This window comes from Embleya sp. NPDC008237 (assembly GCF_042956465.1).
Taxonomy (GTDB): domain Bacteria; phylum Actinomycetota; class Actinomycetes; order Streptomycetales; family Streptomycetaceae; genus Embleya.
This window is the reverse complement of record NZ_JBIBGL010000012.1, coordinates 326,130-382,776: the sequence shown is the minus strand read 5'-3', so window position 1 is coordinate 382,776 and position 56,647 is coordinate 326,130. Positions and strand designations below refer to the sequence as shown.

General features: G+C 72.4%; 45 protein-coding genes and 2 pseudogenes (1 of these 47 running past the window's edge). 22 read left to right on the top strand and 25 right to left on the bottom strand.

Annotated features, from left to right (window positions below):
• Nucleotides 1-417: 417 nt before the first annotated feature.
• Nucleotides 418-1,425 (bottom strand): stage II sporulation protein M, encoded by a 1,008-nt coding sequence (locus ACFZBU_RS30330; RefSeq protein ID WP_391586865.1) that lies wholly within the window; start codon nt 1,423-1,425, stop codon nt 418-420.
• A 29-nt stretch (nt 1,426-1,454) separates the two neighbouring features.
• On the opposite strand from ACFZBU_RS30330, the gene ACFZBU_RS30325 reads away from it, so the two are divergent.
• Nucleotides 1,455-2,573, top strand: a complete 1,119-nt coding sequence (locus ACFZBU_RS30325; RefSeq protein WP_391586864.1) for an RDD family protein — start codon at nt 1,455-1,457, stop codon at nt 2,571-2,573.
• Here the strand turns inward: ACFZBU_RS30325 and ACFZBU_RS30320 are convergent.
• Both ACFZBU_RS30320 and ACFZBU_RS30315 read right to left on the bottom strand, forming a co-directional pair.
• The gene (locus ACFZBU_RS30320; protein ID WP_391586863.1) at nt 2,557-3,162 is read right to left on the bottom strand and encodes a hypothetical protein; all 606 of its coding nucleotides are present in this window, start codon (nt 3,160-3,162) and stop codon (nt 2,557-2,559) included. The genes ACFZBU_RS30325 and ACFZBU_RS30320 overlap by 17 nt on opposite strands.
• Before the next feature lie 9 nt (nt 3,163-3,171).
• Entirely contained in the window at nt 3,172-3,627 is a 456-nt protein-coding gene (locus ACFZBU_RS30315) for a MarR family winged helix-turn-helix transcriptional regulator (protein ID WP_391586862.1), read from the bottom strand.
• 85 nt (nt 3,628-3,712) lie between these two features.
• Between ACFZBU_RS30315 and ACFZBU_RS30310 the strand changes: the two genes are divergently transcribed.
• Nucleotides 3,713-4,642: a zinc-binding alcohol dehydrogenase family protein gene (locus ACFZBU_RS30310; RefSeq protein ID WP_391586861.1), complete on the top strand. Its 930-nt coding sequence runs from the start codon at nt 3,713-3,715 to the stop codon at nt 4,640-4,642.
• Nucleotides 4,643-4,663: 21 nt separating this feature from the next.
• On the opposite strand, the gene ACFZBU_RS30305 is transcribed toward ACFZBU_RS30310, so the two are convergent.
• The 8 genes from ACFZBU_RS30305 to ACFZBU_RS30270 form a co-directional block, all read right to left on the bottom strand.
• Complete coding sequence (locus ACFZBU_RS30305; RefSeq protein ID WP_391586860.1) at nt 4,664-5,440, bottom strand: HNH endonuclease family protein; 777 nt, start codon at nt 5,438-5,440, stop codon at nt 4,664-4,666.
• A 147-nt stretch (nt 5,441-5,587) separates the two neighbouring features.
• On the bottom strand, nt 5,588-7,036 hold the full coding sequence (ahcY, locus tag ACFZBU_RS30300; protein WP_391586859.1) for an adenosylhomocysteinase: 1,449 nt from the start codon (nt 7,034-7,036) through the stop codon (nt 5,588-5,590).
• Nucleotides 7,037-7,198: 162 nt separating this feature from the next.
• Complete coding sequence (locus ACFZBU_RS30295; RefSeq protein ID WP_391586858.1) at nt 7,199-8,179, bottom strand: cation diffusion facilitator family transporter; 981 nt, start codon at nt 8,177-8,179, stop codon at nt 7,199-7,201.
• 141 nt (nt 8,180-8,320) lie between these two features.
• A complete protein-coding gene (gene manA, locus ACFZBU_RS30290; protein ID WP_391586857.1) occupies nt 8,321-9,541 on the bottom strand; it encodes a mannose-6-phosphate isomerase, class I in 1,221 nt (406 codons plus the stop codon).
• 2 nt (nt 9,542-9,543) lie between these two features.
• Nucleotides 9,544-10,725: an SIS domain-containing protein gene (locus ACFZBU_RS30285; RefSeq protein ID WP_391586856.1), complete on the bottom strand. Its 1,182-nt coding sequence runs from the start codon at nt 10,723-10,725 to the stop codon at nt 9,544-9,546.
• Nucleotides 10,722-10,907, bottom strand: coding sequence for a Trm112 family protein (locus ACFZBU_RS30280; protein ID WP_391586855.1), 186 nt, complete (start codon nt 10,905-10,907; stop codon nt 10,722-10,724). Before ACFZBU_RS30280 ends, ACFZBU_RS30285 begins: the two co-directional genes overlap by 4 nt.
• Before the next feature lie 104 nt (nt 10,908-11,011).
• Nucleotides 11,012-12,382, bottom strand: coding sequence for a phosphomannomutase/phosphoglucomutase (locus ACFZBU_RS30275; RefSeq protein WP_391586854.1), 1,371 nt, complete (start codon nt 12,380-12,382; stop codon nt 11,012-11,014).
• Nucleotides 12,383-12,487: 105 nt separating this feature from the next.
• Nucleotides 12,488-12,862 carry a DUF3499 domain-containing protein gene (locus ACFZBU_RS30270; protein ID WP_026219631.1) on the bottom strand — a complete coding sequence of 125 codons (375 nt, stop codon included), beginning with the start codon at nt 12,860-12,862 and terminating at the stop codon, nt 12,488-12,490.
• Nucleotides 12,863-13,127: 265 nt separating this feature from the next.
• On the opposite strand from ACFZBU_RS30270, the gene ACFZBU_RS30265 reads away from it, so the two are divergent.
• A complete protein-coding gene (locus ACFZBU_RS30265) occupies nt 13,128-13,493 on the top strand; it encodes a metallopeptidase family protein (protein WP_355545354.1) in 366 nt (121 codons plus the stop codon).
• Between the two features lie 72 nt (nt 13,494-13,565).
• Here ACFZBU_RS30265 and ACFZBU_RS30260 read toward each other — a convergent pair whose 3' ends face one another.
• The 3 genes from ACFZBU_RS30260 to ACFZBU_RS30250 all read right to left on the bottom strand — a co-directional run bounded on the left by ACFZBU_RS30260 (nt 13,566) and on the right by ACFZBU_RS30250 (nt 19,176).
• Nucleotides 13,566-15,035, bottom strand: coding sequence for a DUF5719 family protein (locus ACFZBU_RS30260; protein ID WP_391586853.1), 1,470 nt, complete (start codon nt 15,033-15,035; stop codon nt 13,566-13,568).
• On the bottom strand, nt 15,032-18,760 hold the full coding sequence (locus ACFZBU_RS30255) for a glycosyltransferase (protein WP_391586852.1): 3,729 nt from the start codon (nt 18,758-18,760) through the stop codon (nt 15,032-15,034). Before ACFZBU_RS30255 ends, ACFZBU_RS30260 begins: the two co-directional genes overlap by 4 nt.
• A 146-nt stretch (nt 18,761-18,906) precedes the next feature.
• Nucleotides 18,907-19,176 carry a WhiB family transcriptional regulator gene (locus ACFZBU_RS30250; protein ID WP_360323362.1) on the bottom strand — a complete coding sequence of 90 codons (270 nt, stop codon included), beginning with the start codon at nt 19,174-19,176 and terminating at the stop codon, nt 18,907-18,909.
• 842 nt (nt 19,177-20,018) lie between these two features.
• Between ACFZBU_RS30250 and ACFZBU_RS30245 the strand changes: the two genes are divergently transcribed.
• Nucleotides 20,019-20,582, top strand: a complete 564-nt coding sequence (locus ACFZBU_RS30245) for a cysteine dioxygenase (protein WP_391586851.1) — start codon at nt 20,019-20,021, stop codon at nt 20,580-20,582.
• Nucleotides 20,579-20,977 (top strand): rhodanese-like domain-containing protein, encoded by a 399-nt coding sequence (locus ACFZBU_RS30240; RefSeq protein ID WP_391586850.1) that lies wholly within the window; start codon nt 20,579-20,581, stop codon nt 20,975-20,977. Before ACFZBU_RS30245 ends, ACFZBU_RS30240 begins: the two co-directional genes overlap by 4 nt.
• Before the next feature lie 212 nt (nt 20,978-21,189).
• Here the strand turns inward: ACFZBU_RS30240 and ACFZBU_RS30235 are convergent.
• Nucleotides 21,190-22,368, bottom strand: a pseudogene (locus ACFZBU_RS30235) (glycosyltransferase 87 family protein); the annotation flags it as partial.
• Between the two features lie 113 nt (nt 22,369-22,481).
• On the opposite strand from ACFZBU_RS30235, the gene ACFZBU_RS30230 reads away from it, so the two are divergent.
• On the top strand, nt 22,482-23,648 hold the full coding sequence (locus tag ACFZBU_RS30230) for a molybdopterin-dependent oxidoreductase (RefSeq protein WP_391586849.1): 1,167 nt from the start codon (nt 22,482-22,484) through the stop codon (nt 23,646-23,648).
• Nucleotides 23,645-24,109 (top strand): hypothetical protein, encoded by a 465-nt coding sequence (locus ACFZBU_RS30225; RefSeq protein ID WP_391586848.1) that lies wholly within the window; start codon nt 23,645-23,647, stop codon nt 24,107-24,109. The genes ACFZBU_RS30230 and ACFZBU_RS30225 overlap by 4 nt, the downstream gene beginning before the upstream one ends.
• Before the next feature lie 372 nt (nt 24,110-24,481).
• On the opposite strand, the gene ACFZBU_RS30220 is transcribed toward ACFZBU_RS30225, so the two are convergent.
• The 3 genes from ACFZBU_RS30220 to ACFZBU_RS30210 are packed head-to-tail and all read right to left on the bottom strand — an operon-like array spanning nt 24,482 to nt 26,546.
• On the bottom strand, nt 24,482-25,237 hold the full coding sequence (locus ACFZBU_RS30220) for a class I SAM-dependent methyltransferase (RefSeq protein WP_391586847.1): 756 nt from the start codon (nt 25,235-25,237) through the stop codon (nt 24,482-24,484).
• On the bottom strand, nt 25,234-25,854 hold the full coding sequence (locus tag ACFZBU_RS30215; protein ID WP_391586846.1) for a DUF2064 domain-containing protein: 621 nt from the start codon (nt 25,852-25,854) through the stop codon (nt 25,234-25,236). Before ACFZBU_RS30215 ends, ACFZBU_RS30220 begins: the two co-directional genes overlap by 4 nt.
• A complete protein-coding gene (locus ACFZBU_RS30210) occupies nt 25,851-26,546 on the bottom strand; it encodes a glycosyltransferase family 2 protein (protein ID WP_391586845.1) in 696 nt (231 codons plus the stop codon). Before ACFZBU_RS30210 ends, ACFZBU_RS30215 begins: the two co-directional genes overlap by 4 nt.
• Before the next feature lie 154 nt (nt 26,547-26,700).
• Here ACFZBU_RS30210 and ACFZBU_RS30205 point away from each other — a divergent pair, with 154 nt between their 5' ends.
• Both ACFZBU_RS30205 and ACFZBU_RS30200 read left to right on the top strand, forming a co-directional pair.
• The gene (locus ACFZBU_RS30205; protein ID WP_391586844.1) at nt 26,701-27,396 is read left to right on the top strand and encodes a response regulator transcription factor; all 696 of its coding nucleotides are present in this window, start codon (nt 26,701-26,703) and stop codon (nt 27,394-27,396) included.
• Complete coding sequence (locus ACFZBU_RS30200; protein ID WP_391586843.1) at nt 27,393-28,505, top strand: sensor histidine kinase; 1,113 nt, start codon at nt 27,393-27,395, stop codon at nt 28,503-28,505. The genes ACFZBU_RS30205 and ACFZBU_RS30200 overlap by 4 nt, the downstream gene beginning before the upstream one ends.
• 50 nt (nt 28,506-28,555) lie before the next feature.
• Here ACFZBU_RS30200 and ACFZBU_RS30195 read toward each other — a convergent pair whose 3' ends face one another.
• Nucleotides 28,556-29,551, bottom strand: coding sequence for an NAD-dependent epimerase/dehydratase family protein (locus ACFZBU_RS30195; RefSeq protein WP_391586842.1), 996 nt, complete (start codon nt 29,549-29,551; stop codon nt 28,556-28,558).
• Nucleotides 29,552-29,836: 285 nt separating this feature from the next.
• On the opposite strand from ACFZBU_RS30195, the gene cofD reads away from it, so the two are divergent.
• Together cofD and ACFZBU_RS30185 are read left to right on the top strand one after the other, a co-directional pair.
• Nucleotides 29,837-30,799: a 2-phospho-L-lactate transferase gene (gene cofD, locus ACFZBU_RS30190; RefSeq protein ID WP_391586841.1), complete on the top strand. Its 963-nt coding sequence runs from the start codon at nt 29,837-29,839 to the stop codon at nt 30,797-30,799.
• Nucleotides 30,799-32,133, top strand: coding sequence for a coenzyme F420-0:L-glutamate ligase (locus ACFZBU_RS30185; protein ID WP_391586840.1), 1,335 nt, complete (start codon nt 30,799-30,801; stop codon nt 32,131-32,133). Before cofD ends, ACFZBU_RS30185 begins: the two co-directional genes overlap by 1 nt.
• Nucleotides 32,134-32,488: 355 nt before the next feature.
• Here the strand turns inward: ACFZBU_RS30185 and ACFZBU_RS30180 are convergent.
• Nucleotides 32,489-32,932, bottom strand: a pseudogene (locus ACFZBU_RS30180) (SRPBCC family protein); the annotation flags it as partial.
• Between the two features lie 224 nt (nt 32,933-33,156).
• The gene (locus tag ACFZBU_RS30175) at nt 33,157-34,086 is read right to left on the bottom strand and encodes a DNA-3-methyladenine glycosylase family protein (RefSeq protein WP_391586839.1); all 930 of its coding nucleotides are present in this window, start codon (nt 34,084-34,086) and stop codon (nt 33,157-33,159) included.
• A gap of 82 nt (nt 34,087-34,168) precedes the next feature.
• Here ACFZBU_RS30175 and ACFZBU_RS30170 point away from each other — a divergent pair, with 82 nt between their 5' ends.
• A complete protein-coding gene (locus tag ACFZBU_RS30170) occupies nt 34,169-35,389 on the top strand; it encodes a glycosyltransferase (RefSeq protein ID WP_391586838.1) in 1,221 nt (406 codons plus the stop codon).
• Between the two features lie 129 nt (nt 35,390-35,518).
• Here the strand turns inward: ACFZBU_RS30170 and ACFZBU_RS30165 are convergent, their stop codons facing one another.
• Entirely contained in the window at nt 35,519-36,658 is a 1,140-nt protein-coding gene (locus ACFZBU_RS30165; RefSeq protein ID WP_391586837.1) for a peptidoglycan recognition protein, read from the bottom strand.
• A 124-nt stretch (nt 36,659-36,782) separates the two neighbouring features.
• Here ACFZBU_RS30165 and ACFZBU_RS30160 point away from each other — a divergent pair, with 124 nt between their 5' ends.
• The 6 genes from ACFZBU_RS30160 (at nt 36,783) to ACFZBU_RS30135 (ending at nt 46,170) form a co-directional block, all read left to right on the top strand.
• Entirely contained in the window at nt 36,783-37,529 is a 747-nt protein-coding gene (locus ACFZBU_RS30160; RefSeq protein WP_391586836.1) for a TIGR03089 family protein, read from the top strand.
• A gap of 95 nt (nt 37,530-37,624) precedes the next feature.
• Nucleotides 37,625-38,983 (top strand): LCP family protein, encoded by a 1,359-nt coding sequence (locus ACFZBU_RS30155; protein WP_391586835.1) that lies wholly within the window; start codon nt 37,625-37,627, stop codon nt 38,981-38,983.
• A gap of 259 nt (nt 38,984-39,242) precedes the next feature.
• Nucleotides 39,243-41,228: an LCP family protein gene (locus ACFZBU_RS30150; protein ID WP_391586834.1), complete on the top strand. Its 1,986-nt coding sequence runs from the start codon at nt 39,243-39,245 to the stop codon at nt 41,226-41,228.
• A gap of 155 nt (nt 41,229-41,383) precedes the next feature.
• Complete coding sequence (locus ACFZBU_RS30145; protein ID WP_391586833.1) at nt 41,384-42,895, top strand: LCP family protein; 1,512 nt, start codon at nt 41,384-41,386, stop codon at nt 42,893-42,895.
• A gap of 331 nt (nt 42,896-43,226) precedes the next feature.
• The gene (locus tag ACFZBU_RS30140; protein WP_391586832.1) at nt 43,227-45,086 is read left to right on the top strand and encodes an LCP family protein; all 1,860 of its coding nucleotides are present in this window, start codon (nt 43,227-43,229) and stop codon (nt 45,084-45,086) included.
• A 583-nt stretch (nt 45,087-45,669) separates the two neighbouring features.
• Nucleotides 45,670-46,170, top strand: a complete 501-nt coding sequence (locus tag ACFZBU_RS30135; RefSeq protein WP_391586831.1) for a GNAT family N-acetyltransferase — start codon at nt 45,670-45,672, stop codon at nt 46,168-46,170.
• A 264-nt stretch (nt 46,171-46,434) separates the two neighbouring features.
• On the opposite strand, the gene ACFZBU_RS30130 is transcribed toward ACFZBU_RS30135, so the two are convergent.
• From ACFZBU_RS30130 to ACFZBU_RS30120, 3 genes are all read right to left on the bottom strand, one after another.
• Complete coding sequence (locus ACFZBU_RS30130; protein WP_391586877.1) at nt 46,435-47,028, bottom strand: acyltransferase; 594 nt, start codon at nt 47,026-47,028, stop codon at nt 46,435-46,437.
• 22 nt (nt 47,029-47,050) lie between these two features.
• A complete protein-coding gene (locus ACFZBU_RS30125) occupies nt 47,051-48,583 on the bottom strand; it encodes a glycosyltransferase (protein ID WP_391586830.1) in 1,533 nt (510 codons plus the stop codon).
• Between the two features lie 223 nt (nt 48,584-48,806).
• Nucleotides 48,807-49,880, bottom strand: a complete 1,074-nt coding sequence (locus ACFZBU_RS30120; RefSeq protein ID WP_391586829.1) for a glycosyltransferase family 2 protein — start codon at nt 49,878-49,880, stop codon at nt 48,807-48,809.
• 275 nt (nt 49,881-50,155) lie between these two features.
• Between ACFZBU_RS30120 and ACFZBU_RS30115 the strand changes: the two genes are divergently transcribed.
• The 4 genes from ACFZBU_RS30115 to ACFZBU_RS30100 form a co-directional block, all read left to right on the top strand.
• Nucleotides 50,156-51,682: an LCP family protein gene (locus ACFZBU_RS30115; protein WP_391586828.1), complete on the top strand. Its 1,527-nt coding sequence runs from the start codon at nt 50,156-50,158 to the stop codon at nt 51,680-51,682.
• 78 nt (nt 51,683-51,760) lie between these two features.
• Nucleotides 51,761-53,146, top strand: coding sequence for an LCP family protein (locus ACFZBU_RS30110; protein ID WP_391586827.1), 1,386 nt, complete (start codon nt 51,761-51,763; stop codon nt 53,144-53,146).
• Between the two features lie 122 nt (nt 53,147-53,268).
• Nucleotides 53,269-55,104: an HSP90 family protein gene (locus tag ACFZBU_RS30105; RefSeq protein WP_391586826.1), complete on the top strand. Its 1,836-nt coding sequence runs from the start codon at nt 53,269-53,271 to the stop codon at nt 55,102-55,104.
• Nucleotides 55,105-55,113: 9 nt separating this feature from the next.
• On the top strand, nt 55,114-56,647 hold the 5' portion of the coding sequence (locus ACFZBU_RS30100; protein ID WP_391586825.1) for a tetratricopeptide repeat protein. Its footprint extends 1,451 nt past the window's final position; only the first 1,534 of its 2,985 coding nucleotides appear in the window; it begins with the start codon at nt 55,114-55,116; its stop codon lies beyond the right edge, outside the window.

The following is a 56,647-nucleotide window of genomic DNA, read 5'->3' as shown; positions in this document are numbered from 1 at the left end:
CGGCGGCTTCGCTTTCCTCGCTTTCGGCGTCCACCGCGTTTCCGCGTTTTCCGCCTCCCGGACTCTAGCAGATCTTGCGACCCGCTTTTCGTCCGCTGCTTTCCGCCTTCGAAACTTTCGTTTCCTTGGCTTCCGGCTCTTCGAGCTTAGCAGATTCGGTAACCCGTTTCCGCCACGCTCCGGCCGATTGGGAATTCCAAAACCACGCGCACAAGAACAGCAAATAGCCCAACCCGTCGCGAATGAACGCGACCGATGATCGAGAAATTCGATGGTGATGCTGCGGCAGGAATGCGATCCTTGACGGACGCCCCGCTCGACCCTGGCAGAGACTACCAGACTGTCGCGCCGTTGAACAACTTCGCGACAACCCTTCGAATCTACGTGTGCGTCCGGTGGACTGTCAAGATCACCTCTTCAGGCGACCATCGGCAGCTCGTCCGCGACGTCCGAGGATGCCACATCCCCCTGCTCTCCGGCGAATTCGCCCCGGCGGCCCAGGACCACCACGTAGCCGAGGAACAGGGCCTCGGCCGCCACGCCGATCGCGATGCGGCCCCAGGTCGGCAGGCCGGACGGAGTCACGAAGGCCTCGATGACGCCGGATACGACCAGGACCAGGGCCAGGCCGACGGCCATGCCCAGGGCGATTCGGCCCTCCTCGGCGATCGCCCCGGCCCGGGTGCGGGGACCCGGGTCGATCACGGTCCAGCCCAGGCGTAGACCCACCCCCGCCGCGATGAACACCGCGGTGAGTTCGAGCAGGCCGTGTGGCGTGATGAGGCCGAAGAACACGTCCAGGCGGCCCGCGTCGGCCATCAGGCCCGCCGAGATGCCGATGTTCATCGCGTTGCTGAAGACGATGAACAGCACCGGCAGGCCGAGCAGGATGCCCAGGGCCAGGCAGCCGGCCGTGACCCACGCGTTGTTCGTGGCCACCTGGGCGGCGAAGGAACTCGCCGGGGCGCTGGAGTAGTAGGTCTCGAAGTCGCCGCCGGGGCGGGTCATCTGTCGGATGTCGTCCGGTGCGGCCACCGCGTCGCGGACGGCCGGGTCGTGTGCCACCCAGGCCGCGATGATCGAGGCGAGTGCGACGAAGACCAGTGCCGTGACACCCCACCAGCGGCGACTGCGGTAGACCGCCACAGGGAATCGAACGGTCAGGAACAGCACCGCCTCGCGCCAGGCCGGCGTACGGGGTGCGGTGACCGCCGAGCGGGCCCGCGCGGTCAGGGTGGAGAGCCGGCCGACCAGCACCGGGTCGGGCGCGGCCGAGCGGATCGTCGACAGGTGGGTGGCCGTGCGGCGGTAGAGCGTCACCAGCTCGTCCACCTCGGGGCCCGACAATCGCCGCCGCCGGCGAGTCAGTTGTTCCAGGCGTTGCCACTCGTGGCGGTGCACCGCGACGAACACGTCGACATCCATACGGTGCATCCTCTCTGGGAGTGGCATCGATGCACACACGGGAGGTGGACGTGTCCGAGCTCGTCACGGGCGAAGCGGTCGCGCTCGACCTGCGACCGGCGCGATTGCCCAGTCGGGCGATCGCGATGGTGATCGACCTGTCCGCGCAGGTGGCGCTGCTGCTGCTCGCGGTCTGGCTGGTGTCACTGGCGGTTCCGGTCGAGGACGACGCGCTCGCGTCGGCGTTGTTGTTGTCGATCGTCGTGTTGGTCGTGGTCGGGTGGCCGGTCGCCTGGGAGACCGCCAGTCACGGGCGGTCGCCGGGAAAGATGGCGCTCGGGCTTCGGGTGGTCCGCGACGACGGCGGGCCGATTCGGTTCCGGCACGCGTTGGTTCGCGCGCTGCTCGGGTTCTTCGTGGACTTCTGGACCACGTTCGGGTGCGGCGCGGTCTTCTCTTCGCTTGCCTCGAAGGACGGCAAACGGCTCGGTGACATGGCGGCGGGCACGTTCGTCGTGCGGGAGCGCACTCCCGCTGCGCGGCACCTGCCGGTTCCGCTGCATCCGGCCGCCTCCGCGTGGGCGACCGGGATCGAGTTGTCCGGACTGACCGATGATCTGGCTCTGGCCATTCGGCAATTCCTGTCGCGGCGTGGCGAGCTGGATCCGGCGATAGAGGCTTCGCTGGGCGAGCGGTTGACCGTGGATACCGCGAACCGGATCGGAATCGGTCCGCCGCCCGGAATGCACCCGGTGGTCTACCTGGCCGCGGTGCTGGCCGAGCGGCAGCGGCGGGACTGGGAGCGGTATGCCGGCGGCTCACACGGTCTCGCCCCCGCAGCACCCGCACCGGCCCCCATGCGGACACCGGCACCGGCACCCATCCCGACGCCGCCACCGATCCGGATGCCGCCGCCAATCCCGACATCGACGACGACATCGACGACGCCACCGACGCCGTCCCCCACCGCGCCACAGCCATCGGAGCACGCCCCGGCCCGGCCGCCGCTCCATGAACAGGTCCCACCGCCCCCGCCCGCACCGACAGGCGCACCGACAATCGCTCCGGCTCCCGCCCCCACACCCGCACCCGCCCCCCGGCCCGCCCCCGCCGCACCGCCCGCCGATCCCGACCGGCGTGGGCGTCCCGGGTTCACCCCGCCGTCGTGATCCGCGGGTTCGGCGGTGTGTCGAGGGCTTCGAGTTCGATACCGGGGGCGGCGAGGACCACGTCGCCGCTCAGGTGCACGGTGGCGCGGTCGCCGGTGGCGAGGTCGTCCACCTCGTAGCGTTCGACGAGCAGACCGTCGTGGTTTTCGACCGCGGCCAGGGTCCAGGACTGGTCCACGGTGTGTGCCGCCAGTACCGGTTCGGTCAGCGCGATCAGGCGTAGCCGGGCGGAGCCGCCGGGGGTCAGGTTCAGCATGGTCGCGGTGGCGATCAGAAAGGCGGGCGAGCGGCCGGTGAAGCCGGCGGCCTTCGCCTCGGCCTCGGTCGCCGGCACGTCGAGGTTCGGGTCCGCCGCCGCGCGCAGCCACACCACGCCGGCCGCGCCGTCCACGACCGTCGCGCCGCCGCGGACCCGCCAGCCGCCGGCGAGCGCCTCCAGGCGCAGCGGTCGTCCTCGGGCGTCGAGGGTGAGGTCGATACCGCTGCCTGTGTAGCGCCAGCCGATCGGGCCGGGGGCACAGGAGAAGCGTTCCTCGCCGAGGGGGGTGCCGTCGTGCGGGTCGTGGAAGGAGTAGGTGCCTGAGGGCATGCGCGGACCCTACGACACCGTGGGTTCGCCGGCGGCCACGACGCGGGTGAGCAGGGCGGTGAAAGTGGCTCGCTCGGCGGGGTCCAGCGGGGCGAGCAGCTCGTCCATCGCGGCGTCCACGAGTGGTTCCTGCCGGGCCAGGCGCTGTGCGCCGGCGGGGGTGGTGGTGATCGCGTTCTTGCGCCGGTCGCGGGGGTCGGGGGTGCGGGTGATCAGGCCGTCGGCCTGGAGGCTGTTCAGGATCGCGACCATGTCCTTGGGGTCGATGGCCACCGCGCGGGCGAGTTCGGCCTGGGCGACCGGGCCGTACTCGCGGACGGCGATCAGCACCAGGTGGTGGAGCATCGGCATGCCGTCGGCGGCCAGCGCGCCGCGGACCAGTCCTCGGCCGTGCGCGGCGGCGCGGCCGAGCAGCCAGCTGGGCAGGGCGCGGATCCGGGCGGGGGCGGGCAGCTTGTCGACCATGGGCGCAGCCTATCCGGAGAATCGTTGGACTTTCCCATGATCAAGCGAATACCGTTGGGAGTCCCCATGATTCCTGGAGGTGTGTGTGCGTCGCGTTCGCTATGACGAGTACGGCGGTCCGGAAGTGTTGCGCGTGGAGGAGGCCGAGGCGCCCGAGCCGGGGCCGGGCGAGCTGCTGATCCGCACCGAGGCGATCGGGGTGAGCCTGCCGAGCGTGCGGAAGGTGCGCGAAGGCGGGCTGCCGTTGCCCGGGGTGTTCGGCGGAGAGGTGGCCGGCGAGGTGGTCGCGGCCGGTCCGGACGTCTCCGGGTATGCGGCCGGGGACCGGGTGGTCGCGATCTCGTTCACGAACGCGTACGCGGACCTGGCGCTCGCGCCGATCTTCACCGCGTCGCACATCCCGGCCGCCGCGAGTGCCGTGGACGCGGTCGCGCTGGTCCGCGGTGGTCAGGTCGCGCTCGGCGCGCTGGCCTCGGCCGGTTCGGTCGAGGGCAAGTCCGTGCTGGTCACCGGCGCCGCGAGCGGAGCCGGTCACCTGGCCGTGCAACTGGCTCGCACGCGCGGCGCGCGGCGCGTGGTGGCGGCCGTCGGCTCGCCGACCAAGGCCGACTTCCTGCGCGGGCTGGGGGTCGACGAGGTGGTGTGCTACGACGCCGAGTCGTGGGGCGAGCCGGTCGATGTCGTGCTCGACGGCGTCGGTGGTGACGTGCTGCCGCGCGCGCTCGCCGCGCTCGCGCCGTTCGGCCGGCTGGTCTTCTTCGGCTCCGGTGGCGGGACGGTGCCCGCGTGGGAACTGCTCGCGGGGGCGCGGACCGTCACCGGGATGTCGATGGCCCGGTTCTCCACCGCGTTCCCGGAGTTGTACGAGCGGCACCGGCAGGAGTTGTGGGACCTGGCGCTGTCGGGCCGGCTGCGGGTCGCGGTGCACGAGACGTTCGCGCTCGCGGACGCGGCGAAGGCGCACGCGGTGATCGAGGCGCGCGCCAACCTCGGCAAGGTCGTGTTGCGACCGTAGGGCCGGTCTTTGTTTCCCCGGTCAGCCCGCACACTGCGCGAGCATCGCCTGCTTGTCCGCGTCGGTGACCGGCAGGGCGTACTTGATCGAGACCTGGGCGTAGCGGACCACGTACGAGCAGCGGATCGCCTTGTTCGGCGGCAGCCAGCCGGCCGGGCTCGCATCGCCCTTGCCACCGTTGATCGGGCCGTCCACGGCGAGCAGGTTGAGCGGGTCGTTGGCCAGCCGGCGGCGCTTGTCCGCGTCCCACTGCGCGGCGCCCATCTGCCAGGACGCGCTCAGCGGCACCACGTGGTCTATCTGTACCGCGGACGCCTTGGCCTTGGTGAACACTATGTCCTTGCCGGAGTACGGATCGGGCAGCGTCATGGCGGTCACGACGCAGCCCTTCCGGTCCTTCCACTGCGTCACCCGGCCGTCCCGCTTGAGGATGTCGTCGCGGGTGTCGCAGCTGTTCCGGCCGAACGGGACGTCGGTGACGCTGTCGGTCCAGGCCGGGCCGTACTTCTCCCGGTCGTAGCCGGTCTTCGGACCGCGGCCCTTGGTGTCCACCCGTCCGATCAGCGCCCGGGCCCGGGTCAGGTCGGCGGCCGAAGTCAGCGGCGCCAGGCCCGCCTTGACACCTTCCTCGTTCTCCAGCGGGCTGACCGCCTCGCCACCGGTCGGCGCCTGGCCCTGCGCCGAGGCGGCCTCGGACGAATCGGCCCCGGCCGCGGGTTCGGCCTCGGAACCGTCGCCCTGACAGGCCGTCAGCGCGGCCCCGGCCAGCAGGATGGATATGTACGTGCGCCGTTGCATGCGACCGCCCCCCGAGGGATGTCGTGTGTCGTCGTTCGATGGCTACCCCGGCAACAGGCCGGGCGGCGCACGATCCGTGCGCCGCCCGGCCTGTCGGGATGATCGGTATCGGTGATCGGTATCGGTTGCCCGGCACCGACGTCGATGTCAGTAGCGGTAGGCGTCCGTCTTGTACGGGCCCTCGACCTTGACGCCGATGTAGGCGGCCTGCTCCTCGGTCAGCGTGGTGAGCTTGACGCCCAGCGCGTCCAGGTGCAGGCGCGCGACCTTCTCGTCCAGGTGCTTGGGCAGCACGTAGACGCCGATCGGGTACTCCTCGGGCTTGGTGAACAGCTCGATCTGCGCGATGGTCTGGTTCGCGAAGCTGTTGGACATCACGAAGCTCGGGTGCCCGGTCGCGTTGCCCAGGTTGAGCAGCCGGCCCTCGGACAGCACGATCAGCTTCTTGCCGTCGGGGAACGTCCAGGTGTGCACCTGCGGCTTGACCTCGTCCTTGACGATGCCCGGGATCTTGGCCAGGCCGGCCATGTCGATCTCGTTGTCGAAGTGGCCGATGTTGCCGACGATCGCCTGGTGCTTCATCCGCTGCATGTCGGACGCCATGATGATGTTGAAGTTGCCGGTCGTGGTGATGAAGATGTCACCGATCTCGACGACCTCGTCCAGCGTGGTGACCTGGTAGCCGTCCATCGCCGCCTGGAGCGCGCAGATCGGGTCGACCTCGGTGACGATCACCCGGGCGCCCTGGCCGCGCAGCGACTCGGCCGAACCCTTGCCGACGTCGCCGTAGCCGCAGACGACCGCGACCTTGCCGCCGATGAGCACGTCGGTGGCCCGGTTGATGCCGTCGATGAGCGAGTGGCGCACGCCGTACTTGTTGTCGAACTTGCTCTTGGTGACCGAGTCGTTGACGTTGATCGCCGGGAAGAGCAGCGAACCGGCCCGGAACATCTCGTACAGGCGGTGCACGCCGGTGGTGGTCTCCTCGGTGACGCCCTTGATGCCCGGGGCCATCGCGGACCACTTGCCCGGGTTCTCCGCGAAGGTCGCGCGCAGCAGCGCCAGGAAGACCGTGTACTCCTCGGAGTCGGCGTCGGTCGCGTCCGGGACGCCGCCGGCCTTCTCGAACTCGACGCCCTTGTGCACGAGCATCGTGGCGTCGCCGCCGTCGTCGAGGATCATGTTCGGGCCGTCATGCCCGGGCCAGTTCAGCGCCTGCTCGGTGCACCACCAGTACTCCTCCAGCGTCTCGCCCTTCCAGGCGTAGACCGGCACGCCGCGCGGGTCCTCGGGGGTGCCCTCGGGGCCCACCGCGATGGCCGCGGCGGCGTGGTCCTGGGTGGAGTAGATGTTGCAGGAGACCCAGCGCACCTCGGCGCCGAGCGCGACGAGCGTCTCGATCAGCACGGCGGTCTGCACGGTCATGTGCAGCGAGCCCATGATCCGGGCGCCGGCCAGCGGCTGCGCTGCGGCGAACTCGCGACGGATCGACATCAAACCGGGCATCTCGTGCTCGGCGAGGGTGATCTCCTTGCGGCCGTACGCGGCGAGGGAGAGGTCGGCGACCTTGAAGTCGCCGTCGAGCTGCGAAGCCATGGCAGTGAATCCTTCTGCGAAGAGGGGTGGATGGAACCGGAGACACACCGGTGCCGCGGGCGCCGATGCCGTGCCATCCAGTCGGACACTTCTGTGCCTACGGGTCCCGGACCCGACCGCCCTCTGCAGCGACTGTCGTTGTGCGTCACCGACGTTAACACCTCAGTGGTCGGCGGCGTGAGGGTCCTTGCCCCCCGGCGTGGCCTCGGGGTCGGCGCCGCGCACGGCCTCTTCGGTGCGGTATATGTCCGGCTCCAGGTAGATCACCCGGGCGATCGGCACGGCCGCGCGCACGCGCGCCTCGGCGGCGTCGATCGCCCGGGCCACCTCGGCCGCGGTGTCGTCGTGGTTGACCGCGATCTTCGCGGCGACCAGCAGTTCGTCCGGGCCCAGGTGCAGCGTGCGCATGTGGATCAGCCGCTCGACGTCGGGGCCGGCCACGATGGCCGCCTCGATCGCCCGGACCGTCTCCACCCCGGCCGCCTCGCCGAGCAGCAGGCTGCGGGTCTCCAGCGCGAGCACGATCGCGATCAGCACCAGCAGCACGCCGATGCACAGCGTGCCGATGCCGTCCCAGACGCCGTCGCCGGTGGCCACCGCGATACTGACCCCGGCCAGCGCCAGGATCAGGCCGATCAGCGCGCCGAAGTCCTCCAGGAGCACGATCGGCAGCTCGGGCGACTTGGCCCGGCGGATGAACTGCGGCCAACTCAGCTCGCCCCGGTGCAGGTTGGACTCGCGGATCGCGGTCCGGAAGGAGAACCCCTCCAGGACGATCGAGAAGACCAGCACGCCGACAGCCCAGTACCAGCTCTTCAGCTCGTGCGGATGGGCGATCTTCTCGTAGCCCTCGTAGATCGCGAACATGCCGCCGACGGAGAACAGCACGATCGAGACCAGGAAGCCGTAGATGTAGCGCTCGCGGCCGTAGCCGAAGGGATGCTCGGGTGTGGCGTCGCGCTGCGCACGCTTGCCGCCGACCAGGAGCAGCACCTGATTGCCCGAGTCGGCCAACGAGTGCACGCCCTCGGCCAGCATCGACGACGACCGGGTGAACGCGAAGGCGACGAACTTGCCCACCGCGATGCCCAGGTTCGCCGCCAGTGCCGCGACGACCGCCTTGGTTCCGCCACCCGCGCTCATAGGTCGACTCCCACCCGTTGGTTGACCATCGTCGTCACCGGCCGCCGACTGCCGTACGTCGGCGATCAGTGTGCCATCGGGCATCCGTGTACCCCGGGAGGCCCGCGCTACCGCGTCCGCGCGTCGATTGCCCCGCGCCGCTCAGGAGCACGGGACGTTCGCCCGGAAGACCAGGCCGTCGTCCCCCTCGACGGTGACCGCGACCCGCGGTTCACCCGCGCGCACGTACACGGATTGGCCGCGGGCCAGGTCGAGCACGGCGCCGTCCGCGCCGGTGGCCGTCGCCCGGCCGCGTACGCACAGCAGGATCTGGGGGCCGGCGGTGTCCAGGAGGTAGGGCTCGCGGCCCGAGGTCGCCCGCAGCCGGGAGAGTCGGAAGTCGGCGACCGGGGTCGCGTAGACCTCCTCGCCCGGGTCGACCTCGGTCGGCTCGGGGCCCAGGATCTCCACCGGGCCGGCCCGGAAGGCCATGATCCGCAGCAGTTCGCCGACGTCGATGTGCTTGTCGGTCAGGCCGCAGCGCAGCACGTTGTCGGAGTTGGCCAGGATCTCGACCACGACGCCGTGCAGGTAGGAGTGCGGCATGCCGGCCGCGAGGAAGACCGCCTCGCCCTCGCGCAGCCGGATGTGGTTGAGCAGCAGGGCCACCGCGACGCCCGGGTCGCCCGGGTGGCGCTCGGCCAGGCCCGCGACCGCGGCGCAGGCCTCCGCGTACGGCGATCCGTTCGCGGCCAGCCGGCGGCAGGCCGCGGCGACCGCGTCGACCACGCCGGTGCGCAGGCGGGCGGGCAGCATGAGCACGTGCGTGGTCGCCGCGCGCAGCGCCGCCTCCTGATCCGGGTTGCGCAACGCCCGTGCGAACGGGGCCAGTTCCGGGACGTCGAGGGCGTCGAGCAGCTTGAGCGTCTGGGCGATCTCGCGATAGCCGACCAGGCCCTCGAAGTCGCCGAGCGCGCAGATCATCTCCGGCTTGTGGCTGGAGTCGCGGTAGTTGCGGTGCGGCGCGTCGATCGGCACGCCGCGGGCCTCCTCCTCCGCGTAGCCGTGCCGGGCCTGGACCGCGTCCGGGTGCACCTGGAGCGACAGCGGTTCCTCCGCGGCCAGCACCTTGAGCAGGAACGGCAGGCGCGGGCCGAACCGGGCCGCGGTGTCCGCGCCGAGTTCGCCCTCGGGGTCGGCGGCGATCAGCTCGACCAGCGAGTACGGTCCGTGGCCCCGGTCGATCTGGGAGGGCGCGCCGGGGTGGGCGCCCATCCACAGCTCGGCCTGGGGTTCGCCGGTGGGGGCGACGCCGAGCAGTTCGGGGATGGCCGTGAGCGAACCCCACGCGTTGGCGCGGATCCGGTTGACGAGGCGGTCCATGGCTAGCGGGGACCACCTTCGGTCCAGGAGAACAGCCCCGGCACGGCGGGGCCGACGCCGGTGCCCAGGGCCAGGTAGACGGCGGCGAAGTCGGTCACCGCGATCAGCTCGGCGAGCCGCTCCAGCGGGCTGCCGCCGCGGGCGCCGACCTCGCCGACAGCGGACTGGCCGAGCGCGCTCAGCGTGCGGCGGGCCCGGTCCAGCTGTGCCGCGGTGTCCGGGTCGTCGTGGTCGACGAGCAGCACCGGGTACATCCGCACCGGCTCGCTCTCGTCCACCCGGTCGCGGAAGAAGTCGTCGGGGTCCTCGGCGTCGCCTGCCTCGCCCGCGGTGAAGACCCGGTCCTGGTAGCGGCCCGCGGTGGGCAGCGCGCCGGACAGCGCGGGGGTGGCGGCGACGCCGACGCACATCGTGGCGAACCGCTCGGCGGCCACGCCCGCGACGGTGCCCGCGCCCCAGATCACCGGGATGGTGCCGGCCATCGCGACGGCCAGCCCCTTGGCGGGGTTGAGGTAGGCGTCGGCGGCGGGCCGGCAGCGGGTGCTCGCCTCGTCGAGGCGGTCGGCCATCGCGTCCACGCCCGCCAGTGCCTCGCCGGGGGTGAACGCACTCGCACCGGCCGCGCCGGTGAGCGCCAGGAGCGCGGTGAACAGCGGCCAGAACGCGGTCTGCGCGGCGAACGCGGTGTCGTCGGCGTAGCCGACCGCGCCGACCGGGACGGCGTCGACGGGAACCCGGACCACCACGCCCCGGGACTGCTGCGCGGCGGCTTCGAGCGGCGATCCGGCGGGGGTGGCCGCGGCCACCTGGCAACCGCGGCGGTAGGCCTGGCCGGCCAGCTCGATCAAGCCGGGCTCGTCCCCTCGGCCGGCCAACAGCACGAGGTCCATCGGACCGGCCCAGCCGGGCAGCACGCCGCCCGCCGCGAGCACCAGAGGCAGGGCCGCGTCCCCGCCGGTGACCGCGCGCAGCGCATGGCCCAGCGGCCCGTACGCGGGCGCGGCCAGGATCACCGTGCGCGGTCGGTCCCGGGCCGCGATCGCGGCGGGCACGGCCTCGCGCGCGGCCTGCACGGCCCGGCGCACCTGTGCCCCGGCACCGGCCAGGGCGCGCAGCGTGTCCGCCGCGTCGGCCCGGGCGATGCCGTCCTGGTCGTCCAGCAGGCCCTCGTCGAGGATGTTCATGCCCGCGCGGTACCGGGCCGGCGGGCCTCGTCCGCGAGCAGCACCGGAATGTCGTCGACGACCGGGTACACCAGCCCGCACGCGGAGTTGTCGCAGGCCAGTGCGGCGTCCCCGTCCCGGTGCAGCGAGGCGTGGCAGACCGGGCAGGTCAGGATCGCCAACTGCGACGGTTCCAGATTCACGACATCTCCCACTTTTCCGACCGCGCGCGCCGATTCGTACATATCAGTCCCGATTCGGCGCGGCAGCCGTCCGATTGAACCCATCACATTACCGAGCCGACCGGTCAGCCCCGGACGAGTCCCAGCACCTCGTCCCGGATGGCGATCATGGTCGGCTCGTCGTCGGCCTCGACATTCAGGCGCAACAGCGGCTCGGTGTTGGAGGCGCGCAGGTTGAACCACCACCGGTCGGCCACCACGGTCATCCCGTCCAGGTCGTCCACGGTGACGGTGGGCCGGCCCTCGAAGGCGGCCCGCACCTTCGCGGTGGCCGCCGCCTGGTCGGTGACCTCGCTGTTGATCTCGCCGGATGCCGGGTAGCGGTCGTACTCGCTCGCGAACTCGGACAGCGGCAACCCCTGCCCGCCGAGCGCCGCGAGCACGTGGATGGCGGCCAGCATGCCGGTGTCGGCACGCCAGAAGTCGCGGAAGTAGTAGTGCGCCGAGTGCTCGCCGCCGAAGATCGCGTCGGTCTTCGCCATCTCGCCCTTGATGAACGAGTGGCCCACCCGGGTGCGCACCGCCCGGCCGCCGTGCTCGGCGACGATCTCCGGAACGGCGCGCGAGGTGATCAGGTTGTGGATGACCACCGGCGCGTCCTCGCCGTTCGCCCTGGCCCGGGCGATCTCGCGGACCGCGACCAGCGCGGTGACCGCGGACGGCGAGACCGGGTCCCCGTGCTCGTCGACCACGAAGCAGCGGTCGGCGTCGCCGTCGAAGGCCAGGCCCAGGTCGGCGCCGCTCTTGCGGACCTCGGCCTGGAGGTCGACCAGGTTCTTCGGGTCCAGCGGGTTGGCCTCGTGGTTGGGGAACGAGCCGTCCAGCTCGAAGTACAGCGGGACGATCTCCAGCGGCAGCCCGCTCGCGGCGCCCAGCACGCTGGGCACGGTGTGCCCGCCCATGCCGTTGCCCGCGTCCACGACCACCTTGAGCGGGCGGATGCCGGTCAGGTCGACCAGGCCCAGCAGGTGCGCGGCGTAGTCGGCGAGCACGTCGTGCTCGGTGATCGTGCCCGGTTCGCCGGCGTATTCGGGCACGCCCGCCTCGGCGAGTGCGCGGATGTCCGCCAGACCGCTGTCCTGGCCGATCGGGGCGGCGCCCGCGCGGCACATCTTGATCCCGTTGTACTGCGCGGGATTGTGGCTGGCGGTGAACATCGCGCCGGGAAGGTTCAGGCTGCCACTGGCGAAGTAGAGCTCGTCGGTGGAGGCCAGACCGATCAGCGTGACGTCCGCGCCCTGGCTTGCGGCGCCGGCGGCGAACGCGCCGGACAACTCCGGCGAGGACGGGCGCATGTCCCAGCCGATCACGATCGCATCGGCCTCGGTGACCCGTACGAACGCCGCGCCCAGTGCCCGCGCGGTGTCGGCGTCCAATTGGTCGGGGACCACGCCCCGCACGTCGTACGCCTTCACGATCTGGGAGAGGTCACGCACCCGAAGACTCCACTCGCTCGGCCGCGGTCCCGAATCGCCGCGGCAATGGCCCTGACCGTCGACCCCTGCCCCGCGGACGACGCATCAGACCCTATCGGCCGGCGGTCAGCTCTCGGGTGAGCGCAGAACGCGCAGGTGGCCGCGTCGACCGGCCTCGGGTCGGCCGTCCCGGTCCGGCGGCTCGGGCGCCGGCTGCGGGGGCTGCGGCGGGCGGGCGGCCTCGCGCACGGCGTTGGCCAGCGCCTCCAGGTCGTCACTGCTGGGCTTGCCCGCGCTCGGATCCGGCGCGAGGCGCACGACATCCCAGCCACGCGGCGCGGTCAGCCGCTCCGAGTGCTCGGCGCACAGGTCGTAGCAATGGGGCTCGGCATAGGTCGCGAGAGGGCCCAGGACGGCCGTGGAGTCGGCGTAGACGTACGTCAACGTGGCGACTGCGGTTCGGCCGCAGGCGGTCCGCGAACAGCGACGTACAGGGCTCACGACGATGGACGGTACCGCAAGCGGACCGAACCCGCGTCGTATCCGGGTGCGGTGTGACTCACGTGTCGCTCCTCACAGGGTGCGGGCGACGTCTCGCACCGCCGTTCGGCCCCCGGCGCACACCCGAACCGGGCCCGCGTGGACCGATCCGGATCCGGCCGCCAGGCCCTAAGCTCGTCCCGTGCACAACGAGCACTCGGTCCCCTCTTCTCCTCGTGAGCGTGACCGGCGGCGCCGTAGTCGGCGCGACCGGCACGGCCGCGGCATGCGCGGCCCGCTCGCCCCGCCCCCCGTGCCGATCGCGCTCACCCGCGCGCAGCGGTTCGACGACCTCGCCGCCGATGTCGTCGAACGGCTCGCCAAGCGCTGGCCGCAATTGGAGGAGGTCCGCTTCGCGGTCCTGGACGTGCCCGAGGCCGAGACGGCGGTGAACGGCGACGAGGCGGTGGCGCTGGGCCGGCTGGTGCCGGCGACCAAGGGCGTCCCGGCGACGATCATCCTGTACCGCCGCCCGCTGGAGCTGCGCGCGGAGGGCCGGACCGAGCTGGAGATGCTGGTCAACGACGTGCTCGTGGAGCAGGTCGCCGATCTGCTGGGGATGGATCCGGACACCATCGACCCCGACGACTGAGCGGCCCGCGACGCAGCGGCCCGGGTCCCCTTCGCGGGGCCCGGGCCGTGTCGTTTCCGTCGCGCCGCGGCGCTACTTCTGCGGGACCAGCAGGGACAGGTCCTCGTGTGCGTCGGGCACCACGACGGTCTCCACGGTCGGCACGAACGGCTGCACCGTGAACGCCGCGGTCCTGCCCATCGTCTCGGTGATCGTGCGTGCCGCGTGCACCGGCTGCGAGCCCGGCTGTGCCTCGGCGATCACCGCGAACCGGGCGGCGCCGGCGGGCACCGGAGCGGGCACCTGGATCGTGGTGCCGGCGGGCACCTCCACGTCCGCGGACACCGGCTCGCCCTTGTCACCGATCGAGGTGAGCTTGACCTTGGCCGGGCCCTTGGGCGCGGTGAGCGAGATCGTGCTCGCGACCGCGCCGCCGGAGCGGTTCTCGGCGACCACCGCGCGCCCGGTGAGTTCGGGGCCGGCGGCCAGGAAGGCCACCTCGGCGTCCGCTCCGCTGCCCTGCACCACCCGGACGCCGGCGATGATGTCCGCGCGCCCGGCGGTCAGCCGCAGCGCGCCCGCGTCGCCCCGGGTGACCGGACCGAGGTCGACCACCGTCAGTTTGTTGCCCTTGACCTCGGTGCTCTCGTGCTCGACCGGCCTGAAGGTGTTCACCTTGCCGGCCACGGACACCTGGACGTCGGTGCTCTCGCCGCTCGGCGAGAGCAACATCAGCTGCACGTTGCCCGCCTCGCCGGCGATCGCGGGCAGGCCGGCGATCACCAGGTTGCGGCCCGGGGCCCCGGCCGAGGGCAGCCAGTCGGTGCCCACCGCGCCCTCCTGGTCCCGGATCGCCGCGCCGACCCGGCCGGTGCGGGCGATCACGTGCACCGCCACGCCCGGGAAGACCGCGCTCGGGTTGAGCGTGCGCAGCATCAGCGGCAGCGTCGCGCCCGGCGCCAGGGTCAGCCCGCGGCCCGCCTCGGCGTCGATCGGGCCGTTCGGCCCGAACAGTTCCACGTCGACGACGGCCGGCGTGTCCTTGCTGTTGGACAGGTACAGGTAGGCGTCGCGGTTCTCCGCGGTGGAGGTGCCCACGAACCAGCGGTCGGTGGTCGGCGCCTCGCAGGCCACACCGGCCAGGCCGCGGCCGGCGCCGCTGGGCACGCGGGTGACCGCGCCGGCCGAGAAGCCCGGCGCGAACGCCCCGGCGGCGTTGCCCACGAGCGGCGGGACGTCGACGTTGTCCACGCCGAAGCTCGCGAGCTTGCCCGGGGCCTCGACCTTGGTGCGCACCTTGGTCCGGTCGCCGAGGTCGACGATGCTCGCCTCCCCGCCGCCCGCCGCGTTCGCCGCGGGCGGGGTCAGCGCGCTGATCGCCGTCGAACTGCCGGGCAGCTCCCGGATGTTCGGGCAGCTCAGCTCGGCCTGTTGCATCGGCACCCGACTCGCCGCCGGCGGCGGCGCGGCCTTGCTCTCGGTCGGGCGGGTCACGATCGCCAGGCCGACGACCGCGGCCAGCAGCGCGACGACGACGGCCAGGGAGAGGGTGGTGCGCTTCACGGGCGATCTCCCTGCGAGGGCGGCGGCCACGGTTGGTCACCCGGGCTCGGCTCGGGCGGCCATTCGCCGCCGTCCGGGTAGGCGTTCGGGTCGTACTGCGGCGCGGGCACCACGTTGCCGTACTCGTCGTAGACGGGGTGCTGCGGCTGGGGCGGGACCCAGCCGTAGGAGCCGGCCGCGTCCGATCCCTCCGGCGCGCCCGACGGGACCGGGGCGCCCTGGTCGTACTGGTAGCCCTGGTAGTCGGGGTAGCCCTGGTACTCCTGCCCGTAGCCCTGCTGCGGGTACTGCTCGTAGGCCGGCGTCGCGGCGCCGTCGTAGGACGCCCCGTTCCAGGCCTCCACCGGCACCGGCGGCTCGGCCGGGTCGGTGCGCTGTTCGGGGAAGCCGAACGCGTCCGGGGCGCCGGCGGCCGACGCGACCGGTACCGCCTCCGGGGCCGGCGCCGACTCCTCGGCCTTGGCCCGGCGGGCGCGTCGCCCGGTGCCCTCGCCGACGGCGGGGGCCGGACCGGCGCTGTCCGGCAGGTCGTCGTCGGTGCCGCGCCTGCGGGCGGGCAGCGCCATGACGAACACGACGAACACCAGGACGCCCTGGACGAGCAGCCAGATGCCGTGTCCGCCGGATGTGTGGGTGAGTTCGAGCCGGCCCGCCTCGGGGCGCAGTTCGAAGCCCTGCGCCCAGCCGTCCAGCGTGCGGGCGGTCAGCTTCTTCCCGCCCTGGGTGGCCTGCCATCCCGAGTCGGCGCGTTCCGCGAGCCGCAGGATCCGACCCTGCGGGCCGGCCTCGATCCGGGTGGACACGCCCGCACGGGTGGAGGGGATCGCCACGCTGCGACCGTCGGGGTCGACGATCAGCGCGCGGCCGACCGGGTATTGCAGGCGCCACAGGGTCGCGCCCTGGGTGGCGCCGACCCGGGCCAGGCCCGGCGTGCCGTCGAGACGGGCGGTCAACTCGCTGCCCACCGGGGGCTTGAGCTGGACGAACTCGATGCCGTACGGGACGAGCATGCTCGCGGTCGCGCCGCCGCCACCGGAGAGCAGTTTGCCCAGGAAGGCGTCGAACTGTCGGTAGGTGGACGCCTTGGGCGCCAACTCGGCGTCGCCGAGCACCGGGCCCGCACCGCGCACGACCGTGTAGGTGACGTTGCCCGATTCGGGCGACGTCAGCACCAGGGTGCGCGGGTGCCTCGACCCGGTGGCCTCCTCGGCCACGAACGCGGGCACCACGACCGGGTCGCGCCGCTCCAGCGGCCCGTTCGCGCCCTGCCACAGCCAGACCCCGGCCGCCGCGAGCGGGGTGACCCCGGCCACCACGGCCAGCACCACCGCGGTGGGCTGCCGCCAGCCGAAGCTGCCGGCCGCGACCCGGGTGCGGGCGTCCTCGGCGCCGACCATCGCGGCGGCGACGTAGCCGAGCGCGATCAGCACCACGGCCGCGCCGGGCCAGGCGGGCGCCTTGTCGCCGGTGGCCTCGACGGTGAGTTCGACGTGGCTGACCACGACCGCGAGGACCAGGCCGACCACGGCCACCGCCCACGCGCCCAGCACCGCCGCGCGACGCGAATCGCGCAACAGCGCGGCCAGCGCCGCCAGGAGCAGTGCACCGGTGAGCCACATCGGCAGCGTCCCGGGACCGCCCGGGTCCAGGAGCAGCAGACCGACCGGGCTGGTGCCCTTCTCGGCCAGCGCGTCGCCGGCCAACCCGGGTTCGGTCAAAAACAGCGTGGGCTTGCCCGCCAGGGCCAGGGTCCACGGGCCGAGCAGTACGAGCGGGGTGCCGAGCACGACACCGATCCGCACCAGCAGGCCCATCCCCGGACGCGGGCCGAGCAGTCCGGCGAAGGACGCCCCGACGGCGATCAGCGCGAGCAGCAGCACCGCGAGCCACAACAGCGGGGTGAACGCCGCCGCGACGGCCAGGGCCAGACCGGTGGCCCAGGCCGCGCGCATGGACGGCTTCAGGTCACCGGCACCGAGCACCTGGGCAGCGCCGCGCGCGACCACGGGAGCCAGCACGAGCGCGACCGCGGTGCCGATCCGGCCGGAGGCGATCGCGCCGGTGGCCACGGGGGTCAGCGCGTACACGGCCGCGCCCCACACCCGTACGCCGGGCGCGGACACCAGGCGGCGCGCGCACAGGTAGGCGCTGATCCCGGCGAACGGGACGCTGCCGATCAGCAGTACCGCGACCGCGGTGCCGGCCTTGCCCAGCAGCAGGGTCGCGAACGCGGCCAGCGCCCCGACGTAGGGCGGTGCGCTCGCCGCCTCGCCGAAGCCGACGCCGTGCCACGTGTCGCGGTAGCGGTGCCACAGGTCCGCCGCGCCCTCGGGCGGGGGCAGCAGGGCGCCGCCGAACAGGCTGCCGCCGCCGAGCAACGAGCGGGCGGCGAACAGGGTGATCAGGGTGAGTGCGACGGCCAGCGAGAGCCCGGGGCGACGCATCAGCATGCGCAGCTTGACGAAGCTCTCCGTGTCGAGCGACTCGGCGTCCTCGTCGACCGGGCCCGATTCCGCGCTGCTGTGTCGACCGGACCGGGTCTCCGGCTCCTCGCTTCGCCGCAGGTTGCCCAGCAGACCCTCGGCGGCGTGCCGCACGGTGGCGGCGCGGCTGGGGAACAGGTCGCCCAGGTCCTTGTCGGACGTGGTGCGGGTGCGGGCCCGGGCGCGGCGTGCGGACAGGAACGCACCGGGACGCAGCAACACCGACATGGTGCCGAGCAGTTCGTCCAGGGCCATGCCGGGCAACTTGCCGAGCAGGTAGCCCAGGCTGCGGAACAGGCCGCCGAACAACAGCCGGAACCACAGCAGCGGCCAGCCGGCGCCGGTGGTGTTGGCCAGCAGGGTGAAGGCGGCCCCCGCGCGGTCCACCCGGTGTGGGCGGTTCGCCGCGACGTCGATCGGCCGGCGCTCGCGCGTGGCCGCCTCTGCGTGCTGCACCACCGCGTCCGGCACGATCACCACGCGGTGGCCGGCGGCGTTGACCCGCCAGCCGAAGTCGGTGTCGTCGCGCGAGAGCGGCAGGCGCGGGTCGAAGCCGCCCAGGCCCTCCCACACGTCGCGGCGCACCAGCATGCCCGCGCTGGAGACCGAGAGCACGCCGCGGACCGCGTCGTGCTGGCCCTGGTCCTGTTCGCGGCGCTCCAGGCCGGTCCAGCGCCGGCCGCTGCCGGTGAGCGTGGTGCCGACTTCGAGGAGTTGCCTGCGGTCGTACCAACTGCGCACCTTGGGACCGAGCACGGCCGCGGAGGGCAGTTCGTCGGCGGCACGCAGCAGCAGGTGCAGCGCGTCGGGTGCGGGCTCGCTGTCGTCGTGCAGGAGCCACAGCCACTCGACCGGTTCGGTCGACCGCGGCGGGCGGTCCTGATCGGTGTCGCCGTACGGGTCCGACGCGTCGTACGCGTCGATCCGGTAGGGCAGGGACGCGGGGTCGAGGTGCGGCGCGGCACGCAGGGCTTCACTCACGGCGGCACCGAACGCGGTCCGTCGCTCGGCATGCAGCACCGAGCCCTGACCGAGCGCGTCCTCCAGCAGACCGGCCGAGGCGTCGGTACTGCCGGTGTCGACCGCGACGACGCGCTGGACCGGGCGCTCCTGACCGAGCAGGCCGGTCAGAGTGCCGGGCAACCAGCGTGCCCCGTCGTGGGCGACGAGGATCGCGGTGACGATGTGCCGTGGAAAAGCCGGAGCTTGCGCGTATGCCGACTGATGGCTGAAAAGTGACATCGAGTGCGGGGACCCCGGGGGGCTCGAAGCGGCGTGGTACCAGCGGTCCGGCATCCGGCCGAACGGCCAACACACTACGCGACGGGCACCCCGCGCCCGCTCTGCTCGGGTCGGGGCCTCGGCCGGCGACCGTCAGCGGGCGACGGTCAGACGGCCGCCTTCTTGAGCCGGCGCCGTTCGCGCTCGGACAGTCCGCCCCAGATCCCGAAGCGCTCGTCGTTGGCCAGCGCGTATTCCAGGCACTCGTCGCGCACCTCGCACGCCAGGCAGACCTTCTTGGCCTCCCGCGTCGAGCCGCCCTTCTCCGGAAAGAAGGACTCGGGGTCGGTCTGCGCGCACAGTGCGCGCTCCTGCCAACCGAGCTCCTCCTCCTCGCTCTCGCCGTCGGCGACCAGTAGCTGGAACAGCTCGCCCATCGCGTGCCTCCTCGACCCGTTTTTGCGTCCCCGTGATTAAGCCGTTACCGGTAACGGTTCACGACGTGTGTGAAATTACAAGCGCGTCGTTGCTGCGACGTCAAGCCGGGCTCTGCTATTAGGGCGGGGATTCACTCCCCGGGACCACAGCAATCCGGATTGACCACATAAATGGACAGATCCGGACAAGGACTGCGTTGCGCGATCGCCTCGACGTTCCGGGCGGGGAGCGTACCGGCGGGAGGCGCGACGACATTCGATGCCAACCCGTGATGACCTCTGCAATGGACTACGCCTCACACCGTCCGCGCAGTTCCCGGGACGGGCCCGAAAACCGCGATGATGACCGAGGTCACATGTCGGGGTCGCTCGTCGAGGTCGCCCGAAAATGGGCCTCCCCGTGCCCCGCGGGCTTCAATCCCTTCCCCGGATTCCTCACCCGAATCGGGCAGCGGGCATCCGATTCGGTGACGACCGGCGCCCGGCGGACCGTGGCGAGTTGACACGGCCACCCCGTAGACGGTCTTCTTTTCCCATGTCCGCACGCTGCAGCCGGTACCGGAGTCGTCCTGTCGACGTCCGTCGGGTGTTCAGCGCGCTGTGTCCGCCGTGCGACCACGTGTACAGCTGTTGTCCGGGCTGTATCGCCTGAGGACGCCTTTCGGCAGTCCTCCGCGCAAGCGGCGGCACTCTTTTCCCCCTTTTATCGGCACGGCCGTCTCATTCGGCCGAATGTCCGTTCGGGTTGCTGTCGGCCGCTCGCGTGTTCGCTTTCGATCCGCCGCGTTCGCCTGATCCGCCGCGCCAGCCATATCGCGCAGACATCCCGAAGGACTTTCCCTATGTCCAGCGACATCACCGTCGCCGGCGACCCGCTCGCCGCCCCCGCCGTGCTCGCCCTTCCCGCCGCTCCCCCCGTGCGTCCGGCCGTCGCCCGGCTCGCCGCGCTCGCCCGGCAGCATGCCGGCCGGGTGGCGACCGAACTCGACCAGGTCCGCTACGACCCGATCTCCCGCTGGTACAAGCGGCTCGCCGCGACCGAGGACATGGAGGTCTGGCTGCTGAGCTGGCTGCCCGGCCAGGGCACCGGGCTGCACGATCACGGCGGCTCGTCCGGCGTGTTCACCGTGGTCTCGGGCGAACTGCACGAGCGCTCCCTGGTGGTCACCCCGCTGCGTCGGGCCGGTGCCCGCGAGCGGGTGCTCACCGCCGGCGCGACCCGCGTGTTCGGGCCGACGTACGTGCACGAGGTGACGAACATGGGCACCGAGCCGGCGATCAGCGTGCACGTGTACACCCCTCGGCTGGACTCGATGAACCTCTACGACGCCGGCGAGAACATCGCGCGGCCGAGCTTCGAGCCGCTGCGCCGGGTCGGCGTCGAGCGTTCGGGAGACCAGTGGTGAGCGCCGTCGACCGACTTCTGCACCAGGCCCGGGCCAGGCTCGAGCGGGTGACCCCCGAGCAGGCGCACGCCGCGTTCCACGACGGCGCGGTGCTGGTGGACACCCGCCCCGACTTCCAGCGCGACGCCGACGGCGCGATCCCGGGCGCGTTGGTGATCGAACGCAATCACCTGGAATGGCGCTTCGATCCCGAGGGCGAGGCGCGGGTGCCCGAGGCCACCGGCTACGACCTGCGCGTGGTCGTGTTGTGCGACGAGGGCTACGCGTCCAGTCTCGCCGCGGCGTCGCTGGTGGACCTGGGGCTGTCCGAGGCGACGGACCTGATCGGCGGCTTCCAGGCCTGGAAGGCGGCGGGCCTGCCGGTGGTGCCGTCCGCAGGCCGCAACCGTCGGTAGAGCGCCGCGCCGAGCACGAGCAGCAGCGCCGCGCCGTAGCCGAGTTGGTGGGTGGCCCGGACCTGCCCGGCGCTCAACTCCAGCCCCCAGGTGAGGTACAGGGCGTATCCCGCCGGGCCGAGCGCGAGCCATTCCGGGCGTCGCCCGTCCAGCGCCACGAGCGCGACCACGAGCAGCGTGTACCAGGGGTAGGCCGGGGTCAGCACGAACAGCATGCCGCCGGTCAGCGTGAGTGCGGCCCGCCACGGGCGATCCGGGTCGGCGCGGGCCGCCACCACGACGGCGAGCACGATCAGCACGAGCACGGCCGCGTACGGCGTGAGGCCGGTCGGCAGCACCAGGCCGAGCAGGCCGAAGCGCGCGCCGTCGTCGTAGCGTTCCTCCTCCAGGTAGCCGGGCAGATAGCCGAGCACGGCGGGCCCGACCGCGAGCACGTGCGGCAGGTAGACCAGCAGCACGGTGAGCCCGGCCGAGCCGAGCAGCCGCACCGGCGCCCGACGCAGGCCGCCGACCAGGGCCGCGGCGGGGAACATCTTGGTCGCGACGGCGCCGCCGAGCAGCACGCCGCCCAGGATCGGCCGGCGGCCGGCGATCGCGGCCAGGCCGAGCACCATGAGCAGCACGCCCAGCACGTCCACGTGCGCGTTGTTGCCCGCCTCCAGCGCGACCATCGGACACCAGGCCCACCACACCGCGTGCCTGGGGTCGCGGCCGAACCGGCGCAGCACCACGAGCAGCGCGACGGTCACCAGGATCGCCAGCAACGCGGCGGCGGCCTGGACCGGTTCGCGCCGGCCGGACGGGGTCACGGCGTGCACGAGCCAGTAGTAGCCCTCGGCCACCGGCGGGTAGATGGTGTGCACCTCGGGCCGGTTGATCCGGGTGCACGAGCCGTCGGGCAGCGGGTGCCTGAACCATCCGGTGCACTCGCCCTTCGGGAACAGCCAGTCGTCGCGGAAGCCGGCCACCTCCGGATCGGCCGGCGCGTGCGCGTAGGGCGAGCGGCCCGCCGCCTGGACCCGCCCGTCGAACGCGTAGCGGTAGGCGTCGTCGCTGGTCCGCGGCGGCACGCCGGCGGCCAGTACGGGCAGCGCGACCGCCCCGACCAGGATCAGCACCACCGCACGACGCACCGGCAGCCGCCGCACGAGGAAGGCGCCCAGCACGAACAGCGCCCAGGCGGCGCCGTACACGACGTACACGCCGGCGCTGCCGGGGTGCGTCCACGGGCCGTGCACCGCGTAGCCGACGGCGCCGGCGAGGGCGAGTCCGGTGGTGGTGGCCGCGATGGTGGCCGCGATGGTGAGTGCGGTGCGGGCGGGTGGCGTTGCGGTGCCGGAGGGCTCCGTGCCCGGGGGCTCCGTTCCTGGGGGCTCCGTGCTGGGTGACATGGCGTGAGTCTGGCCGCGGTGGTGTCGTTTTCGGGGCATCCCGGGCCGACCGTCAGCACTCCGTAAGGCGGTCAATGCGGGCCGGCGGCGGGTTTTCGGCGTTGGCTGGACGCATGAAGCTCGACATCCGCTTGCCGGATCCACCCGCCGGGCTGCGGCGCGGTCCCCTCCGAGCCGGCGCGTTCCGCGGCGCACTGCACGATCCGCGTACGGTCGTGGCGGTCGGCCGGTTGCTCGGCCTCGCCTTCCTGATCTGTTTCCTGACCGGTCTGTTCAGCCACCTGCTGCAACATCAGCCGCACTGGCTCGCGCTGCCGTCCCGGCCGGTGTGGGGGTATCGGGTCACCCAGGGGCTGCACGTGGCGGTCGGGATCGCGGCGGTGCCGCTGCTCCTGGTGAAGCTGTGGGTGGTCTATCCGCGGCTGTTCGCCTGGCCGCCGGCGAGGTCCGTCGGGCACGCGCTGGAGCGGTTGTCCATCGCGGTGCTGATGATGGCGGCGATCTTCGAACTGGTCACCGGGCTGCTGAACGTCGTGCAGTGGTACCCGTGGCCGTTCCCCTTCGTGCCGGCGCACTACTGGATCGGGTGGGTGGCGGGCGGGGCGGTCACGCTGCACGTCGCGGTGAAGCTGCCGTTGATCGTGGCGCACTGGCGGCGTCCCCGCGGTACGCCGGCCGCGGTCGAAGGGCCGACCCGGCGCGGGCTGTTCACCGTGCTCGGCGCCGGAGTGGGCGTGGTCACGCTGGCCACGGTGGGGCAGACGGTGACTCCGCTGGGGCGGGTCTCGGTGCTGGCGCCGCGACGGGCGGACATCGGCCCACAGGGCCTGCCGGTGAACCGAACGGCGGCCGCGGCGGGCGTGTTGACGGCGGTCCGCGATCCGGCGTGGCGGCTGGAGGTGCTCGGGCCGCGCCCGTTCGCGCTGACCCGGGCCGAGCTGTCGGCGATGCCGCAGCACGAGGCCACGCTGCCGATCACGTGCGTCGAGGGGTGGAGTGCGTCGGCGCACTGGTCGGGGGTGCGGATCCGGGACCTGATGGCGCGGGCGGGCGCGCCGCCGGGCGCCCGGCTGCGGGTGTTCTCGCACGAGCGGTTCAGTCCGTACTCGGTGATGGACATGCCGGACGAGTGGGCCCGCGACTCGCTGACCCTGCTGGCGCTGATGTTGGACGGCGCGCCGCTGGCCGAGGACCACGGGTACCCGGCCCGGATCATCGCGCCGAACCGGCCGGGCGTACTCCAGACGAAGTGGGTCACCCGGATGGAGGTGCTGGGATGAGCACGGCGATCGAGCCCGAGCCGGTCGCGCCACGAACCGGGCCGGTGGTGCGTGCCGTTCGGCTCGTGCTGGGCGCCGCCGGGTCGGCCGGCATCGGGTGGGGCGTGGCCGGCGCCTGGGACGACCCGTTCCTGACCGAGCGGGTGGGTCTGGCCGAGTGGCTGATCGGCGGACTGCTGCTGCACGACGCGGTGTTCGCTGTCGTGGTGTTCGCGGTCGGTGCGACGGCGATGCGGCTGCGGCGCGGCCCGGCCCCATGGGTGCGGCGAACCGTTTTGGGCGGCCTGGCGGTGGGCGTGGCGGGCACGCTGATCGCCCTCCCGGCCCTGCTGCGCCCGCTGCCTACGCAGAACCCGTCGGTGTTGCCGCTGGACTACGGACGGGGGCTGGCCATCGTGTGGGCGGCGGTGTGGGTGGGAGTGGGGGTCGTATTGGTGGTGCGGGGGCGGCGGAGCAAGTAAAGGGGCGGGCGCGCGAGCACGCCGACACGGGCGCGGCCCCGGTGTCGGCCGCGTAGCGGCTGTGCAGCCCGGCGCGGGGCGACCGACCCGACCGTGGCCGCGCAGCGGACAGGCAACCGGTCGGGTTCGGGCAGCCGCCCCGCAACGACCGACCCGACCCACCCAGGCCCCGAGCGCACGGGTGACCTCGACGCGCGGCCCGATCCTGGCCGCGTAGCGGATGTGCAGCCCGGCATCGAGCGGGCAGCCAACACGCAGCGACCGACCCGACCCGACCCGACCCGACCGACCCGTCCGCTCCGCGCCCCGGTGACCTCGACACGCGCCCGGTCCGCCCGGCCCGATGTGCGTCAAACCCCGAATCAACCCCGGTCAGGCCCGGGACAACGCGGCGAAGGTGCGGTTCGGGCCGGCCCAGGCGTCGGTCATGGTGAAGCGGTGGGCGCGGGCGAGGGTGCGTAGCGCGGGAGTGCCGACGCGGGCCCAGCGGAAGGCGCTGCTCCGGCCGCCGCGGTCGTTTTCGACGCGGGCGGCGAAGCGTTCGTGTACGTCCTGCGGGTCGGTCTCCACCACGAGCAGGCCGCCGGGGGCCAGCAGGCCGTGGACGCGGTCGAGCAGCCGGCCCGGGTCGCCGCCGATGCCGATGTTGCCGTCGGCGAGGAGGGCGGCGGCCCAGCGGCCCTCGCCGGGCAGCGGCTCGAATACCGAGCGGCACAGCGCGGTGGCCCCGGCGGCCAGGGCCCGGGCGACGGCGGCCGGTACCGGGTCGACACCGAGGGCGGCCACCCCTCGGCGACCGAGTGCCGCGGCCAGCCGACCCGGGCCGCAGCCGATGTCCAGGGTGGGGCCGGTACAGCGGGCGAGCATGGTGTCGTCGGCGGCGTCCGGTTCGGCGCACCAGCGGGAGAGTTCCAGGCGTTGCCGACGGCGGCCGTGTCGGCGCAGGTACAGCGCTCCCCCGTCGCGCAGCGCGATCGTGTACGGGTCGGCCGGAACGTCCGCGGCGAGATCGGCACGAACACCCGGCGCGAGGTCCGCGGCGAGATCGGCCCGAGCGCCCGGCGCAAGGTCCGCCGCAGCGCCCGGGGCAAGGTCGGTCGGGTGGTCGGGGTCGCGGACCAGGGTCATGCGTACACCTCGCCGCCGAGCAGCGCACGGGCCACGCCGGCGCAGTGGGTGCCCGGGATGTCACGGGTGACGGCGGCCAGGTCGGCGACCGTGTCGATGTCGGTGAGCGTGGGCAGGTCGCGTACGGTCAGCCCGGCGGCGAGCAGTCGGGCCCGTTGGATCGCGCCGGTCCGCGGCATCGACATCGGCACCCCGGGAAACACCGACGGGTCGGGCTCGCGCAGTCCGATCGCCCAGAATCCGCCGTCGGTCGCCGGACCGAACCACGCGTCGGCGGCCGACCAGTCCACGGTCAGCAATTGGGGCGTGATCTGTGGGGTGTCCATGCCGACCAGCAGGGTCGGCCCGGTACAGCCGGCGAAAGCGGCGGCCAGGCGCAGGTCGAGGCCGCCGGCCCCCTGCGGCACCACGTCGAAGCCGGCCGGCAACCACGGCCCGGGTTCGCCGGCGAGCACCAGGATGCGGCGGTGCGCGGGTGTGGCGAGTACGGCCGCGAGTGTGTCGGTGAGCGCGGCCTCGGCCACCGCCGCGGCCTGGTCCGCGGTCAGCGGCGGGCTCAGCCGGGTCTTGACCCGACCGGGCAGCGGCGCCTTGGCGATCACCACGAGGGTGCTCATGCGGGCCGCCCCGCACGGGCGAGCACGGCGCTCATGTCCCGGACCGCGGTGACCGTGCCCCGGACCGTGCCGGTGACCTTGGAGCGACCGGAGCGGGGCAGGTAGCGCACGTCCACCTCGGCGATCCGCCAACCGGCGTCGGCGGCGCGCACCACGGTCTCCAGCGGGTAGCCGGAGCGGCGGTCCGCGACCGCCAGCGCGAGCAGTTCGGCGCGCCGGGCGGCCCGCATCGGCCCCAGGTCGTGCAGCCGTGCACCGGTGCGCCGGCGCAGCCGGCGGGCCAGCACCAGGTTGGCCAGGCGTGCGTGCGGCGGCCACGCACCGAGGGTCTGCGGGCGGCGGCGACCGAGCACCAGGTCCGCGCCGCCGGCGAGCACGGGGCCGGCCACCTCGGGCAGCTGCCCGGGGTCCAGCGACGCGTCGCAGTCGCAGAAGCACACGATCGGCGCGGTCGCCGCGAGCAGCCCGGCGTGACAGGCCGCGCCGAAGCCGCGGCGCTCCTCGGCCACCACGCGGGCGCCGAGCGACCGGGCCAGTTCGGCCGAGCCGTCGCGCGAGCCGTTGTCCACGACGATGGGGCGATATCCGGCCGGCATCCGGGCGAGCACCCACGGGAGCGCGTCGGCCTCGTCGAGGCACGGCAGCACGACGTCCACAAGATGCTCGGCGGGATGCGCTGAAGAGGCGTCCATGCGGCTCACGCTAGGTACGCGCAGGCCGCATACCCAGGCTTGACGTGCTTACGGAGTGCTGACGTCGCGGCGATACGCCCGTGTGGGTTACGGGCCCCTTACGGATCGACCTCCCGCCGGAATCGTCCCTCTTCGCGCACCTACACTCGCCGGCATGAAGGTGCTCGTCGTCGACGACGACCCGACCGTGGCCGAGGTCGTCGTCGGTTATCTCGAACGCGCGGGGTTCAGTACGGCACACGCCGCCGACGGGCCCACCGCGCTCGATCTGGCGTTCGCCGAGATGCCCGATCTGGTGGTGCTCGACCTGATGCTGCCGGGCATGGACGGGCTGGACGTCTGCCGACGGCTGCGCGAGCGCGGCCCGGTGCCGGTGGTGATGCTGACCGCGCTGGGCGACGAGGGCGACCGGGTGCTCGGCCTCGAGGTCGGCGCGGACGACTACGTCACCAAGCCGTTCAGCCCCCGGGAACTCGTCCTGCGGGTGCGGTCCGTGCTGCGCCGGGTCGCGGTGCCGGCTCCACCGTCGCCGGTGCCCTCGGTGCTGCGGCACGCGGACCTGGAGATGAATGTCGCCGCCCACCGGGTGCTTCGCGCCGGCCGCGAACTCTCGCTCACCGCACGCGAGTTCGACCTGCTGGGCTTCTTCCTCGGCAATCCGGGCCGGGCCTTTTCCCGAGACGAGCTGATGCGCCGAGTCTGGGGCTGGGAGTTCGGCGACCAGTCCACGGTCACCGTGCATGTACGGCGGCTGCGGGAGAAGATCGAGGACGACCCGGCCGCGCCCCGGCTCCTGGTGACCGTATGGGGCGTGGGCTACCGGCTGGAGGTCGAACCCGAGTGCCCGTGAAGGATTTTGCGCTGATCTGCCTGATCGCGGCGGGCAGCGGGCTCGGGGTCACCCTGCTGGGCCTGCTCGGCCTGCGCGCGCTGCGCAATCGTTCGCTCTCGGTCGCCTTGGCCGCGATGTCGGTGGTGACCATAGCCGGCATGGCCGCGGGTACGGTCGGGGTCTCCCAGGCGATGCTGCTCTCCTCGCACGACCTGACCGTGGTGATGGTGGTCTGCGCGGTCTCGGCCGTGCTCGCGATCGGCGTGGCGATGCTGCTCGGCCGCCCGGTGGTGGCCGACGTCCGAGCCCTGCGCGGCACCGCGCGAGCACTCGGCGGCGGCCCGCCCGGACCGCCGCGCCGAGTCTCCGCCGTGGTGGAACTTGCGGAGTTGGGACGCGAGTTGGAGCGGGCCGGCGTACAACTGAGCGAATCCCGGGAGCGCGAGCGGGCGGTCGAGCACGCCCGACGCGAGCTGATCGCGTGGATCTCGCACGACCTGCGCACGCCGCTCGCGGGTCTGCGCGCGATGGCCGAAGCGCTGGAGGACGGGCTGCCGGAGGATCCGGCGCGCTATCACCGGCGGATCAGGACCGAGGTGGATCGGCTCAGCGGGATGGTGGACGACCTGTTCGAGTTGTCCCGGATCCAGGCGGGCGCCCTGAAGCTGACCCTGGCCCGGGTCTCGCTCTACGACCTGGTGGCGGACGCGATGGCCGGTACCGAGGAGTTGGCCCGATCCTGCTCGGTCCGGGTGGCGGGCGAGGACATCGTCGCGGTGCCGGTCCGGGTGGACGGCCGCGAGATGTCCCGGGCGATCACGAACCTCCTGGTCAACGCGATCCGGCACACCCCCTCGGACGGCACGGTCGCGGTCGGGGTGAGCACCGCCGAGGGCGAGGTCGTGGTCTCGGTCACCGACGCATGCGGCGGCATCCCGGAGGAGGACCTCCCCCGAGTCTTCGACACCGGCTGGCGCGGCACCCACGCCCGCACCCCGGCCCCCGGCGGCGGCGCGGGGCTGGGCCTGGCCATCGTCCGCGGCATCGTCGAGGCCCACGCGGGCCGAGTCGGCGTGGCGAACACGGGAATGGGCTGCCGCTTCGAGGTGAGGCTGCCGGCGGGGTGAGGGTGTCGGTGCGTCGGGGGGCACCGGTGGTTCGCGACCGCCGTCGGGGGTCATGCCTGGGCGAACTCCGCCATGCCGTGCGTGAATTCGATCGTGGCCTGCCAGCCGAGTTCGCTCTCCAGGCGGCCGGCCGAGGCGGTGATGTGCCGGACGTCGCCCAGGCGGTATTCGGCCGTCGTGATCGGGGCCGGGCCGGCGTGCGCCTCGGACAGGGCCCTGGCCATTTCGCCCACGGTGTGCGGGACGCCGGTGGCGACGTTGTAGGCGCGAAGGCCGTGGCCGGAACGGTCCAGGGCGGCCAGATTGGCGGTGGCCACGTCGCGGACGTGGACGAAGTCGCGGCGTTGGCCGCCGTCTTCGTACACCCTCGGGGGCAGACCGGCACGCAGCATCGAGCGGAAGATCGCGGCGACGCCGGCGTACGGGGTGTCCAGCGGCATCCTCGGGCCGTAGACGTTGTGGTAGCGCAGCGCCGTGGCCACGCCGCCGGTGGCCCGGGCCCAGGCGCTCGCCAGGTGCTCCTGGGCGAGCTTGGTCGCAGCGTACACGTTGCGTGGGTCGGGCGCCGCCTCCTCGCAGATCCGGCCGGGCGTCACCGCCCGCCCGCACAGCGGGCAGGGCGGCTCGAAGCGGCCGGCCATCAGCGCCTCGACCGGCCGCGGACCCGGCACCACCTCGCCGTGCTCGGCGCAGTGGCCCAGCCCCTCGCCGTAGACGACCATCGAACTCGCCAGCACCAGGCGGCCGATACCCGCCCGTGCCATCGCGGCGAGCAGCACCGCGGTGCCCAGGTCGTTGCAGCCGACATAGTCCGGCGCATCGTTCAGGTCCAGGCCCAAGCCGACCTTGGCGGCCTGATGGCAGACCGCGTCGACCCCGACCAACGCCCGGTCCACGACCGCCGGATCACGCACATCGCCCTGTACCGCGTCCACACCCTCGACCGGCACCAGGTCGAGCACCCGCACCTCGTGCCCGGCTTCGGTCAGGCATTCGACGACGTGCGTTCCGATGAACCCGGCGCCGCCGGTAACCAGGATTCTCATACCCCGACGCTAGGCCGACGCCGACCCTCCGACCCCCCGGCCCACGCCGACGTCACCCCTTCGTAAGACCTTCTCCCCCGGGCGCCACCCTTCGCCCACCTCGACACGGCTCGCCCCACCCCCACGACTCCGGCCCACCACCTCCCCCGGGCGCGTCGGCGCCCCGGCCACCCTGCCGCCGGTGGTCGACGCGCACAGCGCGGAGAGCGGCGGAGCCGCAAAAAAAGTGGCCCCTCGCGAGCCGGCGCCGAAGGCGCCCGACAAGCAGCCTGCGAGACTGATCCCATGCGCATCGTTGTACTTGCCGGCGGCATCGGTGGGGCCCGGTTCTTGCGGGGTCTCAAGGCGGCCGTTCCGGAAGCGGAGATCACCGTCGTCGGCAACACCGGGGACGACATCCACCTGTTCGGGCTCAAGGTGTGCCCGGACCTCGACACCGTCATGTACACGCTCGGCGACGGCATCAACGAGGAGCAGGGCTGGGGGCGCCGCGAAGAGTCCTGGAGCATTCGCGAGGAGATGGCCGCGTACGGCGTCGAACCGACCTGGTTCGGGCTGGGCGACCGGGACTACGCGACGCACATCGTGCGGACCCAGATGCTCGGTGCCGGCTACCCGTTGTCGGCCGTCACCGAGGCGCTGTGCGCGCGGTGGCAGCCCGGTGTACGACTCGTCCCGATGAGCGACGACCGGGTCGAGACGCACGTGGTGATCGACGATCCCGACAAGCCCGGCACCCGCAAGGCGATCCACTTCCAGGAGTACTGGGTGCGGCTTCGCGCCGCGCCGACCGCGCACGCGATCGTGCCGGTGGGCATCGAGACGGCCAAGCCCGCGCCCGGCGTCCTGGAGTCGATCGCCGAGGCCGACCTGATCCTGTTCCCGCCGTCCAATCCCGTGGTCAGCATCGGTACCATCCTGGGCGTGCCCGGGATCCGCGAGGCGCTGGTGGCCGCGGAGGCGCCGGTGATCGGGTTGTCGCCGATCATCGGCGGCGCACCCGTACGCGGGATGGCCGACCGGGTCCTGGAGGCGGTCGGCGTCGAGACGAGCGCCGCGGCCGTCGCCCAGCACTACGGACCGGGGCTGCTGGACGGCTGGCTCGTGGACACCGCGGACGCGGACACGGTGCTCACCGTCGAGGCGGCCGGCATCCCGTGCCGGGCGATCCCGTTGCTGATGACCGACGTCGAGGCCACCGCCGAGATGGCCCGCGCCGCGCTCGCACTCGCGGACGAGGTGCGCTGATGGGGGCTCCGCCGCGCGGCTACTCGGTGTTCGGGGTGCCCGGGCTGCCCGAGATCGGCGAGGGCGCCGACCTGGGCCGGCTGATCGCGGACGCGGCGGCGGGGCCGGACGGGCCCGGCCTGCTCGACGGGGACGTGCTCGTGGTGACCTCGAAGATCCTCAGCAAGGCCGAGGGTCGGTTGTTGCGCGGGGTCGATCGGGAGAAGGTGATCGACACCGAGACGGTCCGCCTGGTCGCGCGCAAGGGCCGCACCCGGATCGTGGAGACCCGGCACGGATTCGTGATGGCGGCGGCGGGCGTGGACGCGTCCAACACGCAACCCGGCACCCTGCTGCTGCTTCCGGAGGACTCGGACGCCTCGGCCCGCCGGTTGCGCGCGGCACTGGCCGAGTCGACCGGCGTCCGGGTGGGCGTCGTCGTGTCGGACACCTTCGGCCGGCCCTGGCGTACCGGGGTCACCGATGTGGCGATCGGCGTGGCGGGGCTGGACGCGATGGACGACCACCGGGGCCGGATCGACACGCACGGCAACGAACTCGCGGTCACCGTCACCGCGGTGGTGGACGAACTCGCAAGCGCGGCCGAGCTGGTCAAGGGCAAGGCGGGCGCGGTCCCGGTGGCGATCGTGCGCGGCTTGGGGCATCTGGTCACCGACGCGGACGGCGCCGGGGTACGTCCGCTGGTGCGCGGCGCCGAGGACGACATGTTCCGGCTCGGCACCCAGGAGGCGGTCGGCGAGGGCGCCCGGAACGCGATCACCGCGCGGCGCACGGTGCGCGCGTTCACCGACGAGCCGGTGGATCCGGACGCGGTGCGTCGCGCGGTGGCCGCCGCGATCACCGCACCGGCCCCGCACCACACCGTGCCGTGGCGGTTCGTGCTCCTGGAGAGCGCGTCGGCCCGGACCGCGCTGCTGGACGCGATGCGCGACGCGTGGGTGGCGGATCTGCGGGCGGACGGCCTGGGTGAGGAGCGCATCGCGCAGCGGGTCAAGCGTGGCGACGTGTTGCGCGGCGCGCCGTATCTGGTGGTGCCGTGCCTGGTCACCGACGGCGCGCACACCTACCCCGATCCGGTGCGGATGCGGGCCGAGCGGGAGATGTTCACCGTCGCGGCGGGCGCCGCCGTGCAGAACCTGCTGATCGCGCTGACCGCGGAGGGCCTGGGGTCCGCGTGGGTGTCGTCGACGATGTTCTGTCCCGACGTGGTACGCGCCACGCTCGCGCTGCCCGCCGACTGGGATCCGATGGGTGCCGTCGCGGTGGGCCGGCCGGCCGAGCCGCCTCGGGAGCGTCCGGTCCGCGCGGCGGACGATGTGATCGTGGTGCGCTGAGCGGCGCCCGAACAGGACGAAGGGGTGGGCGCGCCATCGGATTTCCGATGGCGCGCCCACCCCTTTGTGCACGGCCTCTGCCGCGTGGCGCTGCCGGCCCGGATTCGGCGGGCCCACATCACTGCCGACGACGGGTCGAAAGCGATGTCCGGCCGATGTCCGGGGGCGTCACGCCACGTCAGTAGCCTCCGACCGAGGATCCGCCGACGGTCGGCGGGGCCTGCGGACGCGGCGGCGGGATGTGTCCGCCGCCGGGGGCTCCGGTGCGTCCGGGGTTCGGCGACATTTCGGGGCCGTCATAGGGCGGGGGCGGTGTCTGCGGCAGATCGGCGGAGCCCTGGCTGCCGGGCGGCTCGACCTCGCCGCGCCAGGCACCGGTCTCGTGGCCCCGCTTCTCCACGAACACCTTGAAGTGTTCGAGGTCGCCCTTGGTGCGGCCACGCACGAAGCCGAGCTTGTCGCCCACCGTCTCGACCAGACCCTCGGGGTCGAACTCCATCTGGAGCATCACCCTGGTGTGTACGTCGTCGAGCCGGTGGAAGGTGACCACGCCCGCCTGATGCGGGCCGTCCACGGTCTTCCACGCGACCCGCTCGTCGGGTCGCTGTTCGGTGATCTCGGCGTCGAACTCCCGGGTCACTCCGGCGATTCGGGTGACCCAGTGGGTATGCGTCGCATCGAGTTGCTCGATCCGCTCGACCCCGCTCATGAACTGCGGGAACTCCCGGAACTGGGTCCACTGGTTGTACGCGGTGCGGACCGGCACGTCCACGTCGATCGAGTGCTGGACGGTCGTCACGAGCACTTCCTCCTCGTTCTCGGTGTCGGTTCCTGCTGCGAGATTGCACAGCCGGGTCCTTCACCCGAACGGCTGCCCGAGCCCTCCGCCGACAAACGTGGCGTCCCCGGTCGGGGTCGGGGTCGGGTTCACGACGCCCGCTCACAACACCTTGTTCACAAAGCCTTGTTCGCAACGCCTGGTTCACGAGACCTGGTTCACAACGCCTGGTTCACAAGGCCTGGTTACAACGCCTTGCCGACGAAGTGCCGACGCGGTCCGTACCGCGGTGCGCGGCGCGGGACCTTCACGCCCGACATGCGGATCAACAGCGCGGCCCGGTGCCGGTGTCCGGGGTAGCCGGCGAGCAGTTCGAGCATCCCCGCGTCGTCGACCGCGTGTCCGGCCAGCGCGAAGCCGATCGTCTTGGGCAGGTGCAGGTCGCCCACCGACAACGCGTCCGCGTCGCCGTGCGAGCGCTGCATGGTCTCGGCCGCGGTCCATATGCCGATCCCGGGCACCAGTTGCAGCAGTCGGGCCGCCTCGGGGTGGGCCACGCCCGTGGTCGCCTCCAGCCGGCCGGCCACCCGGACCGCCGCCATCACGGTGCGCGAGCGGCGCCCGTCCACGCCGGCCCGGACCCAGTCCCAGGACGGGATCAGCGCCCAGGTACGAACGTCGGGCACCACCCGCAGGCCGGTCGGCGCCGGCCCCGGCGGCGCCTCGCCGTACTTGCCCAGCAGCAGCCGAAACGCCCGGCGCGCCTCGATCGTGGTGACCTTCTGCTCCAGGATCGAGGGCACCAGCGCGGCCAGCACCAGCGTCGTGCGCGGCATCCGCAGGCCCGCGAAACGGCGTTCGGCGTCCCGGACGATCGGGTGCCGGGCGACGAAGGCATCCGGTTCGTCCTCGGCGCCGAGCAGGGCCGGCAGTGCGTCGAGTTGCCATCCGGCGCCGGGCCCCCACGCGCTCGCCTCGACCTCGCCGGTCCCGGGACGGTCGAGCAGCCGCAGCGTGCACGGCCCGTCCGGCGTGCGCGAGGTCCGCCACACCGAGCCGTCGGTGCCCGCGTGGTACGTGGGGTCGCTGTGGCCGCGGCGCAGTTGGCCCAGGGTCAGCCGCAGGTCGAGCGGGAAGCCCGGACGCCACACGCGGTGGCGGGCACTCGGGTGCAACTGGCTCTCCTCGCGGTCCGGGTCGGGACCGCCACGGTACCTTCCCGGTTTTGCCCCGATGTGCGCAGAGCAGACTTCACCTATGCGGGTGATGGCGTTCGGCACCTATGACACGACCGTCCACCCCCGGGTGGGAATCCTCATCGAGGGCTTGCGGCGCCACGGTATCGAGGTGGTGACCTGCAACGTTCCCCTCGGACACATGGACGCCGGGCCGATGGTCCCGCCCCCCGCGGCCCATCCGGGGATCCCCCGCCAGCGCATACGGCACGCCCGGTGCATCGCGGAACTGGTCGCCAAGGCCCGCCGCGCGCCGCGTCCGGACGTGGTGATCGTCGGCTATCAGGGTCGGCTCGACATCCAGATCGCCCGTCGGCTGTTCCCGGGCGTACCGCTCGTGCTCGACCACCTGGAGAGCGTGGACGACGTGGCCGATCGGCTCGGCCAGTCGGCGCAGGCCGAACTGCGCAAGGTCGACCGGATCGAGCAGGCCGCGATCGCCGCGGCCCGGCTGGTGCTGGTGGACACCGAGGAGCACCGCCGGGTGCTCCTGCCCGGGCATCGCGACCGGGCGGTCGTGGTGCCGATCGGGGCGGCGCCGGTGTGGTTCGACGCGGGCCGGGCGAGCACCGATCCGACCCCGATGGCGGCGGGCGGGCCGGGCTCCGGCACGGACCCGGCGTCCGATGCCCGACCCGGCGCTGTCGCGGCGGACCTGCCGGTGGACTTCGCGCCGGACTTCCGGCCCGGTGAGGACCTGCGGGTGATCTCGTTCGGTCTGTATTCGCCGGTGCAGGGCGCGCCGGTGATCGGTGCCGCGCTGAGTCGGTTGGAGGGCTATCCGATCGTGGTGACGATGATCGGTCGAGGGTTGCAGGCGCAGCGGACCCGGGACCTGGTCGGCCCGGACGCACCGCGGGTGACCTGGCGGACCTGGGTTCCGGAGGCCGAGTTGCCGCGCCTGGTCGCGGCGCACGACGTGTGCCTGGGCGTGTTCGGCACCGGCGCCAAGGCGCTGCGACTGGTGCCGAACAAGGTCTTCCAGGGTGCGGCGGCGGGGTGCGCGGTGCTCACCTCGGACACCGCGCCGCAGCGCCGACTGTTCGGGCCGGCGGGGTTGTTCGTGCCGGCAGGCGATTCGGACGCCCTGGCCGACGCACTGCGCCGGTTGGCCCAGCACCCGGCCGAGGTGGCCCGGCTGCGCGCAGCGGCGGTCGCGCTCGCCCGCGAGCGCTTCGTCCCCGAGGCGGTGGTGGAGACGCTGGTGGAACGGCTCCGGGAGATCGTCGACAAGCGCGCCTGACCGCCGAGCGCGAACGGGAGCTCGGCCCACGCGCGGGCCGTGTCGGTACGGATCGCGGGCGGCGCGTCGGCAGGCGCCCGCGGTCTTCGTCGGCGCGAAAACCGCGGGCACTCGGCGGAGCCGCGCTGCTCACCCCACCCGCAGCGCCACGTCGGTGCGGATCGCGGGTAGTTGGTCGTAGAGCTTCTGGCCGGGGCACTCGGTGTTGAACGCGTCCCGGTGGCCGGAGATCACGTCGAACGCGTGGGTCGTGCCCTTGGGGTAGCGGCTGCCGCTGTCCGACGAGGTAAGCGTGACCTTGCCCTTGGGGTTGCGGTCGTCGAGGCCGAGCTTCCACGCGATCACCCGGGAGAGGGCGATCAGCATCCGGCCGGGCGGCGCGGCGGTGGTGTAGGTGCCCATCGCGGCGACGCCCATGCTGTCGGTGTTGAAGCCGAGGGTGTGTGCGCCCAGGACCGGTTTCTCGGTGCCGCCGGCGCGACCCTCGAAGATCGTGCCGCACTTGTCCACCAGGAAGTTGTAGCCCACGTCGGCCCAGCCGTTGGTCTTGACGTGGTAGCGGTAGATGGACCGGAGCACCTTGGCCGAGTCGCTGCAGGGGAAGTCGTTGCCGTCGGCGGTGTGGTGCACGAACGCGGCTCGCACGGTGTTCGTGTACTTGAACTTCGCGTCCCGCAGCGACTCGTCGGCGCCCCAGTCCGCGCGGGCCACGATCGCCGGCTTGTCGGCGTGGCCCTTGACCGCCCGACCGTCGGTGCGGTTGGGCAGGGTCGGGCGAGGCGGCATCCGGTCCAGAATCGACTCGCCGGGGTCGACCAGTTCGGCACGCAGGTCCTTGGGCAGCACGCCGTCCAGCACGCCCACGCGGACCTGGATGCCGTCGGACCGGCCCGCCCAGAACGGCTCGGTGCCGCCGCGGACACCACCTTCGACCTCGTCGGTGCCGTCGACGCCGGTGTGCAGCTCGTGCCACGGGCTCCACACTCCGCCGGTGCGGGTGCGCACGTGCACCGCCATTCGTGCCCCGGCGCCCGGATCGGCCCAGGTGACGCCGAGCAACGAGTAGGCGGGGGTGCCGCGTTCGGTGGTGAGCACCTCGGTCCGGCCCACGCGCGGCGCGCCGGCGTCCGGCTCCTGTTCGATGCCGGTCAACGGGAGGGTCACCGTCGAACCGGGGGTGCTCGGCCGGTCCTCGGCGTGCGCGGGTGGTCCGACGAGCACGGCGGGTACGGCGAGGGCGGCGATCGACAACGCGATTCTGGTGTACACGGGCGGGCCCCTCCATCGTGGGCGGTCGAGCTCTACCGGTTCCCGCACGGCACTGAATCCCGTACCAAATGCGGCAATTACACCCATTTGCGCCATCGATTCATCGGCTCGATAGGCTGGGAGCATGCTCAGCACCCCGGTCGATCAGTTGCGCATCGCGCTCGCCGCCGACTCCGCGCGGCCCTTCACCACCTTCTACGACGACGCCACCGGCGAGCGGGTCGAGCTCTCCGTCGCGACGTTCGACAACTGGGTCGCCAAGACCGCGAACCTGCTGCGCGACGACCTCGCGGTCGAGCCGGGCGCACGCGTTTCACTGCTGCTGCCCGCGCACTGGCAGACCCAGGTGTGGCTGCTCGCGGCCTGGTCGCTGGGCCTGGTGGTGAGCTTCGACGGCGATCCCGCCGACGCCGATGTGGTGGTGTCCGGCCCGGACACCCTCGATCGTGCGGCGACCTGCCCGGGCGAGCGGGTCGCCCTGGCGCTGCGGCCGATGGGCGGGCGGTTTCCCACGCCGCCGACCGGCTTCCTGGACTACGCGGCCGAAGTGGCCGGGCACGGCGACCGGTTCGTGCCCGAAGGCCCGGTACGCGCTGATGCCCCGGCGCTTTCGGAGGCCGGACGCGAGTGGACGGCCGGCGAGTTGGCCGAGGCGGGCGAGGCCGCCGCGCGGGAGTGGAAGCTGGTCCCCGGCGATCGCCTGCTCACCTCTTTGAGCTTCGCCCGAACGGGTGGACTGCGAGCGGGCGTGCTCGCGCCGCTTGCCGCGTCGGTCCCCGTCGTCGTGTGCCGTCACCTGGATGAATCCCTGCTGGAGCGGCGAATCGAGGTCGAGCGGGTCACCCGTGCCGTCACCCGTTCCGCCGACTAGGCCATGACAAGACGGGTCGTGCTGCGCTTTCGTGGCCACGACCGCCCGTAGTGCCGTGCCCGGCGGTCCCTCAGCAGGCGGGGAGGCGTGGGTTCATGGATACGTGGGATCACCTGTACCGGCCCGAGGGCGCGGCCGAGCCCGCCGCGCCCGAGGAGCCGTCCGCGACCCACGAGTCCGCGCCTGCCGCGCCGGTCGAATCCGGCTCCGGTCGGGCCGCCGCGCGCCGCGCGCGCAAGAAGCGCAACCGGCGGCGCAAGGTGTTCCTGCCGATCGGAGTCGGCATCTCGCTGATCCTGCTCACCGGCGTCTCGGCCGCCTACGTCGCGTACCAACGGCTCAACGGCAACCTCGAGACCGACGCGGTGGACGGCAAGCTCAACGCCGATCGCCCGGCGGTCGGCGGCAACGGCAACGGCAAGGGCGAGCCGATGAATCTGCTGATCATCGGCTCGGACTCGCGGGCCGGCGAGAACCGCGCGCTGGGCGGCGGCGGGGACAACGGCGAACGCTCGGACACCACGCTGTTCGTACACCTGTCCTCGGACCGCGAGCACGCGGTGGTCATGAGCATCCCGCGCGACCTGCTGGTCACCGTGCCCTCGTGCGTGACCAGGGACGGCGCGCGCTCCGCCGAGCAGCGCGGGGTGATGTTCAATTCGGCGTTCGAACTCGGCGGCGCCGCGTGCACGCGCAACACCGTCGAGAAGATCACCGACATGCGCGTGGACCACCACATCATCGTGGACTTCTCCGGCTTCAAGGGCATGGTCGACGCGGTGGGCGGCGTGGAGATCTGCCTGCCCCGGACCGTGCAGGACCGCGAGGGCAACATCACGTTGTCCGCCGGCCGCCGCAAGGTGCACGGCCGGGAGGCCTTGGACTACGTCCGGCTGCGCCACGACATCGGGCTCGGCGGGGACGGCAGCGATCTGGGACGAATCAAGCGCCAACAGGCGTTCGTGGCCTCGCTCGCGAAGCAGATCCGCAGCGGCGACACGCTCTCCAGCCCGTCCCGGCTCTTCGCCCTGGCCGACGCGTTGACCAAGTCGATCCGGGCCGACGAGGGCCTGGACTCGGTGGCGGCCCTGGTCGACCTCGCGCGCGGGATGCAGGACCTGGAGACCAGGGACATCACCTTCGCGCACGTGCCGGTGTACAACCCGCCGGAGGACAACAACCGGGTCGCCCTGGTCCAGCCGGACGCCCGACGCCTGTTCGACGCGATCAACCACGACGAGCCTCTGGACGGTCGGCGCAAACCGGATCCGGCGGCAGCACCGGGGGCGGCACCCTCGATCGACGTCGCGTCCGACGGGCCCACCCGCCGACCGGACGGGGCCGCCCCGGCAGCCGGTGTCGCCGGCGGCACCGCCGCGCCGGCCGAATCGGCGAAGACCTCGGTCAGGGCCGACACCCGGAACGCGGATCAGGACATCTGCAAGGCGAACTGACGCCCCATCACCCCATTCGTCCACAGGCGTCCCGCCTCGGCGGCGACGAATGTGGTGGCGCACGGTAGCGTGCTCGCCGATACGCGGGCCGCTCCGCCGTGACGTGTTGCGCCTTCATTCGGTGACCTGCGTCACAGGCGGATGGGCACACGCAACTCGGGGCAGTGGCAGCACGTCTATCACAGATAACGGCCGCTCTACGCGCGGTTCGTCGCTCTTGATCGGCGTTGGGCGCCCTGGGGAAAGAAGCAGACACGACGTGAGTGACAGCGAACGGGCCGGCAAGCAGGCCGAATCCGGTCGGGACGCGAGCCCGGAGACGGCACCCGCGGCTCCGACCGAATCCGAGACATCGGCTCCGGGACCCGCGGCGGCCGAGACGGATGGGCCGAACGCGGCGAACGCCGACCCGGCTCCCGGCGCGGACGCGGCCGACCCGGCTCCGGCCGCCGACGCGCCTCCCGCCGCGGGCCCGGCGGTCCCGGCTGACCCGGCTGATCCGGCACCGGCCGCGGACGGGCCGGCTGCCGGGGTCGGGGCCGACGCCGAGGCGAAGGCGGGCGCGTCCGAGGCGGAACCGGCCGAGCCGGGTGGGCCGAAGGCCGAGATACCCGCGGCCGAGATACCGGCGGCGGAGATACCCGAGGCGGGCGCACAGGCCGAGGGGGATCCGCAGGCCGAAGCGGGTCCGCAGACCGAGGGGGATCCGCAGACCGAAGCAGGTACACAGACCGAGGCAGGCCCACCGCCCCCCGCCGGGCAGCAGAGCGCACCTGCCGACGCGGCGCCCGCCGTACCGTCCCCGCCCACGCCCGCCGCAGCCGGCTCCGAGGAGCCGCTCGCCGCCGCCGTGGCCGCGATGGCCGCCGCCGGCGAGGCCGCGGCGCCGGATCGGCTCTCCCGGCGGAATCGACGCCGGCGGGTGTACAAGCGGGTCCTGATCGGCGTCACGGTCACCGTGGCGCTGTGCCTGGTGGCCGGCAGCATCGCGGTGTACGCGATCTACCGCAAGCTGGACGGCAACATCACCTCCGAGGACCTGACCGCGAAGCTGGGCCCCGAGCAGGAACGTCCGCAGGTCGTCGCGCACGACGCGACGAACATCCTGCTGCTGGGCTCGGACGACCGCAGCGGCGACAACAAGCAGTACGGCGACATCGGCGAGGGCACCAAGCGCTCGGACACCACGATCCTGTTGCACCTGGCCGCCGACCGGAAGAGTTCGGTGGCGGTCAGCATTCCGCGCGACCTGATGGTCGACATCCCCTCGTGCGTGCGTCAGGACGGCAGCAAGTCGCGGGCCTACCGCGACCAGTTCAACCACGCGTTCGAGATCGGCGGCGCGGCCTGCACGATCAAGACCATCGAACAGATGACCAAGGTCCGCGTCGATCACCACATCGTGATCGACTTCTCCGGCTTCAAGGAGATGGTCAACGCGGTGGGCGGCGTCGACGTGTGCCTGAGTCAGCCGATGCGGGACACCGCCGCCAAGCTCGACCTGCCCGCCGGCCGGCAACGGCTCAACGGCGAGCAGGCACTCGGGTACGTCCGCGCCCGCAAGAACGTCGACGACGGCAGCGACACCCAGCGGATGACTCGCCAGCAGCGTTTTCTGGCCGCGCTCGTTAAGAAGGTCAAGGTCGGCGACATGCTGACCCAGCCGTGGAAGTTGTACAACCTCCTCGACGCCGGCACCCGGTCGATCACCGCCGACCCGGGACTGAGTTCGCTTAGGGATCTGATGGACCTGTCCGACAGCATCAAGGGGATCCCCAACGACAGGGTCGCGTTCCTGACCGTGCCGCGGCAGCCGTACCGGTTCGACATCAACCGGGACGAACTGGTCCAGCCCCAGGCCGACCGCCTGTTCGAGGCGATCCGCCTCGACCGGGTCGCGGTCGGCGCGGCGGTGAGCGGCAAGGACGAGAACGGCTTCGAGAACAACGGCGAGGTGCGGATCGAGCAGGCGGCGACGCCGACGGCGTCCACCCGCACCAGGATCGACGAGAACGGCGACCGGGTGACGGTCACGCCCACCGCACCGGGTTCGAGCGGCACCGACAAGGGGACCGGCACCCGGTCGCCCGCGAACACCGGGACACCGGGCTCGTCGACTTCCACGACCGACCCCACATCCACCAGCGGCGGCACCCCGTCGGCCGAACCGACCTCGGCCGCGAACACGGGCCCGATCGTCACCGTTTCGGGACGAACGGCGGAACAGGACGTGTGCGCGGGCTGATTGCATCGAAACCGCACAGGGAGGGCCGGGTCGCCGCGGATCGGCGGTGACCCGGCACGTTGCCGGAGGGGGCTCGTCACATGGGCACGGACGCGGATACGGAGGCCGGGGAGCACGGGGCACCCGACCGGCGGGGCATACGCAGAAAGAGCACCGTGAAGAAGCGCCTCAAATGGATCGCGATCTCCGTGGTCGGCATCCTGGTGATCCTGGCCGGCAGCGCGTACGGGTACATCCGGTACCTGAACGGGAAGCTGCATCACACCCAGATCACCGCCGACAAGAGCAATCGACCACCGGCCGCGGCGAAGGACGAACAGGGCCGAAGTCCGATGAACATCCTGCTGATCGGCAACGACAGCCGGATCGGCGAGGGGCGGCGCTACGGCGCGGAGGGGCACGAGGGGCTCGCCGACGTGGCGATCCTGATGCACCTGTCCGCCGACCGCTCCAACGCCACGCTCGTGAACATCCCGCGCGACACGATGGTGGACATCCCGCGCTGCGAGATCGGCAAGGGCAAGGACAAGAAGGTCACCGAGGCCCGGTTCGGCCAGTTCAACGACAGCTTCCGCAGCATCGGCGCGTCGTGCACGGTCGCCACCGTGGACCGCATGCTCCAGGTCCGGATCGACCACTACATCGAGGTCGACTTCAAGGGCGTCCGGGATCTGACGGACGCGGTCGGCGGGGTGCCGATCTGCCTCGACGCGCCGATCCACGACCCGGTCCTGTCCAATGAGCGTGGCGGCACCGGCCTGGACCTCCCGGCCGGCCCGAACAACCTGAGCGGCAACGACGCGCTGCAATTCCTGCGCGCCCGGCACGCGTTCGGGGACGGGAGCGACCTGGCCCGGATCGAGGCGCAGAAGGTCTTCCTGATGTCGCTGGCACGCGAACTCAAGAGCAACGCGAAACTGAGCAACGTGGACGGCATGTTCAAGATCGCGAACAGTGCGGTGAGCGCGCTCACGGTGGACAACGACCTGGCGGGCGTGGACAAGCTGATCGACCTGGCCGACGAGATCAAGAAGGTGCCGGAGAAGCGGATGGCGTTCACCACGCTGCCGACCGAGACCTACCGGCCGGCACCGGACCAGGTCCAGCCCCTGCGGCCGGCGGCGGACAACCTGTGGGCCGCGATCCGGGCCGACCGGCCGTTGACCACGGGCGACGGGGCGACCGATCCGCCGCCCGCGCCGGTGGCCACGACGCCGCCTCCGCCCCCTCCGACGATCGCGCCGAGCGACGCGGCCCACATCCGGGTGACGGTGGACACCGGGACCGAGAAGAAGCGCATCACCCCGGTGGTGGAAGCCCTCAAGCGCCAGGGTTTCAAGGCCACTTCGGGTACGACCATGCCGGACGGCCGGGAACACGCCAACAGCCGGATCACCTACCCCGACGGCAGTCGGGATCAGGCGAAGGCGATCGCGACCGCGCTGGGCCTGCCGGAGACCGCCCTGGAGGTGGCCCGTCCCGGCGACACCACGATCAAGCTGCTGATCGGGGCGGATCTTCCGGACGCGGGCCCCGGGGGCGGCGGCACTCCGACGAGTTCGGCCGGCGCCGGCCCGAGTGGGACGCCCGAACCGCCCAAGGCCGCCGACCTGAACCTGGAGACGGCCGACAACACCAAGTGCGCGTCTCCGCGCAAGAAGCAGTAACACACGCAGGCACGTTCGAAGGGGGTCGTGATGGGATGCGCAGGAAAGCGCCCGTCCGCGACCCCCATCGATCGAACAACGATCGACCGACAGCGGATCCGGAACCATCGGTGAAGGATTTCGTACCTTTTCCGATGATCCGAGTGTCAGGACTTCGCAGTCTCGGTGACCATGGCGAGATCTCGCCGGTTATGGTGGCTGCTTCCAAACCGACCATCACGTATCACCGTCGGGTTCCGTGCGGATGCCTCCGGAACCCCGGTGTCGCCCATCAGGACCGAGCACAGCCCGGGGGGACCGTGCGGCGGATACAGCCGGAGGGAATCTCGGCGTGAACAGAGGGAACGGGCCGCACCGTGGCACGCCCGGGGACAACGATCCCCTGGGCGGCATGGACGACGCGGACGTCGCGGACATGTGGGTGATGAACCCGGACACCGGCAGCTTCGAGTTGCGGGCGCCGGGCGGCCCCGGCGCCGGACCCGCCGGTGGTTCGGGCAGCGGTTCCGCCGGTGCTCCCGCCGCCGGTTCCGGCTCGGACGGCTCCGGCGCCGCCCGGCCGCGTTCGCGGGCCGCGAATCCCGAGGGCCGACGCCCGTCCGCGGTGGACGCGGCGTCCGGTCGGGAAGCCGACGACGGCCCGCCTCGACGCCGGGAGCGCGCGGGCAGCGCTCCCGCCGGACGCGCGGGAGCCCGCAGCGGTGCGCGGAGCGAGGGGCCACCCAAGAGCAAGGTCAAGAAGCGGCTCAAGTGGATCGCCATCTCGGTGGTCGGCCTGCTCGTGGTGCTGGCCGGTACCGCGTACGGGTACAAGAAGTACCTCGACAGCAAAATATCCACCACCGCGAAGAACGCGGGCAGTGAGGGCGTCCCCAAGGCCGAGGAGGACGCGTTCGGGCGCAAGCCGCTGAACATCGTGCTGATCGGCAACGACAGCCGTAAGGGTCTCGGCAAGAAGTACGGCGCGGCCGAGCACACCGAGGGTCTCGCCGACGTCACGATCCTGATGCACGTCTCGGCCGACCGCAGCAACGCGACGCTGGTCAGCATCCCCCGCGACACCATGGTGCAGATCCCCAAGTGCGTCGTGGACGGCAAGACCTACCCGGCGTCCAACGGGCCCCAGTCCTTCAACGAGAGCCTGGCCAACGGCGGTCCGCCGTGCACGGTCTCCACCGTCGACAAGATGCTCGGGGTCCAGGTGGACCACTACATCATGATCGACTTCACCGGCGTGAAGAAGATGACCGACGCCGTCGACGGCGTGGACATGTGCATCTCGGAGCCGATCAACGACCCGGTACTGCCCAACGGACAGGGCGGCACCGACCTCAAGCTCGGCGCCGGCGATCAGAACCTCAGCGGCGAGACCGCGCTGAAGTTCCTGCGCGCGCGGCACGCCTTCGGCGACGGCAGCGACCTGGCCCGGATCAAGGCGCAGAAGGCGTTCCTGATGGCGCTCACCCGCAAGCTGAAGAGCAGCGCGTCGCTGACCAACGTCGAGGGCATGTTCAAGATCGCCAACATCGCGGTGGAGTCGCTGACGGTGGACAAGGGCCTCGGCGCCGTGGACAAGCTGATCTCGCTGGGCAACCAGTTGAAGAAGGTCCCGGAGAAGCGGATGGCGTTCACCACGCTGCCGATCGAGGAATACCCGCCGCAGCCCAAGGCCAAGGTGCAGCCCAAGCAGCCCGAGGCGAACAACCTGATGGCGATGCTGCGCAACGACACGCCCGTCACCAAGGACGACAAGCCCGCGGGTGAGCAGCAACCGGCCCCGCCGACGCCCGAGGCGCCGAAGGTGGATCCGGCCACGGTCAAGGTCGACGTACGCAATGGCAGCGGCGTCAACAAGCGCGCCAACGAGGTTGCGGCGGACCTGGTCGGGCGCAAGTTCGTCGCGGTCGCATCGGGCAACGCCAGGGACGGCAAGATCCACCCGACGAGCACGATCACCTATCCCAAGGGCCGCCTGGACGCCGCGAAGGCACTGGCCGCCGCGACCGGCCTCGGCGACGGCGCACTGGTCGAGACCACATCCACGACGCTGACCCGCTTCGAGGTCCTGATCGGCAAGGACTTCCCCGCCACACCACCCCCGGTCGCGGGTGCTCCGCCGAGCGATCCCCCGAAGAACATCGACCTGGAGACGGCGGACAAGAACGTCTGCGCGCCGAAGAAGAACAAATAGCCCCACCCCACACCCCCACGGCCGCCCGCCACCTCCCGAACGGGGAGGAAGCGGGCGGCCGTCGGCGATTCGAGCCGGGTGGACAGGTCGGGCCGCGCGGCTCGGCGCGCGCGGGCGTTGCGAAGGGGCAGCGCGGGTGCGGGTGCACGTGCGTGCATCAAGCGGACTGGCCCGAGCGGGCGTTGCAGAAAGGCAGCTCGGGTGCGTGGGCGGGTGCGGGTGCGTGAACCGGCCGGCTCGGCGCGAGCGGGCGTTGCGGAAGGGCAGCGCGGTGCTGTCGCGGGTGCGGGTGCGTGAACCGGCCGGCTCGGCGCGAGCGGGCGCTACGGAAAGGCGGCGCGGGTGCTGTCGCGGGTGCGGGTGCACGTGCGTGGGCGCGGGGGCGTCGGTGTGGGGGGTGGGTGGTGTCCGGTCGAGGTCGAGGGTGCCGTGGTGGTCGGTGGCAGGGGCACCGGCGCAACGGGGCGCGACCGGCGACGTGGCCGTCCGATGGGTGCGGTCGGGCACCCGATGCACGACCGTCGGCACCGCAGGCGGGCCAACGCGTTTGACGTGGGTCGCCGGAGGCGGACACGCTCCGGGGGTGGACAACGCACGGGTGCAACTGCGCCGACTGGACGAAGACTTGACGGCCGCCCTCCTGGACGCCGCGGTGGCGGACGCCGATCCGGCGGAGGTGATGCCGGCCGTACCCGGCCCGCCCGGCTGGACCGCCGACCGCCGAGCCGCCTTCCTGGCCTTCCATCACGAATGGGCGGCCACCCCCACCACCTACGCGATCCTGGTCGCCGACCGCGTGGTGGGCGCGGCCCGCCTCCAGCCCGCCCCGGAAGCCCCGGACGACGCCTTGGAGGCCGGCCTGTGGATCGGCCGCTCCCATCGCGGCCAAGGCATCGGCCACGCCGTCGTCGCTCTCCTGCGCGCCGAGGCCAAGTCCCAGGGCGCGACCCGCATCGTGGCAAGCACGACCGAAACCAACACCGCCGCCCAACGCCTCCTCACCACCGCCGGCGCCGACCTCCACCACCGCCCCACCCCCGACCCCAACGGCGACACCATCAAGGCCACCCTCGACGTCGACTGATCCGGCAGTGCCGACGAACGCACCCGATCCGGGCCCGGACAGCCGTACGCACGCGCGGCCGAGATCATGCAGATCTACGGAGGTGCCAACCGCTGCTCGCGCGTCGTGACGGCACGGGACCCGCTCCGCCGACCCCCTCGGATCGGCACTCGCCCGCTTCGACGCACTCCGGAACGGGCCCGGGCGGGCAGCCGAGTCCGTTCGGCAGGCGGCGTTCGGTGCTTTGGCACGCCGTGGAGGCGCCCGCCGCTCAGCGAGGCGTGGCTACCCCTCCGGTGGTGGGTTCAGAGTCAGTTCGCCGTCGCGTTCCGTGTAGTGTTCGCCGGTTTGCGGGCAGTGCCAGTGGCCGTCGTCGGTCGGGGTCAGGGGGGTGCCTGCGCGGCCGACCCATTTGATGCGGCGGGCCGGGACGCCGGCCATCAGGGCGTGGTCGGGGACGTCGCGGTGGACCACCGCTCCGGCTGCGATCAGGGCCCAGCGGCCGATCGTGACGCCCGCGACGACCACGCTGCGGGCGCCCACCGCGGCTCCCTGACGGACCGTCACGCCCTGGGCGTGCCAGTCCTGTTCGCCCTTGAGCAGGCCGTTCGGAGTGACCGCGCGGGGATACATGTCGTTGGTCAGCACGACCGCCGGGCCGATGAAGACACCGTCCTCCAGGACCGCGGGTTCGTAGACCAGCGCATGGTTTTGCACCTTGACGTTGGCGCCGATCCGGACCGCGGGCCCGATGTAGGCGCCCCGGCCGATCACGCAGTTCGCGCCGAGGACCGCATCCTCTCGAATCTGGGCGAGGTGCCACACCCGGGTACCCTCGCCGAGGGTCGCCGACTCGTCCACATCCGCGCTCGGGTCGATAGCCACCCCCGAACGCTAGTGCTCACTCGGCCGCCACGCCCAGGAAATCGGCGAGGACGCGGGCCGAGCGCCGACCGTCGTGGTGCTCGGCGACGTACGCCGGCCCCCGCGCGGCCAGTTCGCGGGCCGCCTCCGGTTCGGCGACAACCTCTTCCAGCACCTCGGCCAGCGAGTTCGGATCGGCCCCGCGGATCGGCAGGTCGGCCGGCAGGTGCTCGGTCGCCGACTCGTGCAGGTAACAGATCGTCAGCCGACCCGCCGCGAGCGCCTGACACGACGTCATGCCGTAGGAACCGCACCCGAACTGGTCGAGCACGATGTCGGCATCCGCGAACAGCGCCGGGAGTTCGGCGGCCGGTCGGTTCAGGATGCGGCGGTACTCGATCAGACCGATCTCGTGCAGCCGGTGCAGGGTCGGTTCGATCCGCGCGGTGCCGCGCAGGAACGGACTGGTCATCACGTGCACCACGACCGGGCGTTCGCGGGCCAGCACCGGCTTGCCGGTCCGCCATGCCGAAGGGTCGATCGCGGCCGGCAGCCACACCGCGTCCGGCACGTCGGCGATCAGGTCGGGCGTGGCCACGAAGGTCGGCACATCCAGGCCGCGCAGGATCGGCAACAGCCGGTCCACCTTGGCCTGCAGCGCGTGGGTCAGCTCGTAGCGCGGGTCGAACGGCGAGAACTCCACCCGGGCCCGGTGCGCCGCCGGATCGCGTGCCTCCGAGCCGTACAGCACCAGTCCGAGCGAGATCCCGGCCGCCCGCAGCTCGGCCAGGTCGGTGTCCACCCAGGAGCCGCCGAGGCGGCCGAACGCGGGCATCCCGCCCTCCGCCAACACGTGTGTGTAGCGGTCCAGCACCCGGGCCAGTCGACCCAACTGCCATCGGGTGGACAGCCAGTCGTCGGTGGCGATCGCCTGGTCGCTGGGATGGCCCGGGGTGTTCGCCGAACTGAGCGCGGACGCCTCGGCCCGCACCCCCGGCAGGTGTCGCTCGACCGCGCGGGCCCACGCGTGCCCCTGCCCGCCGGTATTGGTCGGCCCGATCCCCAGCACCGGAGCGGACGCGGGCACCGGCTCCGCATCGGCGGCGAACGCGCGCAGATACGGCTCGTACGCCTGCTCGCAGCGCCGCGCCCACGCCTCGGCGTCCCGTTCGGCCTCCGCACGATGGGTGCGCCGGACCGCCTCCAGGTCGCGCTGGGCCATGATCCGCCGCAGCCCCCTGAGCACGCCACCACCGTCGAGCGCCTCGACCGCGGCCCGGGCGGCGGCCAGTCGGGCGGTGCGTACCGGGTCGACCGGCACGCGCAGGGAGCGCACCACCCCGGTCTCGGTCACCTCGACCGACGTGGTCACCGCGACCGTCTCGGCGGGCACGACCCGCAGCACGTAGGCACCCTCGACCGGTTCGGTCGGATGCTCCTCGCCCACCTCCGTGTGGGTGACGACCAGCCGCCGCAGCCGCGCGGGCGGGGTGAAGCCACGATCCTCCGCGGCCTGCCGGGCGTCCGGAATCGCCACTCCCGCGGCCACAGCCGAGTCCCTGTCGCTCATCGCCGTCGTCTCCCAAGGCCGTGCCGACTGTTCACAGACTGTCACCGGGGACGAGCGGTGACCAGGGCGGCCACGTTACTTGGCTTTACCGAGAGGACCCGGTTTCCGGCCGGGAAGACGGCGCGTCGGGCCGATCGGGCGGCGCGCACCGCCCCGTACACGCACGTCGGCCCGAGTCGCACACACTGGCGACCCGGGCCGACGAGGCACTGCACGGAGTGGACTACCCGGACTCCTCCTCGAGCTGCGCGGTCCCCGCCTCGACCCGATCGGCCAGGCTCTTCGGGCTGGTCAGGAAGCCCGCGCCCCAGGATCCGTGCATCGTCGCGAGCACACCCGGCAGCCGCACCAGCGCGCCCGGGCTCAGGTCGCGGCCCTCCCACGCGGCGCCGGCCAGGATGCCCGCCGCGTACCCGCCGGGCACCAGCCAGCCGACCTTGCGCCCGGACAGGCCCACCACCGTGCCGGCGGCCACCGCCGCGAGCGCGGCCGGCGGGGCCAGGTAGCGCAGGTTCACCGAGCCCTGGTGGTGCCGGGAGACGACCCGACGCCACCGGCCGTAGTTGAAGTACTGCTTGGCCAGCGCCTTGGTGGTCGGCCGCGGGCGGTAGGAGACCTCCAACTCGGGCGAGAACCAGATCAGGTAACCGGCCTCGCGGATCCGGTAGTTCAGCTCCCAGTCCTGGGCCCGCTCGAACTCCTCGTTGTAGCCGCCCAGCTCCTCCAACACCTCGCGCCGGAACACGCCGAGGTAGACGGTGTCGGAGGGCCCCGCGCCGCCGCCGGTGTGGAAGCGCGCGTTGCCGACGCCGAGCTTGGAGGTCATCGCGCGCGCGACGGCCTCCTCGTAGGGGGTGGTGCCCTCGGCGTGCATCAGCCCGCCGACGTTGGCCGCACCGGTCTCCGCGAGCAGCCGGACCGCGGTGGAGATGTATCGGGCGGGCAGGATGCCGTGGCCGTCCACCCGCACGATCACGGGGTGCCGCGAGGCGCGGATCGCCGCGTTGAGTGCGCTGGGGGTGCGGCCGGTGGGATTGGGGACGGTGCGCACACGGGAATCGTTCGCGACCAGCCGGGCGGCGATCTCGTCGGTGTCGTCCGTGGACGGTCCGAGCGCGATCACCACTTCGATCTCGCCGGGATAGTCCTGCGCGAGCACACGACCGACGGCCTCTTCGAGGTGTCGGGACTCGTTGAGCACCGGCATGATCACGGAGACGGGCGGTTTTTCGGGAAGCGGCTCCGCTCGGCGAACCGGAGGTTCGTGGGTGGCGGGCTCGTCGGCAGTGGGATTCATCGCCTCGGAGCGTACTGCGAACGGGCCGCCCGGCCGACATCGACCGAGCAGGCGACCGGGCGGGCCTGCCCGCGCGGTCGTCGGCGTGCCGCGGCCGTTCCCGCTCGATCCCGCTTTACGGTGGTTCGACGCGCAGCACCGCAACCGTGGTCGGCCGCCCAGGCGTCCTTCGGGTGTACGCGGGTACGGATGGACATCCGCACGACGCGCGCCGGGAGGGTGTGCGCAGCGAACGGCGGGACGAGATCGGTCCGCGAGGAGGGACACCGCACCCCATGGCGACGACTGGCGGACGACCCTCGGCGAGAACCGCGAACGGCGACCGGAACGAGCGCAACGTCGGCCGCAATTGGCTCGTGTTGATCACCGGTGTGCTCGCGGCGGCGATCCTGGCGACCAGCGGCATCGGCTGGGCCTGGGTCAAGCACTTCGACGGGAAGATCCAGCGGATAGATCCGTTCAAGGGCCTGGACAACCGCCCGGACACCGGATCCGGCAAGGACCTCAACTTCCTGATCGTCGGGTCGGACAACCGTGCCGGCATCTCCAAGGACACGCTGGAGAAGCTGCACGCCGGCGGCGAGTCCTGCGACTGCACCGACACGGTGATGATCGTGCACCTCAACGCCAAGCGGGACCGCGCGACCATCACCAGCCTGCCGCGGGACAGCTACGTGGAGTTCCCGGCGCACAAGGACAAGGCCACCGGCGAGCAGCGCGGCCCGTCCAAGGGCAAGATCAACGCCGCGTACACGCTCGGCGGCCCGCCGCTCACGGTGGCCACCGTGGAGAAGGCCACCGGGATCCGAATCGACCACTACATCGAGGTCAACTTCGTCTCGTTCGTCAGCGTCGTGGACACCCTCGGCGGCATCGAGATGTGTACGCCCAAGCCGCTGCGCGACCCCAAGTCCGGCCTCGACCTGCCCGCGGGCACCAGCAGGCTCGACGGGGTCAAGGCGCTGCAGTTCGTCCGGGCCCGGTACATCGCCAGCGACCCGACCGGCGACATCGGCCGTACCCAGCGCCAGCAGAAGTTCATGACCCAGGTGCTCGCGAAGGCGACGTCGTCCGGCACGCTGACCGACCCGCTCAAGCTCAAGAACGTGCTGGACGCGGTGCTCGGCTCGATCAAGGTGGACGAGGGCATGAGCCCGCAGTCCTTCCTGGAGTTGGGCGGCAAGCTCCGGAACCTGTCCAACTCCGGCGTCACCTACGCACAGGTGCCGCTCAAGAGCATCGACCACCAGGTCCCGGACTGGGGCTCGACGGTGTTGTGGGACGACGCCAAGGCCGCGGGCCTGTTCCGGGCGATCCGCGAGGACAAGGACCTGATCACGCCGACGCCGGAGAAGAAGCCCGACACCCCGGGCTCGACCGACGCCCCCGCGCCCACCCCGGTGTCGGTGGAGGTGGCGCCGAACGAGATCTCGGTCCAGGTGTACAACGGCGGGCAGGCCACGGGCCTGGGCACCCGCGCGCACGAGGACCTCAAGGGCCTGGGCTTCGCGATGGCCGGGCCGCCGCGGACCTCGACCTCGACCGACGGCGTGCGCACGATCATCCGGTACGACCCCAGGTGGAACCGCTCGGTCAAGACGGTGCAGGCCGCGCTGCCGGGCGCGACCCCGGAGCCGGTCACCGGCCTGGGGCGGACGATCGAGGTGATCGCGGGCTCGTCGTACGCCGGGGTGACCCCGGTGCGGGTCGGCGGCGCGCCCACCGAGCAGCCGTTGGTCGGTGCCACGCCGAATCCGGCATTCTCCGCCAAATCCGGTGACGAGGTCTCGTGTAAGAAGTGAGCATCAACTGTGGAACAGATGGTCGATGAAATCGACATTCGGTTGCCTCGCGGCTGATCGGGTGCAAGCTTCGGTGTCATGAACAATTGGCCGCCGGGGTGGGCGGATGGCGACCAACAGCCACAGCAGCCCCCTCCGGGAACGATTCCGAGCCGCCCCGGCGGCCACCCGCAGCAGGCACCCGGCGGGCATCCGCCGCAGCCGAACGCGTATCCACCGCAGCCGGGCGGGTACCCGCCCGCACCCGCGGCGCACTCGCCGCAGGCCGGCGTGCCGCCCGTACAGCGCCCGCCCGGCGCGGACGGCTACCCGCCGCAGCCGCCGATCGCCGACGCGCACGGCGCACCGCCCGCCCCGGTGGGCCCGCCGCCGCAGCGCGGGCCCTCCGGCCCCGAGGGCCCCGGCGGCCCCGGTCGGCCCGACGGGCCCGACGGCCCGGGTCGTCCCGGCGGCCCGCCGCGGCGTCCGCGCGGCCCGGTCAACTGGAAGAAGCGCATCCTCATCGGCCTCGGCGTCTTCGTCGCGCTCGTGGTGGTCTTCGGCACGGTGACCTACTTCTGGGCCGACTCGAAGATCCAACACGAGGACGTCCTGGACGACTACAAGGGCCGACCGGCCGCGTCCGAAGGCACCACGTGGCTGATCGTCGGCTCGGACAGCCGCGAGGGCCTGGACGCCACCGATCGCAAAAAGCTGCACACCGGCAAGGCCCCGGGCAAGCGCACCGACTCGATGATGCTGCTGCACAAGGGCAAGGGCGGCACCGCGCTGATCAGCCTGCCGCGCGACTCCTACGTGGACATCCCGGCGTTCAGCAAGAACGGCAAGACGGTCAACGCACAGAAGAACAAGCTGAACGCCGCCTTCGAGAAGGGCGGCGCGCCGCTGCTCGCCCGCACCGTGGAGATGGCCACCGGCATGCGGCTCGACCACTACGCGGAGATCGGATTCGGCGGGTTCAACAACATCGTCAACGCGATGGACGGCGTGGACATCTGCCTCAAGGGTCCGATCAAGGACAAGAAGTCCGGCGCGGACCTGGAGGCCGGTTGCCAGACGCTGGACGGCGCGCAGGCGCTCGCCTTCGTGCGGTCCCGCTACTACGACCCGGCGCGCTCCGACCTGGCCCGGATGGAGAATCAGCAGCTGTTCCTCAGCGCGCTGGCGAAGAAGGCCAAGTCGGCCGGAATCCTGCTCAACCCGTTCAGCGCGTTCCCGGTGGCCGACGCCTCGCTCGGCGCGGTGACCGTGGACGACGACACCGGCCTGTTCGACCTGTACGACCTGTTCAAGGACATGGGCAGCCTGTCCGGCGGCGACGGGGTCACCACCACGGTGCCGATCTCGAACCCCGGATACGAGGTCAAGAACGTCGGCTCCACCGTGCTGTGGGACGACAAGGGCGCGAAGGCGCTGTTCCAGGCGCTGCGCGACGGGCGGACGGTGGACGCGCCCAAGCGCTGACCCCGGATCGGTGGGGACCGGCGGCCGGACAAGTGATTCGCCGCCTGTCCCCGCCGTTTCGTACCATCAGCACTCGGCCGGGATGTCGGCCGGCGACCCTGCCCCGAGGTGACGAAGTCCGCATGAACGATGCCGCGATAACCGCCGCAGACCACACCTTCCAGGTCGATCTGCGCGGTCTGGTCGACCTGTTGTCGCACCACCTCTACTCCAGCCCCCGGGTATACCTGCGTGAGCTGCTGCAGAACGGCGTCGACGCGGTCACCGCGCGGCGGGCCGCGGACTCACAGGCCCCTGCGGCGATCACGATCACCGTGGAGGACGGCGGCCTTCGGGTCACCGACACCGGCGTCGGGCTGACCGAGGCCGACGTGCACCGCTTCCTGGCCACCATCGGGCGCAGTTCCAAGCGGGATGCGCTGGAGAGCGCCCGGCGCGACTACATCGGCCAGTTCGGCATCGGCCTGCTCGCGTGCTTCGTGGTCGCCGACGAGATCACCGTGGTCACCCGCTCGGCCCAGGCGGCGGACGCGCCGCCGGTGGAATGGAAGGCCGGCGCCGACGGCCGCTACACGGTGCGCACCCTGGCCCCCGAGGAGCGCGAAGAGCCGGGCACCACGGTGTTCCTGACGCCGCGTCGGGGCAGCGAGTCGTGGTTCGCCGCGGACCGGGTGATCGAACTCGCCCGCGACTTCGGCGCGCTCCTGCCGTACCCGGTCACCGTCGTGGCCGACGGCGAGCACACGCCGATCACCGACACCCCCGCGGTCTGGGATCGCCCGTACCCCACGCCGGAGCGTCGCCGGGCCGCGCTCGCCGCGTACTGCGAGAGCCGACTCGGCTTCACCCCGCTGGACGTGATCGACCTGGACGTGCCGCTCGCGGGCGTGCGGGGCGCGGCGTTCGTGCTGCCGGAGGCGGTCAGTCCGGCGATGCGCGGCAAGCACCGGGTGCATCTCAAGGGCATGTTGCTCACCGAGAATGCCGACGGGCTGCTGCCCGACTGGGCGTTCTTCGTGCGCTGCGTCGTGGACACCGACACGCTGCGGCCCACCGCTTCGCGGGAGAGCCTGTACGACGACGAGTCGCTCGCCGGGGTGCGGGACGCGCTCGGCGGGCACATCCGGGACTGGCTGGCCGAGCTGGCCGCGCACGACCAGCCGCGGCTGGCCCGGTTCCTGAGCGTGCATCACCTGGGCGTGAAGGCGCTCGCCAGGCACGACGACGAGTTGTTGCGGCTGGTCCTGCCGTGGTTGCCGTTCGAGACCACCGACGGGCGGATCGCGCTCGACGAGTTCGCCCGCCGGCACCCGGTCGTGCACGTGACGCCGACCGTGGAGGAGTACCGCCAGGTCGCGCCGATCGCGGCGGCGGCCGGGCTGGGCGTGGTCAACGGCGGCTACACCTACGACTTGGACCTGGTCCACCGGCTGGCCGAGATCCGCCCGGGCACCACCGTCACCGAACTCGACCCGGACACCGTCACCGCGCACCTGGACTCGGTCGACCCGAGCGCCGAACTGGCGGCGGCGAACTTCCTCGCGCATGCGCGGGCCGCGCTGGATCCGCTCTCGTGCGACGTGTCGCTGCGCACGTTCCAGCCGGTCACCGTGCCCGCGCTGCTGCTCGACGGGCGGGACGCGCGCGGCGAGCGCGGTCGGGCCGAGGCCGAGCAGGACGCGGCCGGCCGCGGCGACGATCTGTGGTCGGGAATCCTGGGCTCGCTGCGCGGCCAGGGCCCGCGTGCCCGGCTCGTGCTCAACCACCTCAACCCGCTGGTCCGCCGGATCGCCGGGCTCGACGATCCCGAACTGGCCCGGGCCGCGGTCGAAGGACTGTACGGCCAGGCCCTGTTGCTCAGCCACCGACCGCTCACCTCGGCCGAGACCGGCCTGCTCGGCCGATCCTTCCTCGGCCTGCTGGAGCGGGCGGTCCACCAGCCGAACCCCGCCGAATAGGAACCCTTGATGGACATCCGTGACGACGCCGGGTTCTTCGCTGCCCTGGACGCGAACGAGGAACTGCCGTACGGAAAGGCACGTACCGCCCGCGCCGAGGAACTGGTCGTGGTCGCCGAGCGGATGGGCAACGACGAGAACCTCGCGTGGGCGCTGCTGCGGTTGATCACCGCGTACAACTACGGTGGCGAGTCGCCGCGTACGCCGGTCCCGCTCTCCCGCCTGCTCAGGCTGTGGGACGAGCATCCCGAGGGCTTCGACGAGCAGTTGACCCACCACCTGTTCTGGGATCTCAAGTGGATCACCAGCTCGCTGCTCGCGGTGCCCGACGTGCCGCTGCCGGCGATCCGCGGCTACCTCGCCGACATGGAGCGCCGCTATCGCACCGCCGGACACAGCCTGCGGCCGGTCCACCAGAGCCGGTTCTACCTGGCCCGACACATCGGCGCCGACGCGGAGAGCGCGGAGGCGTTCGACGCGTGGCTGGCGGCCGATCGCGACCGGCTCGCCGACTGCGACGCGTGCGAACGGCGCGAGCAGGCCCGCTGGTTGATCGCGCAGAGCCGGGACGCGGACGCGCTGGAACTGCTCGCGCCCACCCTGGACGGCGCGTTGACCTGCGCCGAGGAGCCGCAGGTCTCGCTGGCCGCGTCGATGTTGCCGCTCGTGCGCGAGGGCGATCCGGATCGGGCCCGGGCACACCACCTGCGCGGCTACCGTTCCGTGCGGGGCAAGGTGAGCACCTACGCGGCGGTCGCCGAGCACATCGAGTTCTGTGCCCTGACCGGCAACGAGGGCCGCGGGATCGAGATCCTGGCCGAGCACCGCGCCTGGCTGGAGCGTCCGCAGAGCGACCCGTCCGACCACTCCGACTTCCTCGCCGGCGTCGCGGTGCTGCTGCGCCGGCTGGTCGCGGTCGGCGGCCCCGGGTTGGTGGTCTTCGAGGACAACACGGCCGGTGCGCTGCGCGACACGGTCGAACGCGAACTGTTCGAGATCACCGCCCGCTTCGACGCGCGCAACGGCAACGACGCGGTGAGTTCGCGGGTGCGCCGCCGGTTGGCGGCGGCGCCCGTGGCGAAATCGCTGCCGTTGGGCCTGCGTTCGGCCCGGGTGGCCGCGCCGTCGTCGGCCGCGCCGGTCCGGCCTGCGGCCGCGTCGGCTGCCCGGGACGCTTCGGAACTGCTTTCCCGTGCGCGCGAGTTGGACGCGCAGGGGCATCCCCGTTCGGATGCGGCGTGGCGCGACTACGCGGCGGCGGCACGCGAGCATGGACAGGACGTGGACGCTTTCGCGCTCGCCGCGATCACCGAGGCGGAGGGCATCGACCTGGCCGAGGAGGGCGAGTTCGCGGCGGGCATCGCGGCGCTGACCCGAGCCGCGGCCGGCTACGAGGCGGCCGGCGCGCCGGGGCGGGCGGTGGGCGCCGAGGTGCGCACCGCGATGGCCCGGTTCCGGGCCGAGGAGGCCGACGCGATCGGGCTTTTCGACGCGGCCCGGGCCAGGGCCGAGGGATTCCTGCCGGACGACGCCGCACCGCTGG

Excerpts from the sequence above, each read along its gene's own strand:
- ACFZBU_RS30330 (WP_391586865.1), bottom strand. The coding sequence starts at position 1,425 with ATGGATGTCGACGTGTTCGTCGCGGTGCACCGCCACGAGTGGCAACGC.
- ACFZBU_RS30325 (WP_391586864.1), top strand. The coding sequence starts at position 1,455 with ATGCACACACGGGAGGTGGACGTGTCCGAGCTCGTCACGGGCGAAGCG.
- ACFZBU_RS30320 (WP_391586863.1), bottom strand. The coding sequence starts at position 3,162 with ATGCCCTCAGGCACCTACTCCTTCCACGACCCGCACGACGGCACCCCC.
- ACFZBU_RS30315 (WP_391586862.1), bottom strand. The coding sequence starts at position 3,627 with ATGGTCGACAAGCTGCCCGCCCCCGCCCGGATCCGCGCCCTGCCCAGC.
- ACFZBU_RS30305 (WP_391586860.1), bottom strand. The coding sequence starts at position 5,440 with ATGCAACGGCGCACGTACATATCCATCCTGCTGGCCGGGGCCGCGCTG.
- ahcY (WP_391586859.1), bottom strand. The coding sequence starts at position 7,036 with ATGGCTTCGCAGCTCGACGGCGACTTCAAGGTCGCCGACCTCTCCCTC.
- ACFZBU_RS30295 (WP_391586858.1), bottom strand. The coding sequence starts at position 8,179 with ATGAGCGCGGGTGGCGGAACCAAGGCGGTCGTCGCGGCACTGGCGGCG.
- manA (WP_391586857.1), bottom strand. The coding sequence starts at position 9,541 with ATGGACCGCCTCGTCAACCGGATCCGCGCCAACGCGTGGGGTTCGCTC.
- ACFZBU_RS30285 (WP_391586856.1), bottom strand. The coding sequence starts at position 10,725 with ATGAACATCCTCGACGAGGGCCTGCTGGACGACCAGGACGGCATCGCC.
- ACFZBU_RS30265 (WP_355545354.1), top strand. The coding sequence starts at position 13,128 with ATGCGCGGCCCGCTCGCCCCGCCCCCCGTGCCGATCGCGCTCACCCGC.
- ACFZBU_RS30255 (WP_391586852.1), bottom strand. The coding sequence starts at position 18,760 with ATGTCACTTTTCAGCCATCAGTCGGCATACGCGCAAGCTCCGGCTTTT.
- ACFZBU_RS30250 (WP_360323362.1), bottom strand. The coding sequence starts at position 19,176 with ATGGGCGAGCTGTTCCAGCTACTGGTCGCCGACGGCGAGAGCGAGGAG.
- ACFZBU_RS30245 (WP_391586851.1), top strand. The coding sequence starts at position 20,019 with ATGTCCAGCGACATCACCGTCGCCGGCGACCCGCTCGCCGCCCCCGCC.
- ACFZBU_RS30230 (WP_391586849.1), top strand. The coding sequence starts at position 22,482 with ATGAAGCTCGACATCCGCTTGCCGGATCCACCCGCCGGGCTGCGGCGC.
- ACFZBU_RS30225 (WP_391586848.1), top strand. The coding sequence starts at position 23,645 with ATGAGCACGGCGATCGAGCCCGAGCCGGTCGCGCCACGAACCGGGCCG.
- ACFZBU_RS30220 (WP_391586847.1), bottom strand. The coding sequence starts at position 25,237 with ATGACCCTGGTCCGCGACCCCGACCACCCGACCGACCTTGCCCCGGGC.
- ACFZBU_RS30215 (WP_391586846.1), bottom strand. The coding sequence starts at position 25,854 with ATGAGCACCCTCGTGGTGATCGCCAAGGCGCCGCTGCCCGGTCGGGTC.
- ACFZBU_RS30210 (WP_391586845.1), bottom strand. The coding sequence starts at position 26,546 with ATGGACGCCTCTTCAGCGCATCCCGCCGAGCATCTTGTGGACGTCGTG.
- ACFZBU_RS30205 (WP_391586844.1), top strand. The coding sequence starts at position 26,701 with ATGAAGGTGCTCGTCGTCGACGACGACCCGACCGTGGCCGAGGTCGTC.
- ACFZBU_RS30195 (WP_391586842.1), bottom strand. The coding sequence starts at position 29,551 with ATGAGAATCCTGGTTACCGGCGGCGCCGGGTTCATCGGAACGCACGTC.
- cofD (WP_391586841.1), top strand. The coding sequence starts at position 29,837 with ATGCGCATCGTTGTACTTGCCGGCGGCATCGGTGGGGCCCGGTTCTTG.
- ACFZBU_RS30185 (WP_391586840.1), top strand. The coding sequence starts at position 30,799 with ATGGGGGCTCCGCCGCGCGGCTACTCGGTGTTCGGGGTGCCCGGGCTG.
- ACFZBU_RS30170 (WP_391586838.1), top strand. The coding sequence starts at position 34,169 with ATGCGGGTGATGGCGTTCGGCACCTATGACACGACCGTCCACCCCCGG.
- ACFZBU_RS30160 (WP_391586836.1), top strand. The coding sequence starts at position 36,783 with ATGCTCAGCACCCCGGTCGATCAGTTGCGCATCGCGCTCGCCGCCGAC.
- ACFZBU_RS30155 (WP_391586835.1), top strand. The coding sequence starts at position 37,625 with ATGGATACGTGGGATCACCTGTACCGGCCCGAGGGCGCGGCCGAGCCC.
- ACFZBU_RS30125 (WP_391586830.1), bottom strand. The coding sequence starts at position 48,583 with ATGAGCGACAGGGACTCGGCTGTGGCCGCGGGAGTGGCGATTCCGGAC.
- ACFZBU_RS30120 (WP_391586829.1), bottom strand. The coding sequence starts at position 49,880 with ATGAATCCCACTGCCGACGAGCCCGCCACCCACGAACCTCCGGTTCGC.
- ACFZBU_RS30115 (WP_391586828.1), top strand. The coding sequence starts at position 50,156 with ATGGCGACGACTGGCGGACGACCCTCGGCGAGAACCGCGAACGGCGAC.
- ACFZBU_RS30110 (WP_391586827.1), top strand. The coding sequence starts at position 51,761 with ATGAACAATTGGCCGCCGGGGTGGGCGGATGGCGACCAACAGCCACAG.
- ACFZBU_RS30105 (WP_391586826.1), top strand. The coding sequence starts at position 53,269 with ATGAACGATGCCGCGATAACCGCCGCAGACCACACCTTCCAGGTCGAT.